This window comes from Corynebacterium sp. TAE3-ERU30 (assembly GCF_019209925.1).
Taxonomy (GTDB): Bacteria; Actinomycetota; Actinomycetes; order Mycobacteriales; family Mycobacteriaceae; genus Corynebacterium; species Corynebacterium megadyptis.
Genome location: NZ_JAHUTO010000002.1, coordinates 519,044 through 576,714 on the forward strand (window position 1 = coordinate 519,044; position 57,671 = coordinate 576,714).

Below are 57,671 nucleotides of genomic sequence, written 5' to 3' on the forward strand. Positions count from 1 at the left end.
GCGCCGAAGAATGCCTCCACGGCGGCCAGAGCGCAGGCGGCATTGTGTGCCATGTGTGCACCCGAGAGCGGCAGGAAAATATCCTCATAATCCCCAGCTAGGCCGCGGATGCTGATGTCTTGGCCGCCCACCGCCACGGTGGAGCTGAGTACGCCGCACTCGTGGCCATAGCGGGCCACGGCGGCATCGGATTCCACGGCGCGGTGCAGCACCACGTCCATCGCCGCCGGCTCCTGATTGCCCACGACCACCACATTATCGGGCGGGGTGAGTAGGTCGGAGGCATCCCAGCGGGGCTTGATGATGCCAGCTTTTTCCGCGGCAATCTCCTCAAGAGTGTCGCCGAGATAGTCCGTGTGGTCGACCCCGATGGGCATAATCACGGCCACATCCGCGTTGATCACGTTGGTGGCATCCCAGCGGCCGCCCATGCCCACCTCCACCACGGCGACGTCCACGGGGGCGTCGGCGAAGGCGGCATAGGCCATGGCGGTGAGCACCTCGAACTTGGACATGGGCACCTCCGAGGAGGCGTCCACCATCTCCACGTAGGGCTTGATCTCCTCCCAGGTGCGCACATAGTCGCGCGGGTGGATCGGCTGGCCGTCGATGGCGATGCGCTCGGTCACCAGCTGCAGATGCGGGCTGGTGGTGCGGCCGGTACGCCGGTGGAACGCACGCAGCAGGGATTCGATCATCCGCACCGTGGAGGTTTTGCCATTGGTGCCCGCCACGTGAATGGTGGGATAACTGCGCTGCGGCGAGCCCAGCAGATCCATGAGCTTTTCGATGCGCTCCAGGCTGGGATCCAGCTTGGTTTCCGGCCAGCGCAGATCCAGCTCCGCCTCACAAGCGGCGAGCGCCTGCATATCCGCAGGCGTGATCTCCTGGGATTCTGGCTGCTCTACCTCCTGGTTGACGTCGATAGGCAAACTCAACCCGGTCTCGGAGAGTTCTAGCTCTCCGAATTCTTCCTGATCCTTCATGAGAGCTGCTCAAGTCGCTTGCTAATGCGGTCGAACTCTTCGCGGGCCACCTGCTGGCGGGTGCGAATCTTCTCCACCACGGCCTCGGGGGCCTTGGCGAGGAAGTTCTCATTGCCCAGCTTCTTCGCGGTGGTCTCGAGTTCCTTCTCGGCGTTCTTCAGATCCTTTTCCAAGCGCTTGCGCTCGGCCGCAGTGTCCACGGTGCCGGAGGTATCGAGGTCCACGCTGACGGTGGCGGCGCTGAGGCGCACCTCCACGCTGGCGCTGGCATTGAAGCCCTCACCGGGGGCATCGAGGCGCGCCAGGGAGGTGATGATCTCGCGCTGGTTATCGAGGTCGGCGCGGGCAAAGTCCACCCGAGCCGGCACCTTCTGCGAGGGCTTGACGCCTTGATCGGAGCGGAAGCGGCGGATCTCGGTGATGAGCTTGACCGTATCGTCGATGCGGCGCTGCGCGGTCTCATCGCTGTCTCGCTCCTCGGCCTCCGGCCAGGAGGCGATCACGAGGCTCTCGCCATCAGTGAGCGCGGTCCACAGCACCTCGGTGACGAAGGGCATGGTGGGGTGCAGCAGCCGCAGCACGGTGTCGAGGGCGTGGCCCAGCACCCGCTGGGTGATGGCGCCACGGTGGCGCTCGGCCTCGCTGGCGGTGTCGTTATCGCGCGGGATCTGCACCTTGGCGATCTCGAGGTACCAGTCGCAGAGCTCGTCCCAGGTGAAGTGGTAGAGCTCCTCATTCGCCTTCGCGAATTGATAGTCGTCGAGATAGCGATTGACGGTGCCCACCACCTCGTTGAGGCGGTCGAGGATCCACCGGTCGGCGTCGCTCAGCTCGGCGCGTGCGGGCAGCTCGCCCACCTCGGCGCCATTCATCAGGGCGAAGCGGGTGGCGTTGAATAGCTTGGTGGAGAAGTTGCGGGCGCTCTGGGCGGCGTCCTCACCGAGGGGCAGATCCACCCCGGGGTTGGCGCCGCGGGCGAGGGCGAAGCGGAGGGCATCGGCGCCAAAGCGCTCCACCCACTCCATCGGATCAATGCCATTGCCCAAAGACTTCGACATCTTGCGGCCACGCTCATCGCGCACCAAGCCGTGCAGGTAGAGGTCACGGAAGGGAATCTGCGGACGCCCCTCCGCCGCGGTACCCAACTCGGTTTGGGTGGCGGCGAAGGTGCCGAACATCATCATGCGCGCCACCCAGAAGAAGAGGATGTCATAGGCGGTCACCAGCACCGAGGTGGGATAGAACTTGGCCAGCATCTCGGTATCGGCGGGCCAACCCATGGTGGAAAACGGCCACAGCGCCGAGCTGAACCAGGTGTCCAATACATCGGGGTCCTGCTCATAGCCGGCGGGGGCTTCCTCGCCCGGGCCGAGGCAAAGCACATCGCCCTCGGGGCCGTACCAGATGGGGATGCGATGCCCCCACCACAGCTGGCGGGAGATGCACCAATCGTGCATATTGTCGACCCACTCGAAGTAGCGCGGCTCCAAGGAGGTGGGGTGCACGGCGGTATCGCCCTCGCGGATCGCGTCGCCGGCCATGCGGGCCAGCTCCTCGACCTTCACCCACCACTGCTGGGACAGGCGCGGCTCGATCGGCTCGCCGCTGCGCTCGGAGTGGCCCACGGAGTGCACATAGGGCCGGATTTCCTTGACGATGCGCCCCTCGGCGGCGAGCGCCTCGCGCACGGCCACGCGGGCCTCTTCGCGGGTCAGGCCATCGAACTGGGTGCCGGTATCGGCAATGCGACCCTTCTTGTCCATGATGATGGGCATGTCCAGATCGTGGCGCAGGCCCATCTCATAGTCATTGGGATCATGGGCCGGGGTGATCTTCACCGCGCCGGTACCGAACTCCGGGTCCACATAATCATCGGCGATGACCTGCAGGGAGAGATCATCACGGAAGGGGTGCGGCAGGGTGGTGCCGACGAGATCGCGGTAGCGCTCATCATCGGGGTGGACGGCCACGGCGACGTCGCCGAGCATCGTCTCTACACGGGTGGTGGCCACAATGACGTGCGGCTCGGCATCGTCGAGGGAGCCATAGCGCATGGAGGCGAGCTCGCCTTCCACGTCCTTGTACTCGACCTCGATATCGGACACGGCTGTCTCCAGCACCGGCGACCAGTTGACCAAGCGGTTCGCGCGGTAGATCATGCCGGCGTCATAGAGCTGCTTGAAGATGGTCTGTACCGCCTCGGACAGTCCCTCGTCCATGGTGAAGCGTTCCTTGGACCAATCCACGGAGTCACCGATGGCGCGCATCTGGCGGGTAATGGTGCCGCCGTATTGGCGCTTCCACTCCCAGACCTTCTCGACAAACTCCTCGCGGCTGTAGTCGAAGCGATCCTTGCCCTCGGTCTCCTTGAGCATCGCCTCCACCTTGGTCTGGGTGGCGATGCCGGCGTGGTCCATGCCCGGCAGCCACAGCACCTCATAGCCCTGCATGCGCTTGCGGCGCACGATGGAGTCCATCAGGGTGTGGTCGAGCGCGTGGCCCATGTGGAGCTGGCCGGTGACATTCGGCGGCGGCAGCACAATAGAAAACGGCGGCTTCTCGGAGGCCGGGTCCGCAGTAAAGTATCCGGCGTCTACCCACCGCTGGTAGAGCTCGGGTTCAACGGTCGATGGGTCCCAGCTTTGTGGAAGCTGCTCGCTGCGGTTGGCCATACGGGTTGGCACTCCCCCTTCAAGATAGAAGTCGTTCGTATTTCTCCCATCTTAGCCCGTCGCTTATCGACGCCCACCCGAGCCTTTAAGGCATGAGCAAACGAGCCAAATGGGCGAACTGCTCATCGCTGATGGTGTAGCGCACCCGCCGACCCTGCTGATAACGATGAATGAGCCCCACCTCGTGCAACTTCTTGAGGTGATGGCTCACTGTGGGCTGGGAAATCTCCAGAATCTCTTCCAATTGTGCCGAGGACATCGAGCTATCCGAGGCCACGAGAGAGAGCAGGCGCAGGCGGGTGGGATCACCCAAGACCTTGAAGGCTGCGGCAATGGCCGCGGACTCGTGTGGGGAGAGGTGGTGGCTATTGAGCGAGCGCTCAACCGGAAGCTCACTGGTGCGCGTCGGGGCGCTCATCTTAGTCCTCCTAATTTTAGGTTTGGCTAACTTTGTCTAATGTACATCGCCGCAGAAGGAGGAAGCAAGCAAAAACCGCCAGATCCCACATAAGGGAATCTGGCGGTAGCAGGAGCGCGCACCCACTGGGGCGCACGAGGTTTAGAGCAGGCCGGCGTTCTCTACGGCGGCGCGCTCCCCGAGCAGCTCCTTGACGTTAGCGGCAATGCGCTCAGCCTGGAACTCGGAGATCTCGAGACCCTCGACGATCTTCCACTCACCGTTCTCGCAGATGGTGGGCTGGCCGGCGAGGATGCCCTCGGGCACGCCATAGGCGCCGGTGCCCGGAACAGCGGCGGAGGCCCAGCTGCTGGTGCCGTTGATCCAGTCGTGCATGTGGTCAATGGCGGAGGAGGCAGCGGAGGCAGCGGAAGACTTGCCGCGCACCTCGATAATTTCTGCACCACGCTTGGCCACGCGCGGCACGAACTCGTTGACGTACCACTCGTGATCCACCAGATCGGAGACCTTCTCGCCATTCACGGTGGCGTAGGTGATGTCCGGGAACTGGGTGGCGGAGTGGTTGCCCCAGACGACCATGTTCTCGAAATCGGCGGAATCCTTATCCAGCTTGGTGGCCAGCTGCGAAATGGAACGGTTGTGATCCAGGCGCATCATGGCGTTGAAGCGCTCGTGGGGCACGTCCTTGGCGGCAGACATGGCGATCAGGGCGTTGGTATTGGCCGGGTTGCCCACCACGAGCACGCGCACATCATCAGCGGCGTGATCGTTAATAGCCTTGCCCTGCGGGCCAAAGATCTTGCCATTGGCCTGCAGCAGCGCGGAGCGCTCCTCGCCCTTGCCGCGGGGCTTGGCACCCACGAGGAACGCTGCGTTAGCGCCATCGAAGGCTACAGCAGCGTCATCGGTGATGTCGATGTTCTTCACCAGCGGGAAGGCGGAATCCAGCAGCTCCATGGCCACGCCCTCCGTGGCCTTGACGGCCTCAGGGATCTCGAGGAGCTTCAGCTCCACGGGAACATCCTTGCCGTAGACATCGCCGTTGGCGATACGCCACAGCAGGGAGTAGGAGATCTGGCCGGCGGCACCGGTGACGACGATTTTCTTGGGGGACTGGGACATGATGTGGCCTTGCCCTTTCTTAGTAGAGTACTTTGAGCCCAGCATAGCGAGTCCGATCGTGTTTTGCTTGTTTGATTGCACACGTCACATGTCTGAAATCTGGGATAATACCCACGGAAACACCACAAACTCGGAACTTTCCTGTCCGAACCCCTGCGTGTAGGCCAACAAAACGGGCATGGTGCTGGCCCCGCCGAGTGAGCGTCGATAAGCGAAAAAGTACGGATCTAACACCACACGCGGGTGAGGGAATTCCAACCCCTAAATGGTGTGACGAGCTTCGTACTCGCGGTCGGAAGAATATGCGGGTAGTACCATAATTTGGGGTGGAAAAGACGCCACCCCTGCCCGTTGTGCTTCACCGCGAGGAGCGTGAGGGCACGATTGAATAGTTGAAGGAACACCGCACGTGACGGCCGCACGACCCACCCAGAACGGACGTCAGTGGCCCGATCTCAAGGAGGATAACGCGCAATCATGACATCTGACTCCTCGCCCTATAAATACACCTCTGCGGACGCCGCGCAGTCCTCGGTGTATGCGGGAGAAGATCTCGCTCCCTTGAACTTCGAAGATGGCAGCATGCCACTACCCACCACCCCCGAGGCGGACTCCGCCGCGGCCACCGCCCCAGAGAATGAGGAGGGCGTCACTCCGGAGCATGTGGTGAAGGTAGCGCTGCGCACATTCGCCACGCACGGCTTCAAAGATTCCCGGCTCAAGGCCATCGCCAGCGAGTCCGGGATGTCCAAGCGCATGATCCACTATCACTTTGGCGATAAGCGCGGGCTGTATGTGCGGGTGATCCAGCGCGCCATCGCCGATCTGCGCCCGGTCATTGATGAACAGGCCCTCGAGACCGCCGTGCCGGTGGAGGGTATGCGCTCCATGGCGGAAGCGATCTATGACCAAATCACCGCGCACCCCCTGGCGGCACGGCTATTGGTGATGGAATCCCAGCAGAATCAGGCCAATATGGAGCTCTCCGGCCCCTTCGCGGATCAGTCCCAGGCGATGCTGCACATGGAGAAGCTGCTGATGCTCGGCCAGGATTCGGGGGCATTCCGGCCGGGAATTTCGGTGATCGATATCTACACCATCATCATCGCGCCCACGCTCATGCGCAGCACCTACTATTCCGCCTACCTCAATCTCTACAACGTGAACCTGTTGTCCCAGGAGAATACCGAGGGCATGCGCCGCATGGCGGTGGATACTGTGCTGAGCTTCTTGACCTCTAATATGCAGTCCAGCGGCGGGATGAGCTATCTCAGCGCCGATGCCACCACGCATCTCAAGCACGACAATCAGGCCGGCGGCGAGGACATCTATTCCATGGAAGACAGCCTCTACGGCAGCTCTTAGGAGCGGCGCTTATCGACGCCGCCCTCCCCCAGCCATCCTCAAGCACACGAAAGGCCAGCCCCTCGGGGCTGGCCTTAATGTGTCTGCCGCTAGGGCGCCACGGTCTTAGGCAGTTTTTTCCGCGCCGTCTCCATCTGCGGAGTATTCCGGCTCCTCTTCGCCACGGGCGGCGGGGCCGGTGATCGTGACGGTGGAGACATCCTCGCGATCTGGGACCGTGTACATGATCGGCACCAAAATCTCTTCCATAATTGCGCGCAGGCCGCGGGCGCCGGTCTTGCGCTCTAGGGCCTGATCGGCGATGGAGGCCAATGCCTCCTCCGTGAAGTGCAGGGACACCCCATCCATCTCGAAGAGCCGCTCATACTGCTTCACTAGGGCGTTGCGCGGCTCGGTGAGAACCTTCACCAACGCCTCGCGGTCGAGGTTGCCCACCGATGCCACGACGGGCAAACGGCCAATGAACTCGGGGATCAGCCCAAACTTCACCAGATCCTCCGGGCGCACCTCGGTGAAAATATTCTCCGTGGTCTCCGGCTTGAGGGAGCGCACCTCAGCACCGAAGCCCAAGCCCTTCTTACCGCGGCGCTCCTCGATCACCTTCTCCAAACCAGAGAATGCACCGGCCACGATGAAGAGAATATTAGAGGTATCCAGCTGGATGAACTCTTGGTTCGGGTGCTTGCGCCCACCCTGCGGTGGGATAGCAGCCACGGTGCCTTCTAGGATCTTCAACAGAGCCTGCTGCACGCCCTCGCCCGAGACATCGCGGGTGATGGAGGGGTTTTCGGACTTCCGCGAGATCTTGTCGATCTCATCGATGTAGATGATGCCCGTTTGCGCGCGATCCACATCAAATTCTGCGGCCTGCAGCAGCTTCAGCAGAATATTCTCCACGTCCTCGCCCACATAGCCGGCCTCGGTGAGGGAGGTGGCGTCGGCGATAGCGAAGGGAACATTGAGCAACCGGGCCAAGGTTTGGGCGAGATAGGTCTTGCCGGAACCGGTGGGCCCCAACATGAGGATATTGGACTTGGCGATCTCCACCTCGTCCTCATCCATGGAGAAGGAGGCGCCGACCTGGCGCATGCGCTTGTAGTGGTTGTACACCGCCACAGCGAGTACCCGCTTGGCCTCGTCTTGCCCGATCACGTACTCATCGAGGAACTCCGCGATCTCGCGCGGGCGAGGCAGGCGGCTCTCCTCCGCCTCCTCTTGGGCGGCGGTATTGAGCTCCTCCTCGATGATCTCATTACACAGCTCGATGCACTCATCGCAGATGTAGACTCCGCCACCTGCAATGAGCTTTTTCACCTGCTTCTGGCTCTTTCCACAGAAGGAGCACTTCAACAGGTCAGCAGTCTCTTGCATATGTGCCATAAGCTGGAAAAACCCTCATTTGCGTCTCGTGTGTTGTGCGGCAGGAGCCGAGTGCGTCCTACCTACTCTAGCGCCTCCACCCCTAGGAGAGGCAGCGGCAGCGCCGAGCACACCATCCTTCAACCATTCTGCACCCAGAGCTATTCCTCACCCCGTGCACGGCCCCACCCCGCGGTGCCGATGGAACCTCCAGCAGGAAAGTATTAAGAAATGCAACCCTTTCTTTAACGTGATTTACATCTCCCCTTAATTGCAATTAAACACATTAAAAAGCAGGTCTCAGTGAAATATGGCGATTGTGCACCACTTCCATAATCGTCACATATCTATAACATTCTCAGATTTAATTTGATATTGGACGAATGGGCACTACAGTTAGGGCAGAAGGCCTGCTGCACAGCCTAACAGCCCAGCATGGCCCGATTTTCTCAACAAACCTATTTACTCAAGGAGTTAAATTATGCGTAAAAACACCCTGCGCACCGTTACCGCCATCGCTGGTTCCACCCTATTGCTTGGCCTTGCCGCCTGCTCTAGCGATGACGCCTCTGACGCCGTATCCGATGCCACCGATTCCGTCAGCTCTGCTGCCTCTGAGGTCAGCGACGCCGCCGGTGACGCCAAGGACGAGGCCGAGGATGCCGCTGGCGACGCCAAGGACAAGGCTGAGGATGCCATGGACGACGCCAAGGACAAGACTGACGACGCCATGCACGACGCCAAGGACGCTATGGACCACAAGGATGCCATGGATGTCGCCGAGGCTGACCTGCCCTCCGAGATCACCGAGGCCGCTGAGTCCTACGACATGTACGGCGAGAACGCCGGAGCTTTCGTCTCCGCTTATGAGCGCGACGGCGTGACCGTTGCCGAGTACGAGAACGCTGCCTTCGTCAAGAGCGACGCCGGCACCTACCCCGTCATCGGCGGTATGTGGAAGGTATGGCAGAACGAGGGCGGCCTGGACTCCGAGATCGGCGCCCCGACCGAGGCTGAGCGCGAGGTCGATGGCGGCTGGGAGCAGACCTTCACCGGCAAGACCATTCACATCATGCCGAATGAAGAAGGCACCTTCGTTGAGTCCTTCAGCTAATAGGCATTCGCTGAGCATCCACCTCCGCCGCTAGGCGGTCCCAGCTGGGTGCTCGCAACACAGCTCCCCTCCTCGCCTATGCGAGGAGGGGAGCTGTTGTCTGTGTGGTGCACGCGCGCTCCGGCAGCCGCCGCTGACGCCGCCACGGCATGACAACGGCGGGCGATACCCTCTGCCATGGAAGGTATCGCCCGCCGTTGTGTGCAGGCTCTGGACGGACTAGCCGTTGAGCTTGCGGTAGTCGAAGACTTGGTCCACGATGCCGTAGTCCTTGGCCGCCTCGGCGGTGAGGATCTTATCGCGGTCGGTATCAATACGGATCTGCTCCGCGCTCTGACCGGTGTGACGGGCCAGCGTCTCCTCCATGAGGGTGCGCATGCGCTCGATCTCCGCAGCCTGGATCTCGAGATCCGAGACCTGGCCCTGAATGCCCTGGGTGGCGGGCTGGTGAATAAGCACGCGGGCATTCGGCAGCGCGGCACGCTTACCGGGGGCGCCGGCGGCGAGCAACACGGCGGCCGCGGACGCAGCCTGGCCGAGGCAGACGGTCGATACGTCGGGGCGGACGTACTGCATGGTGTCATAAATCGCCATCAGCGAGGTGAAGGATCCGCCGGGGCTATTGATGTACATGGTGATATCGCGGTCCGGGTCCTGCGACTCCAGCACCAGCAACTGCGCCATGATGTCATTGGCCGAGGTGTCATCCACCTGGGCGCCGAGGAAGATGATGCGCTCCTCGAAAAGCTTGTTATAGGGATTCGACTCCTTGGTGCCATAAGCGGACTGCTCAAGGAAGGACGGCAGGATATAGCGGGACTGTGGCATCTGCATAGTGAAAGGCTCCTTATTCGTGGGGGTGGATTAGTTATTAATAGCGCCCTTGGCGGACTCGATCACGTGATCCACGAAACCATAGTCCTTCGCCTGCTGGGCGGTGAACCAGCGGTCACGGTCGGAGTCTTTCACAATCTGCTCCACGGGCTGGCCGGTATGCTCGGCGATGAGCTCGGCCATTTCCTTCTTGGTATAGGCGAACTGTTCCGCCTGAATAGCGATATCCGCCGCGGTGCCTCCCACGCCTGCGGAGGGCTGGTGCATCATGATGCGGGCGTGGGGCAAAGCGAAGCGCTTGCCCTTGGTGCCGGCAGAAAGCAGGAACTGCCCCATCGATGCCGCAAGGCCCATGCCATAGGTGGCAACGTCGCACGGGGCGTACTTCATGGTGTCGAAGATAGCCATGCCGGCGGTGACGGAACCGCCAGGGCTATTGATGTAGAGGGAAATGTCCCGGTTGGGGTCCTCTGCCGAGAGCAACAAAATCTGGGCACAGAGCTTGTTGGCAATCTCATCGTCCACCTGGCTTCCGAGGAAGATGATGCGCTCGCGGAGGAGGCGCTCAAAGACGGAGTCGCTCAGGTTGAGTCCTGCGGCTGCGTTGGTCATGTGTGGGGTGGTCATTGTTTCTCCTTTGAATCCCAATATCTCGTCACTTCAGGCTACCGCTGTGGCGGGAGCCGAGTCAGCTTTGTTCGCTCACAGCTTAGGGATGTCTCCCACAGTGCCACGACGTACCGAAGAAAACGAAAGGCAGCACCGCACCCATGCGGTGCGGCACTGCCTCAAGGCTTTGCGCTGCAGTCTCGAATTTACTCGGACTCAGCTTCGGACTCGGACTCCGGCTCCTCATCGCCGAAGTACTGGGCCGGATCCACCTCGTTGCCCTCGGTGTCCTTAACGCTCACCTTGCAGATGGCCTCGGCGAGAGCCTTGCCGCGGCGCACATCAGCGAAGAGCGCGCCGAGCTGGCCGGACTGCTGCAGCTGACCGAAGAACTGGGCCGGCTCCATGCCGTAGCGCTGGGCGGTGAACATGATGTGATCGGACATCTCCTGCTCGGTGACCTCCGGCTCGAGCTCCTCGGCCAGACGGTCGAGGAAGAGCTGGTTGCGCACTGCATCCTCGGCGGAGTTGCGGGCGTCCTCGTCGAACTTCTCACGGCTGGTGCCCTGAGCCTCGAGGAGGGTGTCCAGGATCTTCTCGTCACCGCCGACCTGCTGCAGCAGCTGGTCGCGCTGAGCCTTGACCTGCTCCTCGACGACGCCTTCCGGCAGCGGGAACTCGGACTGGGAGAGCGCTGCGGAGAGAACCTCATCGCGAATAGCGGCGGCCTGGCCGCCCTTGGCGTCCTCTTCCACCTTCTTCTCGAGGGACTCGCGGAGCTCCTCCACGGTGTCGAACTCAGAGGCCATCATGGCGAACTCATCGTCCACCTCGGGAAGCTCGCGCTCCTTGACGGACTGCAGGGTGACGGTGATCTCGCCCTGCTCGCCGGCGTGCTCGCCCATGTGCAGCTCGGACTCGAAGGTGGCGGACTCGCCAACGGAGAGACCGGTGAGGGCCTCGTCCAGACCCTTAATCAGGTCATCGGAACCGATGTTGTAGGACATGCCCTCGGTCTTGGAGTCCTCGATGACCTCGCCGTCGACCTCGGCGTGGAGGTCGATGCTCACGAAGTCACCCTCCTGAGCGGCGCGCTCCACGGTCTTGAGGGTGCCGAAACGGGAACGAAGCTCCTCGAGCTCCTTCTCCACAGCGGCGTCCTCTACCTTCAGCGGCGGCACCTCGACGTTAATGTCCTCGAAGGACGGGAGGGTGATCTCGGGGCGGACGTCCACCTCGGCGACGAACTCGACGAGCTCGCCGTCTTCGATCTTGGTGATGTCAATCTCGGGCTGGCCGAGCACCACGAGCTCATTTTCTTCCACAGCCTGGCTGTAGCGAGACGGCAGCATGTCATTAACAACCTGCTCGATCACGGGGCCGCGGCCGAAGCGGGCATCGATGAGCTGGCGGGGGGCCTTGCCCTTACGGAAACCGGGAACCTGCACCTGCTGCGCAATGGCCTTATAGGCCTGGTCGAACTCGGACGAGAGTTCCTCGAAGGGAACCTCAACCGTAACCTTAACGCGGGTGTCGTTCAGCTTTTCGACGGAACTCTTCACGAGTCACTCTCCTGAATTTTCTTACTGCGTACGATGATGATCTGTTATGTCTGAGGGCCCGTAGTAGCCGCGCTCTCTTGCGGTGTCACGTTGGTATTTCACCGGCTGAAGCGTAGTGCCCCTACGAGCCCTCATTGTCGATATACGTGGGAATCTCGCGCCGAAGCACTCGATACCCCTCGTCGGGACGACAGGATTTGAACCTGCGACCCCCTGCTCCCAAAGCAGGTGCGCTACCAAGCTGCGCCACGTCCCGTGTGTGTTGTACAAGCCCGATGCCCTCGAGCTCCTACGTAGTTTACAAGTACCAACACTACCCGCCCCGCACTAGGGTGCCCACTACCTACGTTTACCCCGCTAGAACAGCTTTTATCCCCTCGCATCGCGCAGCCGCCGCACCATATAACTGTGCCGTTTTCCCGCGCCAGACTCCACGCGCCCACACACCCAGCGCGCGCCATCGTCACCCACGCGGACCCAGCCACGTCACGCCATCGCCTCGCTGCTGAGAATTTACTAAGACGACCCTAATATTGCTCCCGACTCGTCTCACAGTGAGGGATAGACATCCCACGACCTCCGCCGCCCATCCCAACCCTTTCGGGGGTAGATTCTCGCCCCCAGCCCCACATTGCAGACACGACATCCCAGCCACCACACCCGCAGGAATAGAGACCGCTCGCCCGTGACCACTTCTTAGCGTTGCCTAAATTGACCCCGCCGGTGTCGGACACGGCCCCTAACCAGCAATCTTTCAACCCAGTTCAGAGCGCCTTTTCGGAAGCGACAAGCGGCGCGCGAGTCGCCGCCGCTAACTCTTAAGGGGGAGCAGATTAGGCATGGGGCGCCGCCACCACAGGCCCGCACGCATTCACCCCCTTGAAAATGAACTTTCCCCACACGCTTTGAATGTGGCAGTAGTCACTTTGGTGCTAATATCTTCCTAAGATACGTCAGCGGCTGTCTAGCATTTCCTGTAAGTCCGCGTGTGATCGACAGGATTCGATGTTCTTCGAGGGCATCACTGCAGCGGCCCGACGCTGCCCGACACCGGTACCAAAGCGACAATGAAGGGATGCGCCCCTATGGCGAAGTACCTACTAAAGAAGATCGCTGGTTGGTTCGCGATGATTTTCGTCGCGGTCAACATCACCTTCTTTTTGGCCTCCGCATTCCTCGACCCTCGGTCGAACTACGCAGGTAGGCGCCCAGCTATTCCGGAGGAGAGGATCGACGCCATCCTCGCCCCGAAAAATCTCAACGATAAGGACCCCATCCTGGAACGGTGGTGGACCTGGCTGACGGATATTTTGTTCCACTGGAACTGGGGCCTCTCCCCGCTCGGAGATTCAGTCAATGACGAGATTTCCTACCGCATCTGGGTGTCCGCACGACTTCTTCTGCTCGCCACCATCCTGTCCGTTCTCATTGGTGTGAGCATCGGCGTGTTCACGGCATCTCGCCAGTACAAGCCCGGCGATCGCTTCTTCCAGTTCTTCTCGATCGTCACCATGAACATCCACGTTGTCGTGGCATCGATCTTCTTTGTGTGGGCGGCTGTGAAGATCAACCAGCAGGCGGGAAAAACCATCTTCTACGTCACAGGGGCTTCATCAATCGGAGTCGAAGGCGTTATTCCGAAGATTATTGACGCAGCCCAGCACCTCGCCCTGCCAACGATTTCGCTGGTGATCATCTCCTATGCGGGCTATCACTTCATGCAGCGCTCCATGCTGCTCGACAATATCGACGCCGACTATGTGCGCACAGCTCGTGCAAAGGGCATGACGCGCAACCAAGCTATCCGCCGCCACGCGCTGCGTACTTCCGCCATTCCGGTGGCAACGTCCGTGGCCTTCTCCATTACCGGCGTGTTCACCGGCGCGATCATGACCGAAACGATCTTCGCGTGGAACGGCATGGGCAAGTACTTCCTGCAGACCCTCAACAGCAATGACATCCATGGCACCGTGGCCGTGGCCGCTTTCGGAGCGCTCATGACCGCGATCGGCGCGATCCTTTCCGACATCCTGGTTGTCATTCTTGATCCTCGAGTGCGGGTGAACTAACAATGCGCAAAGAATTCCGAAACAATGGCGCCGATGACTCTGAGGATGTCAACGCCAACGCCCTCCCAACTAATGACTTCACGGCAGCGAGCTCGCCGTCGACGCAGAGCGCCATCGCCTCTGTGACCGAAGAGGAGATCGATAAGGCACAAACCCAGCTCGAGCACGATCACCTCGCTGGGGGCAAGCCGATTTCGCGCCTGAAGCTCTACGCTCGCCGCTTCATGCGGAACAAAATGGCGGTTGTCGGCGCCGTGGTATTCCTTCTTCTCGTTGTCTTTGCCACGGTGGGCCCGCTGACCGCGAAGTACGCCTATGACTTTTCCGACTTCACTGCTCTCGGCGTGCAGCCCAACTCCGATCATTGGTTTGGCACCAGCGCCTCGGGCAATGACCTCTACGCCATGGTGATCCAGGGGTTGCGGCGCTCGCTCGTTATCGCCGTCGTCGTCTCTGTGGCCACCACCGCGCTATCCGCACTGATCGGAACCACCGCTGCCCTTCTTGGTGGACGCCCGGAGAAAGCCATCTTGGGTGTGATTCACTTCCTGCTCGTGGTGCCGACCTTCCTCATCCTCGCCCTCTTGGTCTCCGGATCTGGTGGCGACTGGAAGATCCTGATTGTCGTGCTGATCGCCTTCGGCTGGATGTTCCCCGCCCGTGTCATCTGGTCCATGACCATTTCCGTGCGGGAACGCGAGTACGTTAAGGCGGCCCGCTACATGGGTGTCTCCAATGCCCGCATCGTGGTGCGCCACCTCATTCCGAACATCGGCTCACTGCTGGTTATCAACCTCACGCTGGGAGTGGTCAGCGCCGTGATGAGCGAAACCGGTCTCTCCTTCTTGGGACTCGGTGTGAAGCTGCCCGACGTCTCGCTCGGCACGCTCCTCTCTTCTGGCGCATCGAGCGTTCAGGTCTCGCCATGGGAGTTCTACTTCCCCGCGGCGGTACTCACCCTCCTGACCGTGTCCATGGCGTTCATCGCCGATGGTCTGCGTGACGCCCTCGACCCCAACTCCGCCGCAGCAGGAAAGGCATAACACATGACTACGCCAGTCCTCTCAGTCAAAGACCTTCACGTCGCATTCCCCTCCGAGGCGGGAAACGTCGACGCCGTGCGCGGTGTGTCCTTCGACCTCAAGCCCGGACAGACACTCGGCATCGTTGGCGAGTCCGGCTCCGGCAAGTCCGTATCCTCCCTCGCAGTGATGGGGTTGCTCCCGGATTATGCGAAGATCACTGGCTCCGCCACCCTCGGCGGGCGGGAACTCCTCGGCCTCAGCGACACAGAGATGTCCCAGGTCCGAGGCAAAGAGATCGGCATGATCTTCCAGGATCCGCTCTCCGCGCTGACTCCCGTGTTCGATGTAGGAACACAAATTGTGGAGGCCATCCAGTGCCACGAGAAGATCTCGAAGGCGCGAGCCTGGGACCGTGCCGTCGAACTGCTCGATCTCGTGGGTATTCCGGATCCGAAGCGGCGCGCTAAGGCGTTTCCGCACGAGTTCTCCGGCGGTATGCGGCAGCGTGTGGTGATCGCTATTGCCATCGCCAACAACCCCTCGGTCCTCATTGCCGACGAGCCCACCACGGCTCTCGATGTGACCATCCAGGCGCAGGTGCTGGAGTTGATCAAGAAGGTACAGCAGGAGACCAACGCTGCGACCATCATGATCACCCACGATATGGGCGTGGTCGCGGATATGGCCGATGACGTGATGGTGATGTACGCCGGCCGCCCCGTCGAGCAGGCCCCAGTCCAAGAGCTCTTCGATAACCCGAAGATGCCCTATACCGTGGGATTGTTGGGCTCTATTCCCTCGGCGGCGAAACGCGATTCCTCGTCGTTGACCTCGATCGAGGGAAATCCCCCGATCGCTATCAACCTCCCCGATCAGTGCACCTTCGCGCCGCGCTGCCCCATCGCCACCGAGCAGTGCCTCGAGACCGAACCGAGCCTGCGCAGCATTGCGCCGGGGCATGACGCAGCGTGTGTGCGTAGTCATGAGATTGAGCGCCGGACGATCGACGGCGCAGATATCTTCCCTGCACCACAGATCACGGAGAACACCCTGGCGCATATCCCCCGCGAAGAGCGCGAGACGGTGCTCGATGTGCAGAACCTGCAGAAAACCTTCCCGCTGATCAAGGGCGCCTTGTTAAAGCGCAGGGTGGGCGATGTACACGCGGTCAAAGACGTGTCCTTCAATATTCGCGAAGGCGAGTGCTTCGCCATCGTGGGCGAGTCCGGTTCCGGTAAGACCACGACCCTCCTGGAAATCATGGACTTGGCCCCCAGCGAACCAAGCAAGGTGGTCATTAGCGGCAAGGATGTCACCACTCTGAAACGCAAGGAGCGTCGCCTGCTCCGCCGCGATATCCAGATTGTGTTCCAAGATCCGATGGGGTCGCTGGATCCTCGCTTGACCGTGGCGGATATCATTCGCGAGCCGCTCGACGCTTTGGAGTGGGAGGGAGATAAGAACGAGCGGATCTATGAGCTCATGCGGCTTGTGGGGCTCAACCCCACCCACGTGGATCGCTTCCCCGGCCACTTCTCGGGCGGTCAGCGGCAGCGTATCTCCCTCGCTCGTGCTCTCGCGGCGGAACCGAAGCTGATTGTTCTCGATGAGCCAGTCTCCGCACTCGACGTATCCATCCAGGCCGGCATGCTCAACCTCCTCGATGACCTCAAGGCGCGGCTGGGTGTGAGCTACCTCTTCGTGGCCCACGATCTGTCGGTGGTGCGCCATATTTCCGATCGAGCTGCAGTGATGTATCTGGGCGAGTTCGTGGAGAAGGGCGATACTGACGAGCTCTTCGATAACCCCCGCCACCCCTATACCCAGGCGCTTCTCTCCGCCATTCCGCTTCCCGACCCGGTTGCCCAGCGCAATCGCACGCGGACGCTATTGAAGGATCACCTGCCTTCTCCCACCGAGAAAATCAGCGGCTGCCCCTTCCGCACTCGCTGTCCTCTCTACGAGGAACTCGAGGAGTCGAATCGCACGATCTGCGAATCGACCACTCCTGATCTGCGCCCTGTAGACGGCGCCGATCACTACCAGTCATGTCTCATGCGGTAGTGCCCGGTTGCTTATAACTTCATATTGCCCTAGTTCACATTCCCTCAAGAGAGATGAGTGACACCATGAAATTACACACCCCAACCAAGAAGTTGGTGGCAGTGCTCTCTGCCTCAGCCTTGGCACTCGCTGCCTGCGGGGACGATGGCTCTGGATCCGTGTCCACTACGGATGGAGCTGGGGTCCCGGACGCCGACTTCAATGAGCAAGACCGCGATAACCTCAAGGACGGCGGTACCCTGACCACCGCTATCGGAGAGATCTCCGAGCAGCAAAACCCCTTCCACGCAGACGGCACGTTGTACTCCACCATTATGTGGTCCTGGTACAACCCGATGACCGTCCACTACTCCCCTGAGGGCGAGTGGTCGACCGACCCGAACTACATCCTCGACGTAAAGGAAGAGGAAGAGGACGGCAAGACCAAACTCACCTATGAGATCAACGAGGACGCCACCTTCAACGATGGCACCCCGATTGACTGGCGCGCGTGGGAGACCACGTGGAAGATCAATGAAGGCAAGGACGAGGCCTACACTCCTAGCTCTACTGATGGATACGAGCAGATCACATCGGTGGAAAAGGGCGAGACCGATAAGGAAGCGGTGGTGACCTTCGCGGGCACCTACCCCTGGTGGCAGGGCCTGTTCAACTTCATCGCTCACCCCGAACTGGCAAACCCAGATAACTACAACTCCTATCTGAAGGAAGTGCACCCCGAGTGGGGCGCTGGCCCGTTCAAGATTGAGGATGTGGACTTCCAGAATGGAAATGCCACCTTCGTGCGCAACGAGAAGTGGTGGGGTGACACCGCGAAGCTCGACAAGCGTGTTTTCCGCCAGATGGAGTCCCAGGCAGCGATCAACGCCTTCAAGAATGGCGAGATCGACGCGGTCAGCGCCAGCTCCCGCTCTGACTATGCGGCAGTGAAGGATCTCGCCGACACCGAGATCTATGTGGGACGCGCCCCCAAGAACACCCTCTTCTTGCTCAACGGCGAGTCGGACATTCTCAAGGACATCAAGGTACGTGAGGCCTTCGCTAAGGGCCTGGATCGCGAACAGCTCGCGGATATCTGGTACCAGGGCCTGCCCGCGAAGCTGGAGAACCCCGGTTCCTTCATCTTCTACCCCTTCCAAAAGGATTACGAAGATAACTTCGAGGCTGTCGCCGGCTACCACCCCGAGGAAGCTAAGCAAATCTTGGACGAGGCTGGCTGGACCGAGGGTGCCGACGGCATCCGCGAGAAGGATGGCGAGAAACTGACTCTGCGCTACGTGCTCGTGGGCGAGTCTGACCTCGTGAAGTCCTCCGCGCAGGCTACCCAGCAGATGCTGAAGAATATCGGTATCGACATCTCCATCGACGTCCGTCCGAGCTCTGAGTTCTCCAAGACCCTGCAGAGCAAGAACTACGACATCTTCCCGATGGGCTTTAGCTCGAGCGATCCTTATGGTGTGGCCTACTTCGGCCAGACCTACCGCTCTGACTCGCAGCTGAACCGCTCCAACACCGGCACCCCGGAGCTGGACGAGAAGATCGCGGAGCTGCAGAAGCTGCCGACCCGCGAAGAGCAGATCAAGCGAAGCAATGAGCTGGAGAAGGAAGCACTTGCCCGTTATGGCATCCTTCCGATCAACACCGCTCTCGGTGTCTCCGCCGTCAAGAGCGGCCTGGCCAACGTTGGCCCCATGGCCTTCGGTGACGTGCCGATCGAGAACATCGGCTGGGTCAAGGAGTAACCCACCCAGTCACTGACCTAGGTTGTGCCTGACAGCGCCGAGCACCAGCTGCTCGGCGCTGTTTCTTATTGCGCTGAAGACCCTCGGCCCGTGATGGATCGAAGGGAGGGAGAATGAACGTGCTCGTGGCGTCGATAAGCGTCTGCTTGCGTATGACGCCGCGTCAACCTCGATGCTGATAGTCGGGCGCACGCATCAGCGGCGCATAGTGAAGATCAAGGAAAGGACACCTGCAGATGGACGAGTTCACCATTGGTGATGTCGCCGAGATTCTGGGGGTGAGTACGCGCACGCTGCGCTATTGGGACCAGATTGGGCTGCTGAGCCCCACCCAACGCACGTGGGCCGATCATCGCCTCTACACCCTCGGCGATGTGCACCGCGGCATGGCAGTGCTGATTTTTCGTTCCACTGGCATGTCTTTGCAGGCAGTGGCGGAGATTATGGACGATCCTTCCGCAATACGCTCTTCCTTGCGCGCGCAACGACGCCATCTCGCCGCCGATGCAGCCCAGCTGCGCGCCCGAGTGCGCGCAGTGGACAACCTAGTGGACTATTTCGTCGAGGAGGACTCAATGTCTGATACACATTCCACCAACCCCACTACCCGCCTGGCGCATGACGCCGCCGCGTGGAAAGCCGAGTGGGAGCGCCATCAGGATGAAGCGGAGCAGCGCTGGTCGCACACCCCAGAATGGTCGGCCAGCCGCACTGCTGCCGAGAACATGGATGAGGCCGGCTGGGCGCACATGAAAAAGAGCATGGACGGCTTTGTCGATGATCTCGTGGCGGCAGCGGAGGCGAAGGTGAGCCCGAGCTCGCCCGCAGCGGCTGCACTGGTCGATCGCCATGCTGAGCTCATCAGCCACTACTACGAGTGCACCCTCGCCAAGCAGGTGCTGCTCGCCCGCATGTACGAAGCTGATGAGCGCTTCGCCTCCTACTATCGCGGTGCCGCACCCTTCCTGCGCGCATGCGTGGAGCAGCAGGCGACCCAGCGCGGCATCGATATCGACGCGGTGGAGTGGGAGGACACACCTCAACCCAACGCCGAGGTATAAACCTGCATAGAAAAATCTCCCGCGGTATCTGTTGGTGATACCGCGGGAGATTCTGTTCAGAGGGAACGACGGGAATCGAACCCGCGTCTTCAGCTTGGAAGGCTGAGGTATTAGCCACTATACGACGTTCCCTTGGTGCTGGGTTATGTTAGCGCATGGATTCCGCACAACGCAAAAAGGGGTGTTTCTTAGTTACCAGACAGAACCAGCGCACTCTGCGTATGCTGGAGGTATGCGCCCCAAAATCATTGATGAAGATACTGGACACGAATTGTGGACTGCGTCTGAATGTGCGGACTACTCCGGCACAGCCCGTGGCACGTTCACCAGTTATGCCACCCGAGGCCGCGCCCCCAAGCCGGTAACGAAGCTCCACGGCCTCACTCTCTGGGATTCCACCGTGGTGCGGGAGTGGGTAGCGGAAAGGTCCGGCTCCTCCAACTAGCCGAAGCGGCACCACTGACTGTCCTGCCGGCACACCCACGGGAACCTCTGAGCCGTTTCCGTCGTTTTCTCCAGTGAACCCTTGTTCAAGGATGCTCTCTGCAGAAAGATTAGGTGAAAACCCAGTGTCAGCTTGGATTTTAATTGCGGTGTCGATTGTCCTCGTTGTGTTTCTCATCAACCGCGTGCAGCAAGGCCAGAACCAGAAGCTCACGCAAACGGACATGGATGATGCCGTGGCAGATGCGCGGCGCTGGATCGAAAGACTCGGCTCCCAAGTGCTGTCGCTGACCGGCTCGGACGCCGCCTCTACCCAGGCGTTGGCGGATGCCTCGGAGCGCTATAACGCCGCCAGCTCGCAGATCTCCACGGCGAATACCCCACAGCAGGCCCGCTTGGCCCGCGAATCCGCCTTGGAGGGCCTGCACTATGTCAATGCTGCCCGCGAGATCATGGATATGCCCGCAGGGCCCGAGTTGCCGCCGCTGGAGGGCCAGCGCGCCGCTGGTAAGGTGACCGAGCCCCGCACCATCCAGCATGAGAACAGCACCATTTCTGCCTCGCCGCACGCTAGCGCGGATACTCCGCACTATTACCCCGGCGGCACTGTCGCAGGCCGCCCCGTTCCAGCCGGCTGGTACTCCACCGCGTGGTGGGGCCCTGCGCTTGCCACCGGCATGTGGACGGCCGGCTCCGTCATGATGTTCTCTGCCTTGTTCTCGGGGATGTCGGGAGTGCACTATGGCGCGGACCAGTTCGCGGATGGCACCGCAGACGGCAGCGACGACTTCGGTGACGCAGGCGATGCGGGCGATGTCGGAGACATGGGAGACGGCGCCGATATGGGCGATGACGGCGGCTTCTTCGACGGCGGCGATGGGGGCATCTTCGACGGCGGCTTCGATTTTGATTTCTAGGCCCAGCGCCGCGCCACAGCCCTGCTAAGCAGAAAACCCCGAGCATGACGCTCGGGGTTGTTCTATGTCTTTAGGCCTCGTCTTTAGGCCTCGGGGGCCACGCCGGTCTTTTCGTAGTCGGCGATGATATCGATACGCCGCTGGTGGCGATCCTCTTGGGACCATTCCTGATCGAGGAAGGCATCCACGATAGACAGGGCCTCCTCCTCGGTGTGCATACGGCCGCCGAGGCCGATGAGCTGGGCGTTATTGTGCTCGCGGGCCAAGCGGGCGGTCTCCACCGACCACGCCAGCGCGCAGCGCGCGCCCGGCACCTTATTGGCGGCGATCTGCTCGCCATTACCGGAACCACCGAGGACGATGCCGAGCGAACCCGGATCGTTCACGGTGCGCTGTGCCGCCTCGATACAGAAGGCGGGGTAATCGTCAGCCGCATCGTAGGTGTGAGCACCACAATCGATCACCTCGTGCCCCTTGGACTCGAGGTGGCTTGCAATAATGTTTTTCATGTCGAACCCAGCATGGTCCGCTCCGAGATAAACGCGCATGGCGTTCAGTGTAGACGAAAAGCGAGGTCCTCAGCCGTGAAGAAAACTCTGGCAACACTCTGTGCCACCCTTGTGCTCGGAGGATGTGCCACCGATACGGAGGTAGAGCACCACTCCACCCCCGCAACGTCCAGCTCTTCCACTACCGAGAGCAGCACAGAGAGTGCGCCGGCGACCACCGACAGCACGGCAGAGTCCACCACAGCTGGCGAGCTGCCCGCCGCGGCTGTCGCGGCTGCAGCGCTGCTGGATGAGCTAGAGGTGAAGGGCCGCGCCCCTACCACCGGCTATAGCCGCGAGGAGTTTGGCCAGCGCTGGAGCGATGACGTGACTGTGGAGTATGGCCACAATGGCTGCGATACCCGCAACGATATTCTGCGCCGCGACCTGGTGGAGATCACCCTCAAACCGAATACTCGGGACTGCGTGGTGCTGCGGGGGCAGTTGCTGGATCCCTACACCGGTGAGTGGATGGATTTCGAGCGGGGCGAGCGCTCCGCCGAGATCCAGATCGATCACGTCGTGGCGCTGTCGAATGCGTGGCAGACCGGGGCGCAGCAGCTTAGTCCGGAGGTCCGGCGCAACTTTGCCAATGATCCCCGTAACCTGCTGGCTGTGAGTGGGTGGCAAAACCAGCAAAAAGGGGCTGGGGATGCTGCGACGTGGCTGCCGAAGAACTCCTCGTTCCGTTGTTCTTATGTGCGCTCTCAGATCGAGGTCAAACACGCCTATGCGCTGTGGGTGACCCCGCCGGAGAAAGCGGCGATGGAGCGCATTCTGCAGCAGTGTCCTGCCGGCGATGCACCCCCAACATCTACTGAGCCGGCACAGCCTGCCACCCCACCGGCGCAGGACACCCCACCGGCCCCAGCGCCAGATCCCACACAGGTTCCCGCCGCCCCGGCCGGTGCGGCCGAGTATGTGCGTAATTGTGCGGAGGCGCGGGCGCGCGGTATAGCACCGCTGCTGCGCGGCCAGCCCGGCTATCGTCCGGGCCTCGATGGCGATAATGACGGCATCGCCTGCGAATAACAGCCGCTTTAGGAGCAGGGGCGGAACGTGCCCCAGACAGGGCGGCAGTCCCGTTGTCGTGGGGTTTCTTCCCGCTGCACACGGTGGGTAGTCTTGAGAGAGAACACATCATGTGCCGCTATACGCAGCACAGAGGACGCAGGGAGGATTCATGTTGGCGAGCACGCACGGCCCCAGCGGGGTGCACCATGATCTGTCCTCGATGCACAATCCCGCGCATAGCCTCCCCGCCACTCAGAGCGTGCCGAGTTTCCTCGCAGACGCGAACACCCAGTTTCCCCGCGCGGCGGAGCTATGGGCTGCCGCAGAGCCGGAAGCGGAGCACTCCCCCAGCCCGGCGCCCGCTGCTGCGGATAGTGCCGCTGCAGATAGTGCCGCTGCTGAAGACGATGAGGCTCGGCCCTGGTGGCGAACCATGGCCGGCATCATCGGTATCTTCATCGTGATTAATCTGATCGCCCTCGGCTTTGGCTCGCTGTTCTTCTAAGCGCGCCGCCTTAGCGCCGCTTCAGCGCCATATCAGCGCGCCGCCTAGGCGCGCCCACCGCGCTCGTCGAGCTGCGGCCCTTCGGTGCGGGAACGCTTGAGCTCGAAGAAATAGGGATAGCCGGCGAGCGTGCAGGAGGCGTCGAATAGCTGTCCTGCTTCTTCGCCGCGCGGCACCCGAGTGAGCACCGGGCCGAAGAAGGCGACATCGCCGAGCTCGATGACGGGGGTGCCCACCTCGTCACCCACTTTGTCCATGGCGCGCTGCTGATAGGCGCGGAGGGCATCATCATTGCTGTCGGTGTGGCCGGCGTCGAGAAGCTCAGCCGGAAGCCCCACCTCGGCGAGGGACGCTGCGATCACCTCGTCGGCGGCATGGTAGCCGCGGACGGTGATCTCCCCACCATGGTGAATGCGGGTGCCCATGGCGGTGTAGAGCGCATCGAGTTTCTCTGGGTGCTGCTCTGCCACGGCGACGAAGACGCGGGCAGGCGCCCAGGTGGCCTTCATCATCTCCTTATAGTCCTCGGGCAGCTCATCGCGGCCCTCATTGAGTACCGCCAAGCTCATGGGCTGCCAGGTGACGCTGATATCGCGGACCTGCTCGACCTCCTTGATCCAGCGGGAGGTGATCCAGCAGAAGGGACACGTGACATCGAAATAGAAAGTAATAGAGCGGGTATTGTTCATGCTCGCCCATGCTAATGCACATCGCGCCACCGCCTCTGCACAGCGCGCATGCAGCAACCACACACCCCGCCGCTCACGCGATCTGCGTCACGCTACTACTGTGGTGCGCATGACAAGTGTGAACCTAACCAGAGATGAAGCGCGCGCCCGCGCGGCCATGCTAGAGACCGAGCACTATGACATCGCGCTCGATCTGACCACCTCCGACGAGACCTTCCGCTCCACCACCACGGTGCACTTCACGGTGAAAGAGGCGGGTGATACCTTCATCGATCTCCGCGACGCCCACATCCATTCCGCGTCCCTTGATGGCGAGGAGTTCACACCGGAGTATTCCTCCGAGCACGGGCTGCAGCTGAAGCAGCTGAGCGTCGGCGAGCACACCCTCGTGGTCGACGCCGACTGCACCTACTCCCACTCCGGCCAGGGCCTGCACCGCTATGTGGACCCGGCCGATGACAAGGTGTACCTGTACTCCCAGTTCGAGACCGCCGACGCCAAGCGGGTCTATGCCTGCTTCGACCAGCCCGATCTCAAGGCCACCTATCGCCTCAGCGCCATCACCCCGCAGGACTGGGTTGTGATCACCAATGGGGAGACCACCTGCACCGAGTCCGAAGGAAAGCGCGTCCACACGGCGGACTTCCCCTACCCGATCTCCACCTATATCGCTGCGGTGTGTGCCGGCCCCTATCACGAGGTACGGGAGACCTGGACGGGCACGCTCACCCACCACCCGGAAACCCCTGCCGATCAGCCCACCGATCTGGAGATCCCGATGGGCCTGTACTGTCGCGCCTCGCTGGCGGACTCGCTGGATGCCGAGCGCATCTTCACCGAGACCCGACAGGGCTTCGATTTCTACCACCGCAACTTCGGCGTCGCCTATCCCTTTGGCAAGTACGACCAAGTGTTTGTGCCCGAGTTCAACATGGGCGCCATGGAAAACGCCGGCTGCGTGACCCACCGCGACGAGTACGTCTTCGACTCCCAGGTGACGCACTACATGTACGAGCGCCGCGCCGATACCATCCTGCACGAGATGGCCCACATGTGGTTCGGCGATCTCGTGACCATGGAATGGTGGGACGATCTGTGGCTCAACGAGTCCTTCGCTACCTGGGCCGCGGCGATCTCCCAGGCTGAGGAGACCCGCTATGACACGGCGTGGACCACCTTCGCCTTTGTGGAGAAGTCCTGGGCCTATAGCCAGGACCAGCTGCCCTCGACGCACCCGATCTCCACGGATGCCTCCGATATTGAGACCGTGGAGCAGAACTTCGATGGCATTACCTATGCCAAGGGCGCCTCGGTGCTGAAGCAGCTGCAGGCCTATGTGGGGCGCGAGGAGTTCTTCGCCGGAGTGCGCCGCCACTTCGCGCGCCATGCTTTCGGCAATGCCACCTTCGATGATCTGCTCGCTTCCTTGGAGGAAGCCTCGGGACGCGATCTCTCGGATTGGTCCAGCCAGTGGTTGAAGACCACCGGCATCAACTCCTTCTCGGTGGAGTCCACGAGCAGCGATGGCGTCTACGATTCCTTTGCCATCGTGCAGTCCGGAGCCACCCCCGGTGCTGGCGAGACCCGCACCCACCGCCTTGCCGTGGGCCTCTATAGCCTCCAGGATTCCGCTGTGGTGCGCACCCAGCGCATTGAGCTGGATGTGGACGGCGAGCGCACCGAGGTGACGGATCTCATCGGCGCCCCGGAGGCAGATCTGGTGCTGGTCAATGACGATGATCTCACCTACTGCCTCTATGAAGCCGATGAGCAGAGCCTGGCTTTCATTGGCGAGCATATCGACGCCATCGAGGATTCCATGGCGCGGGCACTGTGCTGGTCGGCCGCCAGCCAGGCGACGCGCGATGGCCGTATGCCGGCCCGCGACTTCCTCGCACTCGTGCAGCGCGGTATCACCTCCGAGACCGAGTTGGCCGTGCTGGAGCGCATCTTGCTGCAGGCGCGCATCACCCTGCGTTCCTACGCCGATCCGGAGTGGGCAGAGCAGGAAGGCAAGCAGGCCTTTGCCCGCACGCTTTTCGACGCCCTCTCGCAGCCCCACGACCTCGCTGCCGGCACCGATGCTCAGCTGCCCTTCTTCAAGGCGCTCGCCCAGGTGGAATTCGGGGAGAAGGAAGCCGCATTCTTCCGCTCTATCCTCGAGGGCACGTGCACGGTGCCGGAGCTGGAGGTGGATAGCAATATCCGCTGGAGCGCCCTGACTGCCCTGATCGCCCGCGGCGATATCGCCGACCCAGAGGCCGCCATCGCCGCAGAGCGCGAGCGCGATGCCACCGGCTCGGGCCAGAAGTCGGCATGGCGGGCCGCGGCGGCCATCAATACCGCGGAGAACAAGGCCCAGGTGTACGAGCGCCTCAGCACCGCAGCCGGCGAGATCTCGAATCTCGAGCTGCGCCACACCCTCGAAGGCTTGCTCTTTGCGGGCTCGGCGCCGAACCTGGAGCAGTTCAACGAGCGTTTCGTGGAGCTCGCCCCGCAGCTGTGGGCCGATCTGCCGAATGAGACCGCCCAACCGCTGCTCGAGGGCATCTACCCCAGCTGGGATATCAGCGCCGCGGGCATCGAGCGCTCCAAGCAGCTCTTGGATACGGATATTCCGAGCGCTTTGGCCCGCCTGGTGGCAGAAAACGTCGATGCGCAGGAGCGGGCATTGCGTAACCGCGAGGTGGATACCCGCGCTGGAGAGCAGCGATAAAAACTGCCAATCTTAGGCGCCACTAAGCAGAGGGTGGCCAATATCTCCCAGCTCAGGGGCCGTTTCTGTTGGCGCGGTCCGGCTGTGCTGTCTTAATCTGGAAGGTGCCTGTGCTTTCCGGGCGCTGACGCTGCTCGGAGGGCACGATCGCCGAAGATGAGAGGGAGCTCAGCACTGTGAAGCATCGCATGCCGGTTGTGCGCACGGTCCGCCACGACATCAACCAGAAGCCGTTCATTGTTATCTGGGAGGTCACCCGCGCCTGCGCCTTGGTGTGCAAGCATTGCCGCGCCGATGCCCAGCATCACGCCGCCCCTGGCCAGCTCAGCACGGCCGAAGGCAAGGCACTGCTGGAACGCCTCGCCGCCTATGAGCATCCCCGCCCCTTGGTGGTGCTCACCGGCGGGGATCCTTTTGAGCGCGATGATTTGGTCGAGCTCACCGCCTATGGCACCTCGCTGGGGCTGAGCATCTCGCTCTCGCCCTCGGTCACCCCGAAGCTCACCCGCGAGCGCATTAGCGCGCTGCGCGAGGCGGGCGGCAAGGCCATGTCCATGTCGCTCGATGGTGCTTTCCCAGAGACGCATGACGCCTTCCGTGGCTTCTCCGGCACCTTCGAAAAGACCGTCGAGATGGCCCCCATCATTAATGAGCTGGGCTATCGTTTGCAGATCAATTCCACGCTCACGAAGTCCAATATTCACGAGGCCCCGCACCTGCTCAAGCGGGTGATCGATATGGGGGCGAAGATGTGGTACGTCTTCTTCCTCGTGCCCACTGGCCGCGGCGCCGCGCTGAACTCGCTTTCGCCCCAGGAGCGCGAAGACGCCCTGCACTGGCTGCATGATGTGTCTAATCGCATCGCCATTAAGACCACAGAGGCGCCGCAGTACCGGCGCGTGGTGCTGCAGGCCCAGCAGGCCAAGGAGGAGGGACGCCCCGGCTATGAGGGTGGCCCGTTGTATCGCGAGCTCACCGAGCTCACCACCGAGCTTCTTGGCGAGCACCCCGCCGCCCCGCGTCGTCCCCGCGCCCCGATGGCGGTGAACTCCGGCTCTGGTTTCGCTTTCGTGGACCATGTGGGCGATGTGTACCCGAGCGGCTTTTTACCCATGCACTGCGGCAATGTGAAAGAGCGCGACTTCCAGGATATTTACGCCAACTCTCCGGCCTTTCAGGCATTGCGCGACCCGGACCACTGGCACGGCAAGTGCTCGGTCTGTGATTTCCACTCTGTCTGCGGCGGTTCGCGTTCCACCGCCTATGCCCTCACCGGCGACTACCGCGCTTCCGATCCCACCTGCGCCTATATTCCGCCGGCGTGGGCGGCGGAGCATCCCCACGATTGCGGCGTGGATCGGGCAGCACTGGAGAAGCTCATCGGCGCCGAGGCGCTCCGCAGCTACTCCCCGGCCCACACCACGGAGGCTGCTGCCGAGCTCGCAGCGTCCGCAACGCCCTAAGAAGCGGAGAGATCTTTCTCACAGCTCTCCTGAGACTACGCTAAAGACATCCCATGTCTCATGGGGCTATGGGTCTCCTTTATAAGGAAGCCCTAAAAAAGTCACTTTTCGGCCACTAATGGATTCAGTGTGCATTGGGAATGCGTCATGCTCTCCCGCTACAAATAGTTTCCACCAGGGTTGCCCATCCCGTGCGACCCCCGTGCCTGGAAAGGACACCATGAAGACACTCTCGCAGCGCCCACTCATCTCGTGCCTCGGCGTTGTCGTTATTGCCATTCTCAGCCTCCACTTCGGGGGTGTCGTCGCCGGCAACCCAGACATCAATACCGCACCAGCCCTGTTCGCCTATGTCATTCCGCTCATCGTGGCGCTGGGCGGGCTGTGGTGGCTGAAACTCGGCAGCCTTGTCTCCCCCGCCGGCTTCCACCCCAAGGACCTGCTGCGCCTGGGCTGGCCCCTCTTCGCTGTATCGGCCGTGTTCTTCACGGTGAACTTCCTGTTCATGGAGGAGCCCACCGCGCAGCAAAGCGAGGGCGCCATGAAGCGGCTGATGTTCCTTGTGCTCATCATGGCGGCCACGGCCTTCTTTGAGGAAGTCATCTTCCGCGGCATCGTCCTGCAGATCCTGCTCAAGAACACCTCGATCTCGCAGACCCGCGCCGTCATCCTCGCGGCCGTGATCTTCGGCCTCACCCACCTTGCCAACCTCACCCGCCACCCCGAGCTGATCGTCGGCACCGCCAGCCAGGTGTTCTACACCTTCTCGCTGGGCATCTTCCTCGGTGCGCTCATGCTGCGCACGAAAAACCTGTGGGTGCCCGCCATCGGCCACATGATCTTCAACGTCTTGGGCAGCTACACCACCATCTATGTCCTGCCGGGCACGCCCGTCGCGGACGCCTCGATCTTCGCGGCAATCCTGCAGCTGGTCTTGGTCTCTCCGCTGCTCATCATCGGTCTGCGCTGGCTGAAAAAGGCCCAGAGCTAGCACCGCGCAGCATCTCTGCTGAACCAGCGTCGGCCATCTGGTGTTCTGTGAATACCTCCCCTATGGTGGTTCGACGTGAACACAGAAATATTCTCTCTCAGCTCTCATGCCCTGCCCGCCGATACCTTCGTGCGGGCAGCGGTAACATCTACGGTAGATAACACTGTCGAATCCATCGGCTCGTGGTGGGAACAGCCGCTCGTGCAGGAGTGGCTCATTTCCAAGCCGATCCACATCGTCATCATTATTCTCGTGGCGATCGCCCTGAACTATTTCCTGCGCAAGCTCATCACTAAGGTCTCGGAGAACGCCGCCGCCAGTGATAAGCGCTCGAAGATCGGTTTTGGTACCGCGCACAATGATCCCGTCGCGGAGGAAGATGATCCGAAAAAGGCCGAGCTGCTGCGCCAACAGCTTGCCGCCCAGGATAAAGCCCGAGCGCAGCGTCGTGAAGCGCGCATGATGACTCTCGCCACGGTGGGCCGCTCGGCCGTGTCCATCGTGGTGTGGGTGTGGGCGGCGCTCGCGATCCTCGATGAGGTGGGCGTGAATGTGACCCCGCTGATCGCCTCCGCTGGTGTTGTGGGTGTGGCCTTGGGCTTCGGCGCCCAGGCACTGGTCAAGGACTTCCTCTCCGGCATCTTCATGATGATCGAGGACCAGTACGGCGTGGGCGATACCATCTCCGTCGGCGATGTCGCCGGCGATGTGGAGGATGTGTCGCTGCGTGTAACCACCGTGCGCGATGTGGACGGTGTGCTCTGGTTCGTGCGCAATGGCGAGATTCTCTCGGTGGGTAACTACTCCCAGGGCTACTCCATCGCGCGAATCGAAATCCCCGTGTCGCTGTCCGCGGATGTGGATGCCGCGCAAAAGACCATCTTCGACACCGTGCAGCGCTCCGCTGCCGCCGAGGAATACCGCGCCGATATTCTGGGCGATCCGGAGCTGGCGGGCATCTCCAAGTTCAATGTGGACCACATGGTGGTGCGCGTGAATATCAAGGTGATGCCAGCGCAGAAGTGGGCGGTGGAGCGCGCCATGACGGCCGAGATCATGAAGGCCATGCACGCCGCCGACATCCACGCCCCCTACCGCTTCGGTTATGGCTTCGGCACGCCCGGCGCGCCGGCGGGCCTGGATTAACCGACCCGGCTCTCCTCCAGCCGTGGCCGAGCGCCACGGTTTAGCAGAGAGTAGAGATCCACAGCAGCAGGTCTTCATAGACCTGCTGCTTATTTGTTTCCTGCAGGATTTCGTGCCGCTTGCCCGGATACACCACGGCGCTGACGCGATCGACTCCCGCCGCGTCATAGCGATTGGCCACCTGGGTGGCGCCGCTCGCCCCGCCCACCGGGTCCTTGGCCCCCGAGACCACCAGAATGGGCAGGTCGCGTGGGGTGGCGCTAAAGGTGGCGCGGGTATTTACTCGCCTATGGGCGCTGAGGAAATCGGCGAAGAATTGATTGGTGGGCACGAAGCCACACAGTGGATCGGCGCGATAGCTATCCACCACCGCGGGATCGGAACAGAGCCAGTCCACATTGGTGCGGCGCTCGAAGCCCTTGTTATAGCCGGCAAAGACCAGGGTATTAAGCAGGTGCGCCGTGCACCGCGGTTTCCGCGCGGCCAGGGCAGAAGCCAGGAGCAGGCCTGGGGAGGCGTAGCACGGCCACCGGCCGGTGCCCACGAGGATCGCCCCCGCGAGGGGCTGATAGCCGCGGGTGAGATAGTCACGGGTGGCGAAAGACCCCATGGAGTGGCCGAGCATAATCCACGGCACATCCGGGTAGGTGCGCTGAAAATGCGTGCGCACCAAGGAGATATCCTCCACCACGCGCGACCAGCCATTCTCATCCGCGAAGTGGCCGAGCGGGCCGTTGGTAACGGCCTCGGGTCCGTGGCCGCGATGATCATGGGCCACCACCGCAATATCGTTGCTATTCAGAAACTGCGCCAGCTCATCGTAGCGGCCTGCGTGTTCGGCCATGCCATGCACGATCTGCACCACCTGGCGCGGCTTGGCCACCGGCCAGTGATAGGTGCGGGTTCTGATTCCATCGTGAGTGATCACACCGTTGATCATTGGGTTCTCTCGCCACACATCCTTGTTCTTCACACGTGCTGCGCTTATCGACGCCGCCCTCGAGTGTTTAAGCCTAGCCGCTGCAGCACACCTGGTGCTGCTAGCGCGGCTTAAATCACGTAGTGCACATAGCGCTGCTCCTCCAAACGAGCGCGGAGCACCCGCCCGGGAATGGCGTGCACCAGCCGGCGGGTGAACTCATCGGAGGGGTTGTCGAATACCTCGGCCACTGGCCCGTAGTCCACCTGGCGTCCGCGTTGCATCACCGACACCGTGGAGGAAATGGCGCGCACGACCGCGAGGTCGTGGGAAATAAACACATAGGTCAGCCCCAGCTCTTCTTGGAGATCGTGCAAGGTCTCCAGAATCTGGGCCTGCACCGTCACATCGAGTGCGGAGACCGCCTCATCGAGCACGATGAGCTCGGGGCGCACCACGAGGGCGCGGGCGATCGCGGCGCGTTGCAGCTGCCCGCCGGAGAGTTCCCGTGGGCGGCGCGACGCCAAGGCGGGATCGAGGTGCACCTTGCTGAAGGCCTCCTCTACATGCTCCTGCCGCTCGCGGCGGCGGCGCACGTGCCCGAAGTTGCGCAGCGGCTCCGCCACCGACTCCCCCAGGCTCAACCGCGGGTCGAAGGAGGAATAGGGGTTTTGATAGACCAGCTGCACCCGGCGGCGCAGCGCCCGCACCTGCGCGGGCGAGGCATCGCTAAGCGAGGTATCCCCGAGCAGCACCTGGCCCGACGAGGGGGTGTGGAACATGGAGATGATGCGCCCGATCGTGGTTTTCCCCGAGCCCGACTCGCCCACCAGCCCGTGCGTGGTGCCGCGGCCGACCTCGAAGGAGACATCATCCACGGCCGTCACCCCCGGAAAGCTCTTCGAGAGCCGCTCCACGCGCAGCAAGGGGTAGGTCTCTGCCGGCTCTACTGCCGCGGGCGTGGTGGGGCTATTCAGCGAGGGCGCATGGGAGATGAGCCGCTGGGTGTAGTCCTCCCGCGGGGCGCCCATCACTCGCGCGGAGGTGCCGGACTCCACCACCTGTCCCTTATTCATCACCATGATGCGATCCGCACGATCGCCCGCCACCGCGAGATCGTGGGTAATGAGCAGCACGCCGGCCCCGAGCTCGCGGGTCATCTCGGCCAGCACATCGAGCACCACATCCTGCACCGTCACATCCAGCGCCGAGGTGGGTTCATCGGCGATGATCAGCTCCGGTTCGCCGGCGATGGCGGCGGCGATGAGCGCGCGCTGGCGCAACCCGCCCGAGAGCTCGTGCGGGTATTGGCCATAGCGCAGCTCGGGTCGATCCACCCCCACCTTGTCCAAGAGCTCCACCACCCGCTGCCGGGTGGCGCCGCGCGGATTATGAATAGCAATCGCCTCGGCGATCGTTTCGCCGATGGTGTGCACCGGGTTGAAGGAATTAGTGGGATCCTGCGGCACCAATCCGATGCGTCGGCCGCGGATGGTGCGGAGGAAACGCTCCTCACGCCCCACGAGCTCTTCCCCGCGGAGGGTGATCGAGCCATGGGTGATGCGGGCGTTATCCCCTAAAAGCCCCACGATGGCCTGCGCCGTGGTGGTTTTACCGGAGCCGGACTCGCCCACGATGGCCAGGGTTTCGCCGGCCTGCAGGGTGGCGTCGATAAGCGAAATGGCGGGGGTGTCCCCATAGGAGACGCTGAGGCCATCGATGGAAAGAAGCGGAGTAGCAGACATCTAGATCGCAACCTTTCTGTGCACGAGTCGGCTGAGCCGGGTGACGGCGAGCACCGTGAACACCACGATGAGGCCAGGAAGGACGGTGAGCCACCACGCGGTGACCACATAGTCGCGGCCATCGGCGACGAGCAGACCCCACTCGGGCGTGGGTGGGGTGGCGCCATAGCCGAGGAAGCCCAGGGTGGAGATTTGGAGGATGGCGCTGCCGAATTGCAGCGCCGCCAGGGCGATCACTGGGGTGAGCGAGTTGGGCAGAACATGCCGGAGCAAGACGCGGGGAAAATTCGCCCCCGCCCCGAAGGCGGCCTCCACATAGTCGGCCTGCATCACGCTCAGCACCTGCGAGCGGGCGAGGCGGGCGAACATGGCTACGGTGGTCACGCCCACCGCGATCGAGGCGTTGATCGTGCCGAAGCCCACGATAATGATGATGGACAGGCTCAACAGCAGAGCCGGGATGGCCAGCAGCACATCCACCACGCGCATGAGCACGGTTTCGACCCAGCCGCCGCGGGCGCCGGCGAGCACGCCGATGGCGGTGCCGACGATCACACCCACGAGCACGGCAATCAACGCCCCCGCCAGGGAATGACGGGCGCCGTAGACCACGCGGGCGTAGACATCACGGCCGGTGGCGTCGGTGCCAAACCAGTGCTCCGCCGAGGGCGGCTGCAGCGACTGCGGGGTTACTGCCAGCGGGTCGGCCTGCGCGAAGATCCCCGGCAGGGCGGCCCAGCTGATCATGAGCAGCAGGAATATACCGGCGAGCGCCGTGCTGAGTGTGCTCGCGCCGCGGGCCACCACGCGGGCCACGTCGGCGGTGGACGAGGACTGACTCGGGGCGGCGGCGCTATCGGCTGTGGGGTGCTGGGCGGTGATCGTCGTCATCGTGTCTCCTCTTCGGTGGCGGCGGCAGTGGCGGGGGCGGTGGCGGGCGCAGCAAGGGGCGCGGCGGCGGGTCCGGTGCGGGCAGTGCGCACCGTGCGCAGGCGTGGATCAAGCAGCGGGTAGCACAGATCCACGATGAGGTTGATCAGCACGAACAACGCCGCGGCGAGCACCACGATGGCCATGAGTACGGGGGTGTCGCGATTGGATACCGCGTTCACGGTGAGCGCCCCGATTCCGGCTCGGCCGAAGACGGCCTCGGTCACCACCGAGCCGCCGATGAGCTCGCCGAAGATCATGCCGGCGATGGTGAGGGTGGGAAGCAGCGCATTGCGCATGATGCCGCGCCACAGCACCCACCGCTCGGTGGCACCGCGGGCGCGCAACACCGTGACAAAGGGGCTGGACTCCACCTCATCGATGGAGCGGATGAGCACCTGCGCCAGCGGCGCGGCCACGGGAATGGAGAGGGTAATCACCGGCAACACCAGCTCCTGCAGGGCGGAACCGCCGATCACCGGGATGATGGCGAAGCGGAAACTCAGCAACTGGATGAGCACGATGCCGACGAAGAAGGTGGGGGTAGAGGCAAAAAGCGGCGGCAGCGATCCGGCCAGCGCCCGCAGCCAGCGGAAGGGGCCGAAGGTGGCGGCGGTGGCGATGAGCACCGCCAGCACCACGCCGAGAAGAAAGCCGCTGATAGCCAGAGCCAGGGTGTGCGGCAGGGCCTCGCCCAAGAGGGTGGACACGGCACTGCCCTGGGCCACCGAGGTGCCGAAGTTGCCCGTGAGATAGCCGCCGAGAAGCACGAAGAACTGCACCACCAGGGGCTTATCCGCGCCATAGGAGCGGCGAATCTCCTCCACCTGCTCCGGCGAGAGACCGAGCTCGGGGCTGGCATAGCGGGCCTCGATGGCATCGCCGGGCAAGGCGGCGAGCAGCACGAAGGCGGTGATGAACACCAGCAGTATCACGGTGAAGGCTTGCAGGATGCGCGATAACACAGCAGAGCGAGTCATGATCTAGTTCTCCTTCGGGGCGCTCAGGCTGGTGGCATAGAACCACGGGCGGGCGGTGGGGCCGGTCTGGAAGTCCCGCACGTTATCGCCGAGGGCGAATACTTGGGGCTCCTCAAACAGCGGCAAGGCATAGGCTTTGTCCGACACATAGTTCTGGCTCTCGCGCACCACGCGCTCGCGGGCGCTCGGGTCCGCGGTGGCCGAGATGGCGTTCATCAATCTTTCGAGTTCGGGATCATGGATTTCACCCGTCTCCGTATCGCCATTGAGCAAGACATTGCGTTTCTCCGAATGCCACAGCGAGGTCACCACGTCCGCATCGGCGCGGCCCACGATGTGATGGGCCAATTGGATCTTGTTGATGTCCTTGGCCGCGGCGGTTTGGGCGGCATAGTCTCCCGGGTAGAGCTGCAGGTCTACCCCGATGCGGCGCAGCTGTGCCTGCATCATGGTCACAATCTCCTTCGAGCGCGGCTGCGGCACCGCCTCATTGACCGTAAGGCTCAGGCGCTCGCCGTCCTTTACCCGGATGGTGCCTGGGCCCGCGCCTGCCGGCAGCTGCCAACCGGCCTCGTCGAGCAGCTGCCGCGCCGCCTCGGGGTCATAGACATAGTGCTCGGATTGATCCTCATAGCCGCGGGCCTCGCTCGAAAGCGTGGAGGTGGCCAGCGGATAGGAGTCGGTAAACAAGGTGTCGAGGATTTCCTCCCGGTTCACGCCCTTGATCAGCGCCTCGCGGACTCGCTGATCCGCGAGATAGGGGTGGGCGAAGTGAAAGTTGATGGAGTTATTCATCCCGCCGGTGCCGCCGGCATGGATGCGCACACCCAGCTCCCGAAAGCGGCGCTCATCGGGCGCTTCCACCTGGCGAATCACATCGGCCTGGCCAGCGAGCAGAGCACCGGTGCGCACCGAGTCCTCGGGCGCGGTGACGATGGTGAGGGTGGTGAGCTGCGCCGGGCCGTGGTGGGAGGCCGCGGGCGGGCCCCAGTCATAGTCCTCGCGCCGCACTAGCCGGATCTGGGTGCCCAGTTCCTCCTCCTCGATCACGAAGGGGCCGCTGGCCACCACGTTCACCGCGTTACCGGGGCCGAAGCCCTCGGCGTCGCGACGCAGCGTGGCCGTCGACAACAACCCAGCATTCAGGGTGGAGGTGGCTTGGGCGAAGCCCGGCGCGGGGGCGGAGAAGTGGAAGCGCACGGTGTGCTCATCGAGCACCTCGCCGCGCTCATAGTTGTTGATCTGCTCGCTGGGCGGCAGGGTGCGCTCGGCGTCGCCGCGCCCGAAAAGATCAAAGTTGGCCACCACATTCGCGGCATCGAGGGCGCTGCCATCGGAGTAGGTCACGCCCTCGCGCAGCCGGAAGGTGTATTCGGTGGCGTCCTCGTTGATCTCGGGTAGCTCCGTGGCGATCCACGGGTGCAGCTCGAGGGTCTCGGGGTCTTGCCACAGCAGGCGATCGGTGATGTTTCCCACGATGCCGCCATTGGGGTAGAAGCCCGCGGTCGGCGGGTAGAGGCTGGTCCACGGGGCCGAATCGGCATAGGTCAGCTCTGCGGCGGCGGCGCGATCCTCGGGGTTGGCTTTGAGTGGCGCGGCACAGCTGGCGAGCATCAGCATGGGAATCGCGAGCGCGGCAAGAAGCGAGGCGAGTTGAGGGCGTCGTGAGGGTGTCATGGACGGAGCCTTCCTATGCGATAAACACAACAGCAGGTGCCCGCCAGGCGCGGCCCCTCAGCCCCGCCGCGGCGCGCACAGCACGATATTAGACTGGCCATTCTATTTATAAAGGACTAATCTGTCTATTATGGGTATTTCACACTCGGCTCACGCTCACCCCCGCAGCATCGCCATCATCGGAGCAGGACCCCGCGGAATCTCGCTGCTTGAGCGGCTATCCACGGCCCAGCGCCATAGCGATCAGCCCACCCCCTTGACGGTGCATCTCATCGACCCCCACCAGATCGGGGCGGGAAAGGTATGGCGCACCGACCAGCCGCGGACCATGTGCATGAACACCCTTGCCGATGCCGTCACCCTCTACCCCGACCCAGACGCCAGCGTCGGCATACCGCCGCGCACCGGCCCCACCATGTATGAGTGGATCCAGACGCAGCTGCAGGACCCAAGCGCGCGGACAAGCGAGTTCTGGGAGGAGATGCGCGCCACCAAACCGGAGTCCAATCCCAGCCGCGCTCTCTACGGGGAGTATCTGCGCGCCGTCCACCAGCAGCTGCGCACCAGCCTGCCGGAGGGTATGAGCGTGCGCGAGCACCCCCAGGCCGCCACTGCCATCACCCCGCAGGGCGCACAGGATCAGATCACGCTCGCCGATGGCACCACCCTGCTGGCCGATGCCACCGTGCTCGCCCTCGGCTGGGACACCCCGGCCCCCTCCGCCGAGGAGGAGGCCCTCGCCCACGCGAGCGGCCAGTGGATCGCCCCAGGCAACCCCATTGACCAGGACCTCTCCCCCATCGCCGCCGGCGAGACCGTGCTGGTGCGGGGGCTGGGCATGAGCTTCTTCGATTCCCTCCTGCTGCTCACCGAGGGGCGCGGCGGCCGCTTCGTCTCTGATACCTACCGGCGTTCGGGGCTGCGCTATGAGCCGAGCGGCCAGGAGCCGCAGGTGGTGGTGGCCAGCGGCCGCGGCTATCCCTATCTGCCGAAATCGGATTACCACTCCCTGCCGCCGGCGCCGCATAATCCGCGCACCCGCGCCGTGATCGCCGAGCTCTCGGAGCGCACCGGGCTGGGCTGTATCGATTTCGGCACCGAGGTCCTGCCCGCACTCCTGCGCGACGCCCACGAGGCCTACTACCTCACCAGCCGCCCTGCCCGTATAGAGGAGATTCTCCAGCTCATCGATAGCACCGAGGATCCGCGGCTCTTGCCGGAGCAGATCGCGCCGCTTCTCGACGCCACCTCCCGCCCCTTCGACCCCTTTGCCTACTCCCAGCCGCTGGCGGGGCTCCGCATGGATCCGTCCGCCCTGACCGAGCACATCGCCACAAGCCTCAGCGGCGATATCCACGAGGCCGAACGCGCCCGCGAATCCGCCTTCAAAAATGGCATGTGGGCCCTAGCCGCCTCCCGCAAGGCGGTGGGCATTCTCGGCGAACACGGCCGCTATACCCACGCCTCCCGCACCAGCAGCCTGCGCGAATTCATGGCTCTGGGCCAGATGGCGGGATCGGGGCCGCCGCTGTTTCGCACCCGGCAGTTGCTAGCGCTTATCGACGCCGGCCTCGTGGAATTTCTCGGTGCCACCCCACAGGTGAGCACCACCGAGACCGGCTTTCGCATGTCCTCCCCCACCACCGGCGACGCCCGCGAAGCCCGGGTGCTTCTCGACGCCTTCGTGCGCAACCCCGATATGGGCAAATCCGCCTCGTCTGTGGTGCGCTCAGTAGGCGACAGAGCGCGGCTCTTTCGCTTTGATGATGGCTCCGCCTCGCGCTCGTGGGAGGTCGATCCCCACACGGGCCGCGTTATTGGCAGCGCGGGCGAGCCCGATCCGCGGCTGCATGCGGTGGGCATTCCACTGGGGGCGTTTCTCGCCGACACCACGATCTCGCCGATGCCGCGCACCGATCCCGCGATGCTGCAGGAAAGCGACCGGGTGGCGCGCTCGCTGCTGCGCATCGCCTGCGACTCTCCTGGCGCCTAAAATGGATAGACATGACTGAACCGCGCAGCGTCTTTGAGGAGATCGGCGAGGACACCTTCGATCGTTTAGTGGCCGGGTTTTATGCCCGTGTCAAAGACGATGACATCCTCGGCCCCATGTACCCAGCCGAGGACATGGCGGGAGCCGAGTGGCGGCTGAAAATGTTTCTCATCCAATTCTGGGGCGGCCCGGGCGAGTATTCCGCCCAGCGGGGGCATCCGCGGCTGCGCATGCGGCATGCGCCTTTTCAGATTGATGCGGCCGCCGCGGAGCGCTGGCTGGAGCTGATGAAAGCCTCCATGGATGAGCTATCCCCCGAGCAGCTTTCCGACGCCCACCGTGCCGCGGTGTGGGAGCACATGGTGCGGGTGGCCTATATGCTGGTCAATCACACCTAGAGCAGGCTGGTGAGGGACTCCGCACCGGCGCGGTACCACACCGAGCCGTAGTAGGCGTCGATACGCACCCACCTGCCCGAGCGCGACACCAGCAAACGATTATGGCTGGGCTCCGAGGTATCTGTGGGAATAAAGCCGAAGGCGTTGAGCGCGAATACCGCGCGCATCGGCACCTCTACCGTGATCTCGCCGGCGCTGCAGCTGATCACCGTGGAGTTGAGCAGGGATACTGGCGGCCCCATGGTGGTAGAAAATTGCTTTGCCAAGCCGCGCCCGGCATCCACGAGCTGCCGTACCGCGGCTCCGGGGATGGACTCGATGAGCTCCCACCCGTCTTCTGGGGGCAGGGCACCCGGCCACGACAGGGCGCCGCCGGGAGCGGGACTGGGCTGGGGGTCTAACCCCGTGCCCTCGGAGGTGAGCAGATCCTGGGCCCGATACACGGCCCCATCGCTGGCGATGGTTCCCTCCGCACGCCGTCCTGCGAGCACCGAAAAGGGGGTGTGCACAAAACACTCCAGCCCGCCGGAGCGGCGGGCGATACGGATATGGGCGTCACTGTCGAGCGCGAGAGCGCGCGTAATCAGCGCGAGGATTCCCTGCTGTCCTGAGGAAAGCTGCACCACAACCTCGCCGCTCTAGTTACTGCCGTCCGAGATCGCCTTGGTCTCCTCGGCGCGGGTGAGCACGGAGATCTCCCGCTCGCTAATCGGGCGCGGGCTCGAGGTGTGCAGGTCCATCGCGATCTGCACGACTTCGATAATGCAGCAAATCTTGCCGTGGCGATCCTTCAGCTTCTGCCGCGAGGTAAAGGAGGTGTGGCCGATGCTAATGACTTGGGTATCCACCGTCACCGCCGTGGTGTCGGTGAGCACCGGGGCGAGATAGTCGGCATCAAGGCGACGCACGAACACAGTGGGGATCTCGAGGCCGCGGGGCACGAACTCGTCGATAGCAAAACGCATCCGCGCCTCCTGAGCAATCTCCACATAGATGGAGTTGCTCATGTGCCCGAAGCGGTCAAAGTCGGTCCAGCGCACCGGAATGGCGCAGGAATGAATGGGGCCGGGCGTGGAGCTTTCCACATGGGCGGCTGTTTCGGTCATCGTGGTTACCTTCTTACATACAATGCGTTCGCTCAGATGCGTACCTAGGCCATTGTGCCAGTGCGGGCGCGCCCGTGCACGGGATTGGCGCCCACGATTAATAGCGCCGCCTGTGGTGTGGCACCGCCGGACCGTTGCGCGCCCCACCTCGCCGCCCGTGGTGTGGGCGCACCCATATTTTCTTTTCTTTCACGTTTTCTAGCACAATGGTGAGAATGAACATCCTGTCAATCCAATCGCACGTCACCTATGGGCACGTCGGCAATTCCGCCGCCGTGTTCCCGCTCCAGCGCATGGGCCACGAGGTGTGGGCTATCAACACCGTGGAGTTTTCCAACCACACCGGCTATGGCGCCTGGCGCGGACCGCTGATGCCCGCCTCTGATGTCACAGACATCGTCACCGGCCTCGAGGAGCGCGAGGTACTGGGCTCGGTGGATGCCGTATTGTCTGGCTACCAGGGCGGCCCCGACATCGCTGATGCGATCCTCGACGCCGTGGCGCGGGTGAAAAAGCACAACCCGAATGCCATCTACGTGTGCGATCCGGTGATGGGCAATGCCAAGTCTGGATGCTTCGTCTCCGACGCCATCCCGCCGCTACTGCGCGACAAGGTGGTGCCGCAGGCCGATGTGATCGTGCCCAACCAGTTCGAACTGGGCTACTTGGTAGACCGCGAGGTCTCCGATCTGGATTCCACCCTCGCCGCCGTGGACGCCGCCTTCGATCTTGGCCCCTCCGCGGCACTGGTGACCTCCGTGGAGCGCCCCGATCGCGAGGAGGGCACAGTGGAGATGCTGGCCGTCGATGAGAAGGGTGCCTGGCTGGTCACCACCCCGAAGCTGCCGATTAAGATCAACGGCTCCGGCGATGTCACCGCCGCGCTTTTCACCGGCCACTACACCGAGGGCCGCGACGCCGCCGCCGCACTCGCTGCCACCACCTCCTCCATTTTCGACCTGGTGGAGGCGACCTACACCGCGGGCAGCCGTGAGCTCAAGCTCATCGAAACCCAGGAGGCCTTCGCGCACCCGCGCATGCAGTTTGAGGTGCGCCAAGTGCGCTAAATACCCTTCGCCTTTAGACGACACCACCGCCGCTGAGCTGCTTTTCAGCTCGGCGGCGGTGGTGTTTTCGCGGCAGCACCGGCCCCGCTGTGGGGGCGGGTGCCTAGGCCTCGGTGTTTAACGAGAGAGCTTGCGGTGGGTCACACGCGAGGGGCGTGCGGCCTCCTGGCCGAGGCGCTCCACCTTGTTCTTCTCATAGTCCTCGAAGTTGCCTTCGAACCAGAACCACTGGCCCTCGGCGATATTGCCTTCCCAGGCCAGGATGTGGGTACAGGTGCGGTCCAGGAACCAGCGATCGTGGGAGATCACCACGGCACAGCCGGGGAACTTCTGCAGCGCGTTTTCCAGCGAGCTCAGGGTTTCCACATCGAGGTCGTTGGTCGGCTCGTCCAGCAGGATCAAGTTGCCGCCCTGCTTCAAAGTCAGCGCAAGGTTCAGGCGGTTGCGCTCACCACCGGAGAGCACCTTGGCCGGCTTCTGCTGGTCCGGGCCCTTGAAGCCGAATGCAGACAGGTAGGCACGCGAGGGCATCTCGTTTTGACCGACGTGAATATAGTCGAGCCCATCGGAGACAACTTCCCAGACAGTCTTGTCGCCGTCGATGTTCTCGCGGTTCTGGTCCACATAGGACAGCTGCACGGTCTGGCCCACCTTGACCTCGCCGGAGTCCGGCTCCTCGAGGCCAACAATGGTTTTAAACAGCGTGGACTTACCCACACCATTGGGGCCGATCACGCCCACGATGCCGTTGCGCGGCAGGGTGAAGGAGAGATCCTTAATCAGAGTGCGGCCATCGAAGCCCTTGGTGAGGTTCTGCACCTCCACCACCTGGTTACCCAAGCGCGGCGGGGTGGGGATCTGAATCTCTTCAAAGTCGAGCTTCTTGTACTGCTCGGCTTCCTTGGCCATCTCCTCGTAGCGCTCCAGACGGGCCTTGTTCTTGGCCTGGCGGGCCTTGGCGCCGGAGCGGACCCACGCCAGCTCGTCCTTGAGGCGCTTGCGCAGCTTCGCGTCCTTCTTACCGGCCACCTCGAGGCGCTCGGCCTTCTTCTCCAGGTAGGTGGAGTAGTTGCCCTCGTAGGGGTAGAGCTTGCCGCGGTCGACCTCGCAGATCCAGCCGGCCACGTGATCGAGGAAGTAACGATCGTGGGTCACGGCCAGCACGGCGCCGGGGTAGTCCGCCAGGTGCTTCTCCAGCCACAGCACGGACTCGGCGTCCAGGTGGTTAGTGGGCTCGTCCAGCAGCAACAGGTCCGGCTCGGAGAGCAGCAGCTTGGCTAGGGCCACGCGGCGGCGCTCACCACCGGAGAGGTGGTTGACGGGCTCATCGGATGGCGGGCAGCGCAGGGCCTCCATGGCCTGCTCGATTTTGGAGTCCACTTCCCAGGCGTCAGCGGCATCCAGCTCCTCTTGGAGCTTGCCCATCTCTTCCATGAGCTCATCGGTGTAATTGGTGGCCATCTCCTCGGCGATGGCCTCGAAGCGCTGCTTCTTTTCGAAGATGCCGCCCAGGCCCTCTTCCACGTTCTCGCGGACGGTCTTTTCCTCATTCAGCGGCGGCTCCTGCTGCAAGATGCCGACGGTGGCACCGGAATCCAGGAAGGCCTCGCCATTGGAGGGCTGGTCCAGCCCGGCCATAATCTTCAGAATCGAGGACTTACCGGCGCCGTTTGGACCAACGACACCGATCTTCGCGCCCGGATAAAAGGCCATGGTGACATTGTCCAGAATGACCTTGTCACCATGGGCCTTACGGACGTTTTTCATGGTGTAGATAAACTCGCCCAACTTATGTAACTCCCTATTAAATATGACGTGCACGTTAAGTAATGAGCAGCCGCCCCAGCCCACGCAGTGGGCAGGGCTAAAACGCTGCTAGCCGCCTTAAAGGGTACATGAGTTCCAGCGCGGGCACCTACATTGCACCACGGGCTTAGAAGGGCACGGATTCGGCCTCCTCCCCCAGCGCTTTCGCGGCGGCGGCGCGATTATCCGCGGCGGTATCCGCCACGCTATCCTCACTGCCCGCGCCGACGCGCAGCAGCGAGCGGGTGACATCGCTGCCAACAAACTGGGCCTTAAACTTCACTTGGCTGCGCTTGGAGGTCACCCCATTGTCTTCCACCTCCCAGACATCGGTATAGAAGTGGCCGACAAGAATCACGCTCATGCCGCAGCGCAAGGCGTGTGCGGCCGGGGAGGCGATCCGGCCCCAGCATTCGACATCCACCCACAGCTCGCTGACTTGCTCCCAGTCTCCCTGCTCATTTTGGCGGGATTTGGAGGAGCAGACGCGAAACTTGGTGAGTTCCTTGCCGCTGGGAAATAGCCGGTATTCGGGCTCGGTGCCGAGATTGCCCATCAGAGTGGTTTGGATCATTGGCATAGCTGCACGGTCCTTTCTGGTGTTCTTTGTTGCGTGCGATCACCAGAGTGGCCCATCCACCCTCGCGCCGGCCCGAGAGAGCACTCGGGCCTGTGGATAACTGCCTCGCCCACCCCCACGGGGCTGAGGTTATCCACAGGCCCTAGTCCACAGACCCAGTGTTAGCGGCGGCGCGGCCGCGAAATGTCCTTATTGTGGTAGTCGTCCTGCCTGTCCTCGCCGCGGCTGACCTGCTGCAGCCACTGGTTATAGGCCTCGAGCTGCTCATCGTCGGTGGCATCCGCCTGCGTGTCATAGGCGCGGGACTCGCGGCGATCCGCGGTCAGCCACTTGCGCAGCACCACAATGTAGACGATCACCAGCGGGAATGCGCCGGATGCCCAGGCGATGCCGCCGCCCACAGTCTGATCCCAGAGCAGGTCCACCTCCCAGGGCAAACCGAGGGTGCTGTAGAACTCCTCGCCCATCACCTGCTGGGTCTGCATGAGATAGACCGCGAAGTACATGTGGAAAGGAAGCGAGAAGGTCAGCCACGCTGTCTTCGACATGGGCGAGCGCTGCACCGGCAGCGGGTCGGTGGCCATGATGTCCCAGTAGTACATGTAGCCCGACCACAAAAACAGCACATTCATGCTCAGGTGTCCGGCGTGCTCGGAAATCGCCACCTCGTACAGGCTCGGCACCAGATACATCAGATAGAAGATCACGAGGAACTGCACGGTGTTAAACACTGGGTGCACCACCACCCGCAGCACGGGATTATCGAGGGCGATCTCCGCGAATTCATAGAGTCCCGGCACATCGCTTGTCGACGGCTCATTGGCTTTCAACGCCAGCTGCAGCGGATAGCCCAGCACCCAGAACACGGGGATGGTCATAGACAGGATCATGTGCCCGACCATGTGCATCGAGAAGGTGGCCGGGATATTCATGCCGATACCCGAGCTCATGGTGATCACCAGGGTGGCGCAGCCAAGCAGGAACCAGGCGCTGCGGCGAACCGGCCAGCTCTCGCCCTTGCGGCGCAGCTTGATGAGACCGTATATATACAGTCCCGCGAGGATCAGCCCGAAGGTGGCGAAGGCGATATCGAAGCGCCACATCGTCCACACATTCCAGATCGTGGGCTCCTCGTAGAGCTTGTAGCCCAGCTGGATATCCATGGTGTTGATATCCGCTACCAGCGGCGGGGGCGGCGGGGTGCGGCCCAGGGAGACGGCAACACCGGTGACCGCGCCCATCACCAGCACCTCCACGATGGCGATGCGGCGGAAGGTGCGGTGATCATTCGGGTCGCGCTCCAGCCGCGGGATGGCAATGCGGCGGTGGGCGAAGCCGAAGAGACCAAGCACCACCACGCCCACGGCCTTGGCGGTAATCAACAGGCCATAGCCGGAGGTGAGCCAGTCCGAGAAGTCGATGCGCACGGCGGCGTTAAGCAGACCGGACAGCGTCATGCCGATGACAGCCACCAGCGCGAGCGGGGAATAGCGTCGAACAGCAATATCGAGGTGGGTACCCCGACGGCGGCCATGCGCGATAAGCGCCATGAGCCCACCGACCCACAGCACCATGAACAGCAGGTGCCAGAGATAGGAGTTCGTGCCGTAGTCGTGATTACCGCCGCTGGCGGAGTGCCCCTCCATACCCAGCGGGACGATCATGAGCACCGACAGCAGCAGCCACACTGGCTGCATAATCCACTTCTTGCTCAAGAGCGCCCCCAGCCCGACGACCAGGGCGACACAGGCCACCACAATCCAAGCCAGCGAAGTGGAGACCTGGGAGATCGCGATGGACCAATTCCCCGGCTTCATCGCCTGCCACAGCGGCTCGCCGGAGACATCCGAGAGATACATCGGCACCATCGCCACCGCGATCATGCCGAAGCACAGCGCCGCCACCGCGCCGGTGCGGCTGGCCAAGGAGCCATCCACGCCGAGTTCCGCTACCCGCAGCCGGGTGGCCAGTTCTGATTCGCGGTGAAACTCATAGCCATAGCCGCTGGCTTGGGAGCGCTGCTCCGCCGCCGCCAGCCGGCGTTTGTCCACGTACATCTCGCTGACGTGCTGGGTACGCGGCGGGGTAAGAAAAGAGCTGAAATAAAAGGAGCCCACAGCAAGCGCGGCCAGCATCATTCCCCCGGCGCGCAAAAAGGGCAGCCCGGCGGTGGTGGCCGGGCCGGGGTCGGGAATACCCAGCGCCGCTAGGGAGGCACTCAGGAATTGCCATGAAATGAGGCCCGCAACCAGTCCTGCTGTAGTGAAAAATAGCACGTAGAGCGCCTTGCTGGGGCGCGCTGGGGAGGAAGGGGCCGAGGGTGCCGGTGCGGTTGTACCAGCGGAGATGCTCGTCGCTTCAGCCATGTTCTTAGGATAGCCGCCAGCCCGAGGATCGTTAATTGACCATGACCTCAATTCCTCCTAGCACCCACAAGCCAGCGCTGCGGTCCCGCCTTTTGCGCGCTGCTCAGCGCGGTGACTAACATACGTAGGCATCGCTGTGCACGCGCCCGCTCGGCGCCCCGTGCAGCGATATACCTCCGTAGCTCAGTGGATTAGAGCAGTGGGTTTCTACCCCATGTGTCGCGGGTTCGAGTCCTGCCGGGGGTACTTTTTATGGGCGATCCGCACTGCCCTCGAGAAGTGCTGTCCGCTTCCCGACGTCCCATCCCCTCATACGCGGGGTCGCACAGCGCATTCCCGCAGGCTGAGACATGTGTCACCTTGGTACCCGGAGTGTTTTAGTAAGCTCGACGGCATGCTCATTATTGATCACGACACAGTCGAAGCCCATTTGCCCAGCCCCGCCGCAGCCGTGGAGTCCATTAAAGAGGCATTGATCGCCATCGCTGATGGCTCGGCCAACACCGTGCCGAAGATTCAGGTGAGCGCCGGCGAGGGCCGCTCCTATTCCAACTCGATGCCCGCCGCCTGGCCAGATCGCAATCTTTTTGGCACCAAGTGGGTGACACTCACCCCGAACAACCCAGAGAAGGGCCTGCCCTTCGTCCAAGGCAGCGTGCTGCTCTCCGACCCAGATGATGGCTCTACCCTCGCCATTCTCGACGCCGCCCCGCTGACCGCTTTCCGTACCGCCGCCGTCACCGGCGCCAGCCTCGCTATCGACGGCGGGGAGCGCCGTGATGTGACCTTCCTCGGCACCGGGGTGCAGGCCCGCTCGCATGCCCAGATTCTCGAGGGACTCGGCTATGAGGAAATGACCGTGTGGGGACGTAGCTCCTCCTCCCTCGACGCGCTGATGGAGTGGGCCGCCGAGCACACTCCCGGCATCACCTTGAAGCCCACCTTGGATCGCGATGGTGCGATCCGCGACGCCGGGGTGATTATCACCGGCCTCGCCATGCGGGTACCGGGACAGGAGATCACCTCCGCGCAGGTGCGCGATGATGTGACCCTGCTGCCGCTGGACTATGGCACCGTGGTGGGCAAGGAACTGGCCGCCGCCAGCACTCTTGTCGCCGATGATCCCACCCAGTACGAGGCACTGCGGCCGGCGAAGATCGCCGAGGACTACCCCAAGGCCACCGGCGCTACCGGCGATCTGCTGAATGGCGATCGCCCCGAGGGCATTGTGGTGGCACAGAATCTGGGCTCCGGTCTCGGAGATATCGTTATTGGCAACGACGTGCTCGCCTCCTACCGCGCCGCCAACTCCAACTAATTAGGATTCATCACCTCATCATGTCTCTTCCTCTCCCCCAACCCCAGCAGCGGGCCGTAGTCACCGGCGCCAGCCAGGGCATTGGCCGCGCGATTGCCCGGGATCTCGCCGCAGCGGGCCATAACCTCATTCTTGTTGCACGCCGCGAGGCCGTGCTGCAGGATCTGGCGGCAGAACTCGTCGATAAGCATGGCGTGGAAGTGGAGGTGCGCGCTGTTGATTTGGCCCGCGCCGACGCCCGCGCCGAGCTGGTCGATGAGCTGGCCCAGCGCGAGATTTCCATCATCATCAACTCCGCCGGCATCGCCAGCTTCGGCGCCTTCCGCGATCAGGACTGGAACTATGAGCAGGATCAGTTCGAGCTCAACGCCCGGGCCGTATTCGAGCTCACCCATGCCGTGCTGGCGGGAATGCTCCAGCGGGGCGAGGGCGCGATCCTCAACGTGGGCTCGGCGGCCGGCAATGTGCCGATCCCGAATAACGCCACCTACGTCTTCACCAAGGCGGGCGTGAACGCCTTTACCGAGGCGCTGCACTATGAGCTGCGCAAGACTGGGGTGCACTGCACCCTGCTGGCTCCTGGGCCGGTGCGCGAGGCGGAGATCGCCGAGGAGGAGAAGTCCATCGTGGACAAGGTGGTGCCCGACTTCCTGTGGACCACCTATGAATCCTGTTCGAAAGAAACCCTCGAGGCTTTGGCCAATAACCGGCGCCGCGTGGTGCCGGGGCCGCTATCGAAGGTCATGAATGCGGTATCCACGGTGGCCCCGACGGGCCTACTCGCGCCACTGATGGGTTCCTTCTATGCTCGAATGGGTTAACCATTGTTGTTCCTCTCAACCCTAGAAAGCGCCCTCCGTGAGCATGTCTGAGCCGCAGCTACCCGCAAAATATGATCGCCTCGTGTGGATCGACCTGGAGATGACGGGTCTCGATCCCGCGCGACATGTGATCGTGGAGATCGCCGCCGTGGTCACCGACGCCCAGCTGAATATCCTCGGCGAGGGCGTGGACATCGTGGTGCACGCCAGTGAAGAAGAGCTGGCCCAGATGGATGATTTTGTGGCGAATATGCACGCCTCCAGCGGGCTGACCGAGGAGATCACAGCCTCCACTATCAGCCTCGCCGAGGCGGAGCAGACGGTGCTGGAGCTCATCGCGGAGCACTGCGATCCCGAGCACCCCGCCCCCTTGGCCGGTAACTCCATCGCTACCGACCGCGCCTTCATCAAGGCGCATATGCCGGCCCTCGATGCGGCGCTGCACTACCGCATGGTGGATGTCTCCTCCGTCAAGGAACTGGCACGGCGCTGGCAGCCGCGGGTGTACTACCACCAGCCGGACAAGGGCCTCGCCCACCGCGCACTGGCGGATATCGTGGAATCGATCCGCGAACTCGACTACTATCGCCGCGCTCTCTTCGTGGCCGATCCCGGCCCCACATCGGAGAACTGTGGCGACGCCGCCGCTCAGGCCGTCGACCGCTACCGGGAGCATCTCGGACAGTAAAACCACCAACGCCCGCTACCCAGAGTGAAGGTAGCGGGCGTTATGCGTGTCTGCCGCGGGCCTAGACGAGCAGCAGGAAGAGCACTTGGGCGCCGATGATCTTGCCGATCATGCCCACCGGATACACCGTGGCATAGCCCCGCGCGGCGAGATCGGTGCCGGTCTGCGCGTTGAGATAGGCGATAATCGCAGGATTGGTGGAAATACCACCGGCCATGCCCATGGTTTCATCCCATTTCGCCCCCAGCACCCACGCGCCGAGGACGGCCATGGCGATCGCTGCAACGAGCGTGAGAACAAGACCAAAGCCCACGTAGAGCAAGGATTCAACATCAGAGAGCGCCGCGGCGAAGCCGGCCCCGGCGGTGGTGCCCACCCCGGCGAGGAAGAGCGCCAAGCCGATATTGATGAAGATCTTGTTGGCCTGGAAGGGCACGATCCACTGCAACCGGCCGGTGCGGCCACGCCAGCCCAAGAGCAGTCCCACGAGGATGGGGCCGCCACCGAAGCCCAGGGAGAGAGTCAGCCCGCCCGGCATCGGGATCGGAATCATGCCCACCAGGAGTCCGGCGAGCAGCCCCAAGAAGAAGGGGAAGAAATCAAAGTTGCCCAGGGCGTTCTCGCTATCACCGAAGAACTTTCTGGCCTCGGCCATCTTGTGGGTCGGGGTGACGACCCGCACCTTGTCCGAGTATTCCAAACGGGTCGTGGGTGTGGGGATGAAGTCGGAGTCACCGCGACGCACCCGCGCGATCAAAAAACGCTTCTCCGCGAGGCCAAGCTCGTCGATAGTGCGGCCCACGATCTGCGGATTAGACACCGAGAAGCGGCGATAATCGAGATTGTGGTCATCGATGGGGAAATGCACCTCGCGGCCCAGGATGTGTGTGGCTCGCCGGAGCTCCTCCTGCGTGCCGTGAATCAGCAGCACATCGCCGCTCGTCACCTCGGTATCCGCGGTGATGAGGGTTTGGTTCTCCGGATCCTCGTGGTGAATCAGGCGGGTAGCCACCACCTCAGCACCCGTGGGGCGCAGCACCTCAGCGACCGTGCTGGGTTCTATGGGGCCGAGCTCGAGGCCGGTGAGGTGGAGGTCCTCGGTGATCACACCGGCCTCTTTGGCGTCTGCGACGTGATCCACCTTGCGCAGCTTCGCTCCCACGGCGGCCACGAGGATCAGACCCAGAACACCACCCGGATAGGCCAGCGAGTAGCCGATCACGGGCAGCGCTAGCGCTTCGGGGTCAGTGATACCCGAGGCCTTCATGGTTTCCACGATGGCTGCCATACCAGGAGTGGAGGTGACTGCGCCCGTCATGCTGCCGGCGCCTTGGGCGGCGTCGAGCCCCAAGAACTTCACGCCGATATAGGCCAGCACGATCACACCGGTGAGCACGAGACCAGCGAGGGCGCTGATCTTCCAGCCACGGGAGCGGAACTCCGCGAAGAACTGCGCACCGAAGCTCAAGCCGATGGCATACACAAACAGCGCCAGGCCGAAGGTGTACAGCAGCGGCGGGAGCTGGATCTCCGGCTCGACCGCAGAGAAAGCAATGGAGACGAACAACACGGCGGCGGAGCCGAGCGATATGCCGGCCACGTTCACTTTGCCCAGAAGATAGCCGAGGGCAAGTATCGCCATCAGCGCAATCAATGGATTGGCTGCGAGATAATCGAACACGAGGGGTCCTTGGGGAGCGCGGGGGCCCACGAGAGCGGGCCCAGAAGAATATGAGGAGAGAAGCGGCGTGGGCGTGCGACACTCCCCGCTTCCCCGCCCACGCGCGGAGAATGGTGAGAGCATGCGCACCCGTAGGTTCTCAGCAGGGTTACCGTATCACTGAGTCATCCTACGTCAAGTGAGAGCGCCGCATCCCCGCCGCTTGGGCGCCTGCGATTACCCACACCAGCTGCAGTTTTTGCTTTTCTTATGCGGTGCGCTACTATAACTCTCGCTGCAGAAAACGGCAGCGATGGTGGCTGTAGTTCAGCTGGTAGAGCACCAGGTTGTGATCCTGGGTGTCGCGGGTTCGAGTCCCGTCAGCCACCCCGACGATGAGCCCCCGGCCTTGGAAACAGGGTCTGGGGGCTTATTTTATTGCGGAGCCCAGACACACCCGCCGACACATGCGCCCGCACGGGTACGCTGAAAGGCGACACAATCACCCGTATTAGCTGCGCAAAACTAACAAGAAACGCACGTCACAGTTTCCTCTGCTTTAATAACAATCAGATAACAACTATTTGCGTTTTGGCTGCTCAAGACAGTTTCTGGGTTGCATGCTAAGAGCGGTTTCTTGAGTCTTAGTGAGTCTCGTGCACTGCGCCCTGCTAATGCTGAGCAGGGCGCATGCCACCGCGCCTTGTATTTCTCTTCTTTAAGGACTGAACACATTCATGCTTAAACGCGTCATATCCATCACGCTTGCCTTCATTGGCTTGCTCGTGGGCGCCGGCTTCGCCACCGGCCAGGAAACGATTCAATACTTCGTCTCCCACGGCTCCATCGGCATCGCCGGCGCCGTGCTGGCCGGGCTGCTCATCTCCATTGGCGGCATGCTCTCGCTCCAGCTGGGCAGCTATTTCCTGGCCGACGAGCACAACGAGGTATTCCAAGACATCTCCAAGAAGTGGGTGGCCCGCTTCATGGACGTCTCGGTGATGATCACCCTCTTCAGCTTGGGATTCGTGATGCTCGCCGGCGCGGGTTCCACCTTCAACCAGCAGTTCGGCTGGCCCACCTGGGTGGGCTCCACCGTCATGCTGGCGCTGGTGATTGCCTCGGGCTTCCTCGACATCAACAAGGTGTCGAACGTGATTGGCGCGCTCACCCCGGCCATGATCATCGCAGTGATCATCGCCTTCACCTACATGATGTTCAACCTGCCGGACGATCTGTCCAGCCTCAACGATGTGGCCGTGCAGGCCGAATCCCCCATCAGTCCGTGGTGGCTCTCGGCCATTAACTACGCGGGCTTGGTGGAAATCATGGCGATCTCCATGGTGCTCGTGATCGGCGGCAGCTACCTCGACCCGCGCGAATCCTCCCTCGGCGGGCTCGTGGGCGGTATCGCCTACACGGTGCTGCTGGTGATGATCTCGGTGACGCTCTTCCTCGGCGCCGACAAGGTGGAGGGCTCCTCGGTGCCCAACCTCACCCTCTTCGAGGAGATCCACCCGGTGATGGCCATTATCGCGGTGTTCATCGTTTACGCGATGATCTACAACTCCGCTATCGGCATGTTCTACGCCCTGGGCCGCCGCCTCTCCGCGGGCAAGCAGTCTAAGTTCCGCCTCTACTTCATCATCACCACCTTGGTGGGCTACGCCATCTCCTTCATCGGCTTCGGTTCCCTGATGGCGAAGGTGTACCCGATTCTCGGCTACCTCGGCCTGCTGCTCATCGCCGTGCTGGTGATCTTCTATCTCCGCGATCGCCGCAAGATCGCCTCGGAGTCGAAGCGCCGCAATAAGATTCGCGATCTCGCCTACCGTAAGCACCACCCGGATAAGGAGTTCACCGACGATCACGCAGCGGAAATGGAGAAGCTGATGGGGGATTCCCAGATCTCCGATGATTACCTCTCCGATGCGGTGCAGGAGGAAGTGACTGATTCGCTGGTGCAGGATGATTCCGTGGACTTCAGCGAAGAGGACGCCGAGCAGCTGCGCGATACGGATACCCCCGATTCGGCGAAATCCTAAAGCCCTCGCGCCGCGCGCCTGCAGCGTGGCGTCGATAAGCTGAGACTCAGGCCCACCACGTGTGGGCCTTTTCTCTACAGTGGGTAAAAGCACTACTCCCGCATGAGAAAGGCACGCATGATTCCGCTGTCGCTCATCGATTTCGCCCTCGTCTACGACGGGGAACGGCCTCGCGATAGTTTCTCGCGCTCGGTACGGCTTGCGCAGCGCGCAGAGAAACTAGGCTATGAACGCATCTGGTACGCGGAGCACCACAATATGCCGCGTATCGCGTCCTCCGCCCCGGCCGTGCTGATCGCCCACGTGGGCGCGCATACTTCCACCATCAAACTGGGGGCGGGCGGAGTGATGCTGCCGAATCACGCGCCACTGGTGATCGCCGAACAATTCGGGGCCCTAGAGGAGATGTATCCCGGCCGTATCGGGCTGGGCTTGGGCCGTGCCCCGGGTACCGATCAGCGCACTGTGCAGGCTTTACGACGCTCCCCTCGCGCCGCCGAGCGCTTCCCCGAGGATGTCGCCGAAGTGCAGGGCTATCTCTCCGGGGAGAGCCGGATCCCCGGCGTGCAGGCCATTCCCGGCGCCGCCACTGAGGTACCGCTGTATATTCTCGGCTCCTCCCTCTTTGGCGCCCAGCTGGCCGCACAACTCGGCCTGCCCTATGCCTTCGCCTCGCACTTCGCGCCGCAGCACCTCGATGAGGCCATCGCTGTCTACCGCGAGCGCTACCAGCCGAGTGCCGTTAATCCCAACCCCTATGTGATCGCCGCGGTGAATGTGACGGCCGCTGATACCACAGCCCAAGCCCAGGAGGACTGGGAGCAGGTGCGGCGCAGTCGGGTGAAGTCGCTCGCCGCCCGCGGCCGCGAGCTCAGCGAAAAACAGCTCGACGCCTTGCTGCACTCCTATGCGGGTCAGCAGGTGAGCACCATGATGCGCTATACCGCGATCGGCACGAAGCCCGAGGTGCGCAGCTATCTCTCGGAGTTCCAGGAGCGCACCGGCGCTGATGAGCTCATGATCTCGCTGCAATCGCCGTCGCATGCGGCGATGCTGCACGCCATGGAGATCCTCTCCGCCGCATGGGAGCTGCCCGGCGCCGACCCAGCGCTCTAGGGGCATACAACTCTAGGGGTATACACACGACAACGGCCCAGCCAGTGAATAGTTGGCTGGGCCGTTGGTTTCAGGCACTAGAGGAAAGGGTTTACCACGAGGAGGTTTGGTCCGCGTTGCCCTTCTTCCACGTTTCCCAAGGAATATTCCAGTCGCCGAGACCATCAAAGCCGGAGAGCTCGCCGCCGATGGTGTTTTTCACCTTCACCACATCACCGCGCTTGACCAGCTCCTGGAACCACTTGGCGTTCTCCGGAGAGACGTTCACACAGCCGTGGGAGGTATTCGTGCTGCCCTGGGCCCACATGGACCACGGCGCGGAGTGCACATAGATTCCCGACCACGACATCTGGGTGGCCCAGTCCACCTTCTGTCGATAACCACGGGGGCTATCCACGGCTAGGCCGAAGGTAGAAGAATCCATGATCATCGAGGGGTTCTGATCGCCAATCATGTAGGTGCCATTCGGCGTGGGGAAATCCGCATCGCCCAAGGAGACGGGCATCGTCTTGAGCACCTCACCGTTTTTGGTCACCGTCATGGTCTTGGTCGAGTCATCGACGGTGCTGATGATCTCATCACCGATGCTGAACGAGATTTCATTATCGGCGTTGCCGTACATGCCGTTGCCCAAATCGACGCCATAGATATCGGCCCTCACCTCAACCTCGGTGCCGCTGGGCCAGAACTCGGCCGGACGCCAGCGCATCTCCGAATTATTCAGCCAATAGAATGCGCCCTCTACCTCAGGGGTAGTGCTCACGGTAATAGCATCCTGGGCAGCCTGACGATCCGCAATCGGGGCGTTAAAACGGAAAGAGATAGTCTGGCCCACGCCCACGACCGAGCCATCCAGCGGCCCCAAGTAAACAGCCGCCCGGCCATCGGGTGCGACCGTGGTGAAACTTGCCTCGAGAGACTGGCCATTCGCGGCCTGCGCATCCACGGTGTAGGTGCGGTAATAGCCCAGTGGCTCTGTGACATGCCACTTCTTACCGTTGTCGCTGATCTCGGCTTCGACCACCTTGCCAGCTTCGTTCGTCATCGTCACCGACGTCAGGGTGGTATGCTCGACAGTGACCTCGATGGGCTCCGTGGGATTGACATCCGTGGCCTCATCTCCGACATTCAGCTTCGGAGTTTCCTCCTCGCGGACCTTCTCTATCTTGGCCTGCTCAGCTGCCTCTTCTTCCGCGTTGCTGTTACCGATCGTGCATCCGGCAAGAACCAGCGAACACGACACGAGCAGCGCCATCAGCGCTCGCAGCAGCCGAGACTGAGCCCTAAAACCCCCGCTGACCGCGTCCGTCAGCCCACTAAAAGAGAACCGCCCTGTGCTAAACATTTCACTCCGTCGATAAACCATAGTCTCGGTGGATTGTACACGCCCCGCGCCCTCAGACCGCGTCGGAAAAAGCGCTTCCCAAAACCGTGACCAAACTGTTGCTTATCGCATGTCACACGCTCTGGTGTCGACACTGTGTGTCAAAAATCGAGCCCCTCCCCGAGCCTTGTCTGGCAGCTGCCGCGGCACCATCATTCCGACGAGGAGCGCCGCACATTATCCCCACAAACGCAGCGATACACCCCGTCTCACACCACGCATCCACACGCGGCGCGCGAAGCCCGTAAATGGCCCTTGAGCTGGCGATTTTACAAGGTGTGAAACTGTTTGTAATATAACATCTCGTTGCACAGCGCACCGGCCATCACGGCAGGGACGCAGAGCAGGCGCCATTAGCTCAATTGGCAGAGCAGCTGACTCTTAATCAGCGGGTTCGGGGTTCGAGTCCCTGATGGCGCACTTTTTCTTTATATCCCCTCTAGGCGGTTATCTCGCCTAGAGGGGATTGTTGTATCTCTGCACTGGGGCTGTAGGTACGTCGACGCATGCCCCCTGTAGGGGCTAACGCCGTCGCAATCTCACCAAAACCAAGGACCTACGGTGCACGGGGATATATCATCACAGACGCGAGGCACGTACCGCCTCAGCGTGTAGCGAGCATCACCACACGCCTGTACAGCCGCAGCGCCTCCGATAACCAACCATCTCTACCTCATCACGCTACCCAAGGTCCCAACGTGAACAGCCCCCACAACACAAATAGAACTCCAAAGGTTCTTGCCACCGTATCCCTCATCATCGGCGGCCTCCTATTTCTCATCAACCTTCTCACCATCACCAGCGGAACGCGATCATTTATCAGCGGCCTCTTTACCTCCATCGCTATCATCCTCCCCGGCGCAGCGTGGTTTTACTACCAATTCCGCGATAGGAAGCTCCAACAGCAGGTAGAGCGAGACCGGCAACTTGCCGGATACCTCACCGGGGGAGACCGCCAACTCCTACAGGGGGCGTCTGTGCCAGTAACTAAAGCTCCCCGTAAATGGGTGATCATTGCTTTATCTAGCGTCGTGCTGCTTGCCGCAGGAGGGGCAGTTTCGCTTGCCTCGGACGAGAGGGAGTCTTCAGACGGCTCAACCACCAGCACGAGCAAGACAACGACGAGCACCACGAGCAAGACAACGACGAGCACCACTACACCTACTAGGACTGAGCGCTCTACTACCACTAGCACCAGCACGAGCCACAAGAAAGAGTCCCCTAAGCCTGAGCGGCGTAGCAGCACCTCAAATAGCACAACTCAGCCCCAGCGGGATGAGCCGTCGCGGGCGAATATTGTCCCCGCGCCGGAACCCGAGCCTGAACCTGCTCCAACCACGTCGCCCAACCCTGCTCCCGCACCAGCCCCCGCGCCGGCTCCTGCGCCAGCTCCCGCACCAGCTCCCGCACCAGCCCCCGCGCCGGCTCCTGCCAACGCCTACTACCCGAACTGTGACGCAGCCCGAGCCGCTGGCGTAGCCCCCATCTATGCCGGCCAGCCAGGCTATCGCCCTGGGCTCGATCGAGACAAAGACGGCATCGCATGCGATAAGTAACCCTGAGGTTTACTCACAGTATCCACATACCAAGTGGGCACACACTTCACCCCAGTCGGGAGCTCTCCCGGCTGGGTTTCTCGCTATTCGGCGCGGGCTGTACCGGCGGTATACCTCGTCATCGCCATCTGCAACAGCCTCTCTACGCCGTAGCGAAGCCCTTCTTCATTCCCAGCCCAACGTAGATCATGGCTCCCAGCAGGAGCACGATGCTGATGATCTGGAGGGTGGCAAGCGCCCCTGTGGTTTCCACCCTGCCGCCGCCGATGGCGAGAATAATCCGGCCAATCACAATGGAGGCGAGGAGAACGGTGGCGTGGGTGCGCACTGGCCCCGAGTGTTGCGCGGCGGCGAGAGCAGCGGCAATAAAGGCCACGAAGGCACTGAGGTTCAACACGATGACCGAGATGAACATAGGAACTTCTGCCGCGCTCGAGGCCACGATGTAGAGCATGACCATGATCACGACCGAGGCCAGCAGGGAGATTCCGGTGCCCCAGAAGGCAACAATGAGAGAGCGTGGTACTACGGGGCGCGCTGAGGAATTCATATTTAAAACCCTAGTCCTCGCTGTTCGCAGAGCAATGCCCCTTGGCCCCTAGCTATCCCCGAGCTCGCTGATATGCCCCTTTTCCGGCCCTTGGCGCTGCAGCAGCACATCCAGTTCCGCGCGCAGCGTCTCAGCATCCGCATCGCTGACACGCGCACTGCGGGTGACGGCAATCCAGCCGTCGAGAAGCTCCGTGGCGTAGTTGTGCCCGAAGCCATCCGGCACGTCCGCTGCCCCACCGAGATCGGCGCTGACTTGCCAAAAGGTGATCACGGGATACCACGTCATTTGTGGGGCACGCCCTGGGCCAAGCGGCTCGACGAGCCAGTCGGGGCGCTTCCACAGTAGATTCGGCTCCCACCACACCACCGGGTCGGTGGCATGCTGCAGATAGAGCAGTCGATGCTCGCCCCAGCGGGGATCTGCTCCCAACTGCCGCGCGTGGCGGCCGGTGGCGGCAAAGCGCACGGCGCTCGATTCCGGCATCCGTGGCTGATATTCGGGACTGCCCGGTTCGCGATTGCTGGTGAG

The 57,671-nt window shown here is 62.5% G+C and carries 48 protein-coding genes and 5 tRNA genes (2 of these 53 running past the window's edge); 27 read left to right on the forward strand and 26 right to left on the reverse strand.

Annotated features, from left to right (window positions below; translation table 11 throughout):
• The 4 genes from KR227_RS05300 to KR227_RS05315 form a co-directional block, all read right to left on the reverse strand.
• Positions 1-986 carry the 5' portion of a folylpolyglutamate synthase/dihydrofolate synthase family protein gene (locus tag KR227_RS05300; RefSeq protein ID WP_218364164.1) on the reverse strand. The gene continues 508 nt to the left of window position 1, outside the view, so 986 of the gene's 1,494 nt are visible here — the first part of the coding sequence; it begins with the start codon at positions 984-986; its stop codon lies off the left edge, out of view.
• Positions 983-3,658: a valine--tRNA ligase gene (locus KR227_RS05305; RefSeq protein WP_218364165.1), complete on the reverse strand. Its 2,676-nt coding sequence runs from the start codon at positions 3,656-3,658 to the stop codon at positions 983-985. Before KR227_RS05305 ends, KR227_RS05300 begins: the two co-directional genes overlap by 4 nt.
• Before the next feature lie 85 nt (positions 3,659-3,743).
• The gene (locus tag KR227_RS05310) at positions 3,744-4,076 is read right to left on the reverse strand and encodes a helix-turn-helix transcriptional regulator (protein WP_151640884.1); all 333 of its coding nucleotides are present in this window, start codon (positions 4,074-4,076) and stop codon (positions 3,744-3,746) included.
• A gap of 141 nt (positions 4,077-4,217) precedes the next feature.
• Positions 4,218-5,198, reverse strand: a complete 981-nt coding sequence (locus KR227_RS05315) for a malate dehydrogenase (RefSeq protein ID WP_218364166.1) — start codon at positions 5,196-5,198, stop codon at positions 4,218-4,220.
• 477 nt (positions 5,199-5,675) lie between these two features.
• Between KR227_RS05315 and KR227_RS05320 the strand changes: the two genes are divergently transcribed.
• Positions 5,676-6,563, forward strand: a complete 888-nt coding sequence (locus KR227_RS05320) for a TetR/AcrR family transcriptional regulator (protein WP_151549331.1) — start codon at positions 5,676-5,678, stop codon at positions 6,561-6,563.
• A 105-nt stretch (positions 6,564-6,668) separates the two neighbouring features.
• Here the strand turns inward: KR227_RS05320 and clpX are convergent, their stop codons facing one another.
• Positions 6,669-7,943 carry an ATP-dependent Clp protease ATP-binding subunit ClpX gene (gene clpX, locus KR227_RS05325; protein ID WP_218364167.1) on the reverse strand — a complete coding sequence of 425 codons (1,275 nt, stop codon included), beginning with the start codon at positions 7,941-7,943 and terminating at the stop codon, positions 6,669-6,671.
• A gap of 460 nt (positions 7,944-8,403) precedes the next feature.
• On the opposite strand from clpX, the gene KR227_RS05330 reads away from it, so the two are divergent.
• Positions 8,404-9,036, forward strand: coding sequence for a YtxH domain-containing protein (locus tag KR227_RS05330; RefSeq protein ID WP_218364169.1), 633 nt, complete (start codon positions 8,404-8,406; stop codon positions 9,034-9,036).
• 219 nt (positions 9,037-9,255) lie between these two features.
• Here KR227_RS05330 and KR227_RS05335 read toward each other — a convergent pair whose 3' ends face one another.
• The 4 genes from KR227_RS05335 to KR227_RS05350 form a co-directional block, all read right to left on the reverse strand.
• On the reverse strand, positions 9,256-9,870 hold the full coding sequence (locus KR227_RS05335) for an ATP-dependent Clp protease proteolytic subunit (protein ID WP_018018933.1): 615 nt from the start codon (positions 9,868-9,870) through the stop codon (positions 9,256-9,258).
• A gap of 30 nt (positions 9,871-9,900) precedes the next feature.
• On the reverse strand, positions 9,901-10,497 hold the full coding sequence (locus KR227_RS05340) for an ATP-dependent Clp protease proteolytic subunit (protein WP_151529103.1): 597 nt from the start codon (positions 10,495-10,497) through the stop codon (positions 9,901-9,903).
• A gap of 188 nt (positions 10,498-10,685) precedes the next feature.
• Positions 10,686-12,041: a trigger factor gene (gene tig, locus KR227_RS05345; protein ID WP_151529102.1), complete on the reverse strand. Its 1,356-nt coding sequence runs from the start codon at positions 12,039-12,041 to the stop codon at positions 10,686-10,688.
• A 182-nt stretch (positions 12,042-12,223) separates the two neighbouring features.
• Positions 12,224-12,297: transfer RNA gene (locus KR227_RS05350), tRNA-Pro, on the reverse strand.
• Between the two features lie 829 nt (positions 12,298-13,126).
• Here KR227_RS05350 and KR227_RS05355 point away from each other — a divergent pair.
• The 5 genes from KR227_RS05355 (at position 13,127) to KR227_RS05375 (ending at position 20,002) form a co-directional block, all read left to right on the forward strand.
• Positions 13,127-14,110, forward strand: coding sequence for an ABC transporter permease (locus KR227_RS05355; RefSeq protein ID WP_218364171.1), 984 nt, complete (start codon positions 13,127-13,129; stop codon positions 14,108-14,110).
• Between the two features lie 2 nt (positions 14,111-14,112).
• Positions 14,113-15,153 carry an ABC transporter permease gene (locus KR227_RS05360; RefSeq protein ID WP_218364172.1) on the forward strand — a complete coding sequence of 347 codons (1,041 nt, stop codon included), beginning with the start codon at positions 14,113-14,115 and terminating at the stop codon, positions 15,151-15,153.
• Between the two features lie 3 nt (positions 15,154-15,156).
• Positions 15,157-17,199, forward strand: coding sequence for a dipeptide ABC transporter ATP-binding protein (locus KR227_RS05365; protein ID WP_218364173.1), 2,043 nt, complete (start codon positions 15,157-15,159; stop codon positions 17,197-17,199).
• A 65-nt stretch (positions 17,200-17,264) separates the two neighbouring features.
• Positions 17,265-18,941: an ABC transporter family substrate-binding protein gene (locus KR227_RS05370; RefSeq protein ID WP_218364174.1), complete on the forward strand. Its 1,677-nt coding sequence runs from the start codon at positions 17,265-17,267 to the stop codon at positions 18,939-18,941.
• Between the two features lie 236 nt (positions 18,942-19,177).
• The gene (locus KR227_RS05375; protein WP_218364175.1) at positions 19,178-20,002 is read left to right on the forward strand and encodes a MerR family transcriptional regulator; all 825 of its coding nucleotides are present in this window, start codon (positions 19,178-19,180) and stop codon (positions 20,000-20,002) included.
• Between the two features lie 60 nt (positions 20,003-20,062).
• Here the strand turns inward: KR227_RS05375 and KR227_RS05380 are convergent.
• Positions 20,063-20,134: transfer RNA gene (locus KR227_RS05380), tRNA-Gly, on the reverse strand.
• Positions 20,135-20,234: 100 nt separating this feature from the next.
• On the opposite strand from KR227_RS05380, the gene KR227_RS05385 reads away from it, so the two are divergent.
• Together KR227_RS05385 and KR227_RS05390 are read left to right on the forward strand one after the other, a co-directional pair.
• The gene (locus KR227_RS05385) at positions 20,235-20,447 is read left to right on the forward strand and encodes an AlpA family transcriptional regulator (protein WP_151529096.1); all 213 of its coding nucleotides are present in this window, start codon (positions 20,235-20,237) and stop codon (positions 20,445-20,447) included.
• Positions 20,448-20,538: 91 nt separating this feature from the next.
• Positions 20,539-21,363: a DUF1542 domain-containing protein gene (locus KR227_RS05390; RefSeq protein ID WP_218364176.1), complete on the forward strand. Its 825-nt coding sequence runs from the start codon at positions 20,539-20,541 to the stop codon at positions 21,361-21,363.
• Positions 21,364-21,446: 83 nt separating this feature from the next.
• Here KR227_RS05390 and KR227_RS05395 read toward each other — a convergent pair whose 3' ends face one another.
• Entirely contained in the window at positions 21,447-21,911 is a 465-nt protein-coding gene (locus tag KR227_RS05395; protein WP_151529094.1) for a ribose-5-phosphate isomerase, read from the reverse strand.
• A gap of 72 nt (positions 21,912-21,983) precedes the next feature.
• Here KR227_RS05395 and KR227_RS05400 point away from each other — a divergent pair, with 72 nt between their 5' ends.
• Complete coding sequence (locus KR227_RS05400) at positions 21,984-22,943, forward strand: DUF1524 domain-containing protein (RefSeq protein WP_370625172.1); 960 nt, start codon at positions 21,984-21,986, stop codon at positions 22,941-22,943.
• 151 nt (positions 22,944-23,094) lie between these two features.
• On the forward strand, positions 23,095-23,430 hold the full coding sequence (locus KR227_RS05405) for a hypothetical protein (protein WP_218364179.1): 336 nt from the start codon (positions 23,095-23,097) through the stop codon (positions 23,428-23,430).
• Between the two features lie 44 nt (positions 23,431-23,474).
• On the opposite strand, the gene KR227_RS05410 is transcribed toward KR227_RS05405, so the two are convergent.
• Entirely contained in the window at positions 23,475-24,119 is a 645-nt protein-coding gene (locus KR227_RS05410; protein WP_218364181.1) for a DsbA family protein, read from the reverse strand.
• Between the two features lie 109 nt (positions 24,120-24,228).
• On the opposite strand from KR227_RS05410, the gene pepN reads away from it, so the two are divergent.
• From pepN to KR227_RS05430, 4 genes are all read left to right on the forward strand, one after another.
• On the forward strand, positions 24,229-26,835 hold the full coding sequence (pepN, locus tag KR227_RS05415) for an aminopeptidase N (RefSeq protein ID WP_218364183.1): 2,607 nt from the start codon (positions 24,229-24,231) through the stop codon (positions 26,833-26,835).
• Positions 26,836-27,023: 188 nt separating this feature from the next.
• The gene (locus KR227_RS05420) at positions 27,024-28,298 is read left to right on the forward strand and encodes a TIGR04053 family radical SAM/SPASM domain-containing protein (RefSeq protein WP_218364375.1); all 1,275 of its coding nucleotides are present in this window, start codon (positions 27,024-27,026) and stop codon (positions 28,296-28,298) included.
• Between the two features lie 220 nt (positions 28,299-28,518).
• Positions 28,519-29,289, forward strand: coding sequence for a CPBP family intramembrane glutamic endopeptidase (locus KR227_RS05425; RefSeq protein WP_218364185.1), 771 nt, complete (start codon positions 28,519-28,521; stop codon positions 29,287-29,289).
• 75 nt (positions 29,290-29,364) lie between these two features.
• Complete coding sequence (locus KR227_RS05430) at positions 29,365-30,435, forward strand: mechanosensitive ion channel family protein (RefSeq protein WP_370625173.1); 1,071 nt, start codon at positions 29,365-29,367, stop codon at positions 30,433-30,435.
• A 40-nt stretch (positions 30,436-30,475) separates the two neighbouring features.
• Here the strand turns inward: KR227_RS05430 and KR227_RS05435 are convergent, their stop codons facing one another.
• From KR227_RS05435 to KR227_RS05455, 5 genes are all read right to left on the reverse strand, one after another.
• Positions 30,476-31,408, reverse strand: coding sequence for an alpha/beta hydrolase (locus KR227_RS05435; protein WP_218364187.1), 933 nt, complete (start codon positions 31,406-31,408; stop codon positions 30,476-30,478).
• A gap of 77 nt (positions 31,409-31,485) precedes the next feature.
• Positions 31,486-33,099 (reverse strand): ABC transporter ATP-binding protein, encoded by a 1,614-nt coding sequence (locus tag KR227_RS05440; RefSeq protein ID WP_218364189.1) that lies wholly within the window; start codon positions 33,097-33,099, stop codon positions 31,486-31,488.
• Complete coding sequence (locus KR227_RS05445) at positions 33,100-33,990, reverse strand: ABC transporter permease (RefSeq protein ID WP_218364191.1); 891 nt, start codon at positions 33,988-33,990, stop codon at positions 33,100-33,102. It abuts the gene before it with no gap.
• Positions 33,987-35,009 carry an ABC transporter permease gene (locus KR227_RS05450; protein ID WP_218364193.1) on the reverse strand — a complete coding sequence of 341 codons (1,023 nt, stop codon included), beginning with the start codon at positions 35,007-35,009 and terminating at the stop codon, positions 33,987-33,989. Before KR227_RS05450 ends, KR227_RS05445 begins: the two co-directional genes overlap by 4 nt.
• 3 nt (positions 35,010-35,012) lie before the next feature.
• On the reverse strand, positions 35,013-36,686 hold the full coding sequence (locus tag KR227_RS05455; RefSeq protein ID WP_218364195.1) for a TIGR04028 family ABC transporter substrate-binding protein: 1,674 nt from the start codon (positions 36,684-36,686) through the stop codon (positions 35,013-35,015).
• 130 nt (positions 36,687-36,816) lie between these two features.
• Here KR227_RS05455 and KR227_RS05460 point away from each other — a divergent pair, with 130 nt between their 5' ends.
• Together KR227_RS05460 and KR227_RS05465 are read left to right on the forward strand one after the other, a co-directional pair.
• Positions 36,817-38,679 (forward strand): FAD/NAD(P)-binding domain-containing protein, encoded by a 1,863-nt coding sequence (locus tag KR227_RS05460; protein WP_218364197.1) that lies wholly within the window; start codon positions 36,817-36,819, stop codon positions 38,677-38,679.
• Positions 38,680-38,690: 11 nt separating this feature from the next.
• A complete protein-coding gene (locus KR227_RS05465; protein ID WP_218364199.1) occupies positions 38,691-39,077 on the forward strand; it encodes a globin in 387 nt (128 codons plus the stop codon).
• Here KR227_RS05465 and KR227_RS05470 read toward each other — a convergent pair.
• Both KR227_RS05470 and KR227_RS05475 read right to left on the reverse strand, forming a co-directional pair.
• Positions 39,074-39,700 carry a hypothetical protein gene (locus tag KR227_RS05470; protein WP_370625174.1) on the reverse strand — a complete coding sequence of 209 codons (627 nt, stop codon included), beginning with the start codon at positions 39,698-39,700 and terminating at the stop codon, positions 39,074-39,076. The genes KR227_RS05465 and KR227_RS05470 overlap by 4 nt on opposite strands.
• Positions 39,701-39,715: 15 nt before the next feature.
• Entirely contained in the window at positions 39,716-40,183 is a 468-nt protein-coding gene (locus KR227_RS05475; RefSeq protein ID WP_151529744.1) for a thioesterase family protein, read from the reverse strand.
• A gap of 215 nt (positions 40,184-40,398) precedes the next feature.
• On the opposite strand from KR227_RS05475, the gene pdxY reads away from it, so the two are divergent.
• Positions 40,399-41,250: a pyridoxal kinase PdxY gene (gene pdxY, locus KR227_RS05480; protein WP_218364201.1), complete on the forward strand. Its 852-nt coding sequence runs from the start codon at positions 40,399-40,401 to the stop codon at positions 41,248-41,250.
• 117 nt (positions 41,251-41,367) lie between these two features.
• Here the strand turns inward: pdxY and ettA are convergent, their stop codons facing one another.
• The 3 genes from ettA to KR227_RS05495 all read right to left on the reverse strand — a co-directional run bounded on the left by ettA (position 41,368) and on the right by KR227_RS05495 (position 46,002).
• Positions 41,368-43,038: an energy-dependent translational throttle protein EttA gene (gene ettA / locus KR227_RS05485; RefSeq protein WP_218364202.1), complete on the reverse strand. Its 1,671-nt coding sequence runs from the start codon at positions 43,036-43,038 to the stop codon at positions 41,368-41,370.
• Between the two features lie 145 nt (positions 43,039-43,183).
• A complete protein-coding gene (locus KR227_RS05490) occupies positions 43,184-43,636 on the reverse strand; it encodes a single-stranded DNA-binding protein (protein ID WP_151529747.1) in 453 nt (150 codons plus the stop codon).
• 161 nt (positions 43,637-43,797) lie between these two features.
• A complete protein-coding gene (locus tag KR227_RS05495) occupies positions 43,798-46,002 on the reverse strand; it encodes a cytochrome c oxidase assembly protein (protein WP_255549104.1) in 2,205 nt (734 codons plus the stop codon).
• Positions 46,003-46,174: 172 nt separating this feature from the next.
• On the opposite strand from KR227_RS05495, the gene KR227_RS05500 reads away from it, so the two are divergent.
• The 4 genes from KR227_RS05500 to orn all read left to right on the forward strand — a co-directional run bounded on the left by KR227_RS05500 (position 46,175) and on the right by orn (position 48,829).
• Positions 46,175-46,248: transfer RNA gene (locus tag KR227_RS05500), tRNA-Arg, on the forward strand.
• A 106-nt stretch (positions 46,249-46,354) separates the two neighbouring features.
• Entirely contained in the window at positions 46,355-47,320 is a 966-nt protein-coding gene (locus tag KR227_RS05505; RefSeq protein WP_370625175.1) for an ornithine cyclodeaminase, read from the forward strand.
• Between the two features lie 20 nt (positions 47,321-47,340).
• A complete protein-coding gene (cmrA, locus tag KR227_RS05510; protein ID WP_218364203.1) occupies positions 47,341-48,141 on the forward strand; it encodes a mycolate reductase in 801 nt (266 codons plus the stop codon).
• Positions 48,142-48,184: 43 nt separating this feature from the next.
• Entirely contained in the window at positions 48,185-48,829 is a 645-nt protein-coding gene (orn, locus tag KR227_RS05515) for an oligoribonuclease (RefSeq protein WP_218364383.1), read from the forward strand.
• Between the two features lie 61 nt (positions 48,830-48,890).
• On the opposite strand, the gene KR227_RS05520 is transcribed toward orn, so the two are convergent.
• Positions 48,891-50,510: an aspartate:alanine exchanger family transporter gene (locus KR227_RS05520; protein ID WP_218364204.1), complete on the reverse strand. Its 1,620-nt coding sequence runs from the start codon at positions 50,508-50,510 to the stop codon at positions 48,891-48,893.
• A 295-nt stretch (positions 50,511-50,805) separates the two neighbouring features.
• Here KR227_RS05520 and KR227_RS05525 point away from each other — a divergent pair.
• From KR227_RS05525 to KR227_RS05535, 3 genes are all read left to right on the forward strand, one after another.
• Positions 50,806-50,878 (forward strand) — tRNA-His (locus KR227_RS05525).
• Between the two features lie 348 nt (positions 50,879-51,226).
• Positions 51,227-52,534 (forward strand): hypothetical protein, encoded by a 1,308-nt coding sequence (locus KR227_RS05530; protein ID WP_218364205.1) that lies wholly within the window; start codon positions 51,227-51,229, stop codon positions 52,532-52,534.
• A 102-nt stretch (positions 52,535-52,636) separates the two neighbouring features.
• Complete coding sequence (locus tag KR227_RS05535) at positions 52,637-53,650, forward strand: LLM class flavin-dependent oxidoreductase (RefSeq protein WP_255549105.1); 1,014 nt, start codon at positions 52,637-52,639, stop codon at positions 53,648-53,650.
• A gap of 91 nt (positions 53,651-53,741) precedes the next feature.
• Here the strand turns inward: KR227_RS05535 and KR227_RS05540 are convergent, their stop codons facing one another.
• Positions 53,742-54,995 carry an Ig-like domain-containing protein gene (locus tag KR227_RS05540; protein WP_218364387.1) on the reverse strand — a complete coding sequence of 418 codons (1,254 nt, stop codon included), beginning with the start codon at positions 54,993-54,995 and terminating at the stop codon, positions 53,742-53,744.
• Between the two features lie 386 nt (positions 54,996-55,381).
• Here KR227_RS05540 and KR227_RS05545 point away from each other — a divergent pair.
• A tRNA-Lys gene (locus tag KR227_RS05545) sits at positions 55,382-55,454 on the forward strand.
• 86 nt (positions 55,455-55,540) lie between these two features.
• Positions 55,541-56,590 (forward strand): excalibur calcium-binding domain-containing protein, encoded by a 1,050-nt coding sequence (locus tag KR227_RS05550; RefSeq protein ID WP_218364206.1) that lies wholly within the window; start codon positions 55,541-55,543, stop codon positions 56,588-56,590.
• A 142-nt stretch (positions 56,591-56,732) separates the two neighbouring features.
• On the opposite strand, the gene KR227_RS05555 is transcribed toward KR227_RS05550, so the two are convergent.
• Both KR227_RS05555 and KR227_RS05560 read right to left on the reverse strand, forming a co-directional pair.
• Positions 56,733-57,140, reverse strand: coding sequence for a hypothetical protein (locus KR227_RS05555; protein WP_218364208.1), 408 nt, complete (start codon positions 57,138-57,140; stop codon positions 56,733-56,735).
• 48 nt (positions 57,141-57,188) lie between these two features.
• Positions 57,189-57,671 carry the 3' portion of an alpha/beta-hydrolase family protein gene (locus tag KR227_RS05560; RefSeq protein ID WP_218364209.1) on the reverse strand. The gene runs 1,260 nt beyond the window's last position, so 483 of the gene's 1,743 nt are visible here — the last part of the coding sequence; its start codon lies beyond the right edge, outside the window — the gene reads right to left on this strand; the stop codon is at positions 57,189-57,191.

Bases quoted from the DNA above. Each gene is read 5' to 3' on its own strand.
- KR227_RS05305 (WP_218364165.1), bottom strand. From the start codon at position 3,658: ATGGCCAACCGCAGCGAGCAGCTTCCACAAAGCTGGGACCCATCGACC.
- KR227_RS05310 (WP_151640884.1), bottom strand. From the start codon at position 4,076: ATGAGCGCCCCGACGCGCACCAGTGAGCTTCCGGTTGAGCGCTCGCTC.
- KR227_RS05315 (WP_218364166.1), bottom strand. From the start codon at position 5,198: ATGTCCCAGTCCCCCAAGAAAATCGTCGTCACCGGTGCCGCCGGCCAG.
- KR227_RS05320 (WP_151549331.1), top strand. From the start codon at position 5,676: ATGACATCTGACTCCTCGCCCTATAAATACACCTCTGCGGACGCCGCG.
- clpX (WP_218364167.1), bottom strand. From the start codon at position 7,943: ATGGCACATATGCAAGAGACTGCTGACCTGTTGAAGTGCTCCTTCTGT.
- KR227_RS05330 (WP_218364169.1), top strand. From the start codon at position 8,404: ATGCGTAAAAACACCCTGCGCACCGTTACCGCCATCGCTGGTTCCACC.
- KR227_RS05335 (WP_018018933.1), bottom strand. From the start codon at position 9,870: ATGCAGATGCCACAGTCCCGCTATATCCTGCCGTCCTTCCTTGAGCAG.
- KR227_RS05340 (WP_151529103.1), bottom strand. From the start codon at position 10,497: ATGACCACCCCACACATGACCAACGCAGCCGCAGGACTCAACCTGAGC.
- KR227_RS05355 (WP_218364171.1), top strand. From the start codon at position 13,127: ATGGCGAAGTACCTACTAAAGAAGATCGCTGGTTGGTTCGCGATGATT.
- KR227_RS05360 (WP_218364172.1), top strand. From the start codon at position 14,113: ATGCGCAAAGAATTCCGAAACAATGGCGCCGATGACTCTGAGGATGTC.
- KR227_RS05365 (WP_218364173.1), top strand. From the start codon at position 15,157: ATGACTACGCCAGTCCTCTCAGTCAAAGACCTTCACGTCGCATTCCCC.
- KR227_RS05370 (WP_218364174.1), top strand. From the start codon at position 17,265: ATGAAATTACACACCCCAACCAAGAAGTTGGTGGCAGTGCTCTCTGCC.
- KR227_RS05375 (WP_218364175.1), top strand. From the start codon at position 19,178: ATGGACGAGTTCACCATTGGTGATGTCGCCGAGATTCTGGGGGTGAGT.
- KR227_RS05385 (WP_151529096.1), top strand. From the start codon at position 20,235: ATGCGCCCCAAAATCATTGATGAAGATACTGGACACGAATTGTGGACT.
- KR227_RS05390 (WP_218364176.1), top strand. From the start codon at position 20,539: ATGCTCTCTGCAGAAAGATTAGGTGAAAACCCAGTGTCAGCTTGGATT.
- KR227_RS05395 (WP_151529094.1), bottom strand. From the start codon at position 21,911: ATGCGCGTTTATCTCGGAGCGGACCATGCTGGGTTCGACATGAAAAAC.
- KR227_RS05405 (WP_218364179.1), top strand. From the start codon at position 23,095: ATGTTGGCGAGCACGCACGGCCCCAGCGGGGTGCACCATGATCTGTCC.
- KR227_RS05410 (WP_218364181.1), bottom strand. From the start codon at position 24,119: ATGAACAATACCCGCTCTATTACTTTCTATTTCGATGTCACGTGTCCC.
- pepN (WP_218364183.1), top strand. From the start codon at position 24,229: ATGACAAGTGTGAACCTAACCAGAGATGAAGCGCGCGCCCGCGCGGCC.
- KR227_RS05420 (WP_218364375.1), top strand. From the start codon at position 27,024: ATGCCGGTTGTGCGCACGGTCCGCCACGACATCAACCAGAAGCCGTTC.
- KR227_RS05425 (WP_218364185.1), top strand. From the start codon at position 28,519: ATGAAGACACTCTCGCAGCGCCCACTCATCTCGTGCCTCGGCGTTGTC.
- KR227_RS05440 (WP_218364189.1), bottom strand. From the start codon at position 33,099: ATGTCTGCTACTCCGCTTCTTTCCATCGATGGCCTCAGCGTCTCCTAT.
- KR227_RS05445 (WP_218364191.1), bottom strand. From the start codon at position 33,990: ATGACGACGATCACCGCCCAGCACCCCACAGCCGATAGCGCCGCCGCC.
- KR227_RS05450 (WP_218364193.1), bottom strand. From the start codon at position 35,009: ATGACTCGCTCTGCTGTGTTATCGCGCATCCTGCAAGCCTTCACCGTG.
- KR227_RS05455 (WP_218364195.1), bottom strand. From the start codon at position 36,686: ATGACACCCTCACGACGCCCTCAACTCGCCTCGCTTCTTGCCGCGCTC.
- KR227_RS05460 (WP_218364197.1), top strand. From the start codon at position 36,817: ATGGGTATTTCACACTCGGCTCACGCTCACCCCCGCAGCATCGCCATC.
- KR227_RS05465 (WP_218364199.1), top strand. From the start codon at position 38,691: ATGACTGAACCGCGCAGCGTCTTTGAGGAGATCGGCGAGGACACCTTC.
- KR227_RS05475 (WP_151529744.1), bottom strand. From the start codon at position 40,183: ATGACCGAAACAGCCGCCCATGTGGAAAGCTCCACGCCCGGCCCCATT.
- pdxY (WP_218364201.1), top strand. From the start codon at position 40,399: ATGAACATCCTGTCAATCCAATCGCACGTCACCTATGGGCACGTCGGC.
- KR227_RS05490 (WP_151529747.1), bottom strand. From the start codon at position 43,636: ATGCCAATGATCCAAACCACTCTGATGGGCAATCTCGGCACCGAGCCC.
- KR227_RS05495 (WP_255549104.1), bottom strand. From the start codon at position 46,002: ATGGCTGAAGCGACGAGCATCTCCGCTGGTACAACCGCACCGGCACCC.
- cmrA (WP_218364203.1), top strand. From the start codon at position 47,341: ATGTCTCTTCCTCTCCCCCAACCCCAGCAGCGGGCCGTAGTCACCGGC.
- orn (WP_218364383.1), top strand. From the start codon at position 48,185: ATGTCTGAGCCGCAGCTACCCGCAAAATATGATCGCCTCGTGTGGATC.
- KR227_RS05530 (WP_218364205.1), top strand. From the start codon at position 51,227: ATGCTTAAACGCGTCATATCCATCACGCTTGCCTTCATTGGCTTGCTC.
- KR227_RS05535 (WP_255549105.1), top strand. From the start codon at position 52,637: ATGAGAAAGGCACGCATGATTCCGCTGTCGCTCATCGATTTCGCCCTC.
- KR227_RS05540 (WP_218364387.1), bottom strand. From the start codon at position 54,995: ATGTTTAGCACAGGGCGGTTCTCTTTTAGTGGGCTGACGGACGCGGTC.
- KR227_RS05550 (WP_218364206.1), top strand. From the start codon at position 55,541: ATGCCCCCTGTAGGGGCTAACGCCGTCGCAATCTCACCAAAACCAAGG.
- KR227_RS05555 (WP_218364208.1), bottom strand. From the start codon at position 57,140: ATGAATTCCTCAGCGCGCCCCGTAGTACCACGCTCTCTCATTGTTGCC.